Annotated in this window: 48 protein-coding genes, 1 other RNA gene and 2 pseudogenes; 7 read left to right on the top strand and 44 right to left on the bottom strand. The window is 35.6% G+C overall.

Annotation, left to right across the window (positions count from 1 at the left end):
* Position 1: 1 nt before the first annotated feature.
* From ADJ83_RS08765 to spo0A, 12 genes are all read right to left on the bottom strand, one after another.
* Complete coding sequence (locus ADJ83_RS08765) at positions 2-1,363, bottom strand: IS4 family transposase (protein WP_048717268.1); 1,362 nt, start codon at positions 1,361-1,363, stop codon at positions 2-4.
* A 238-nt stretch (positions 1,364-1,601) separates the two neighbouring features.
* Positions 1,602-2,387 (bottom strand): transporter substrate-binding domain-containing protein, encoded by a 786-nt coding sequence (locus ADJ83_RS08760; protein ID WP_031535207.1) that lies wholly within the window; start codon positions 2,385-2,387, stop codon positions 1,602-1,604.
* A gap of 364 nt (positions 2,388-2,751) precedes the next feature.
* The gene (locus ADJ83_RS08755; RefSeq protein WP_031535210.1) at positions 2,752-3,192 is read right to left on the bottom strand and encodes a BrxA/BrxB family bacilliredoxin; all 441 of its coding nucleotides are present in this window, start codon (positions 3,190-3,192) and stop codon (positions 2,752-2,754) included.
* A 123-nt stretch (positions 3,193-3,315) separates the two neighbouring features.
* A complete protein-coding gene (locus ADJ83_RS08750) occupies positions 3,316-4,566 on the bottom strand; it encodes a dihydrolipoamide acetyltransferase family protein (RefSeq protein ID WP_031535212.1) in 1,251 nt (416 codons plus the stop codon).
* 25 nt (positions 4,567-4,591) lie between these two features.
* Positions 4,592-5,575 carry an alpha-ketoacid dehydrogenase subunit beta gene (locus tag ADJ83_RS08745; RefSeq protein WP_031535214.1) on the bottom strand — a complete coding sequence of 328 codons (984 nt, stop codon included), beginning with the start codon at positions 5,573-5,575 and terminating at the stop codon, positions 4,592-4,594.
* A 13-nt stretch (positions 5,576-5,588) separates the two neighbouring features.
* The gene (locus ADJ83_RS08740) at positions 5,589-6,581 is read right to left on the bottom strand and encodes a thiamine pyrophosphate-dependent dehydrogenase E1 component subunit alpha (protein ID WP_031535216.1); all 993 of its coding nucleotides are present in this window, start codon (positions 6,579-6,581) and stop codon (positions 5,589-5,591) included.
* A gap of 78 nt (positions 6,582-6,659) precedes the next feature.
* Complete coding sequence (gene lpdA / locus ADJ83_RS08735) at positions 6,660-8,084, bottom strand: dihydrolipoyl dehydrogenase (protein WP_031535218.1); 1,425 nt, start codon at positions 8,082-8,084, stop codon at positions 6,660-6,662.
* Between the two features lie 4 nt (positions 8,085-8,088).
* Positions 8,089-9,180 (bottom strand): butyrate kinase, encoded by a 1,092-nt coding sequence (gene buk / locus ADJ83_RS08730; protein WP_031535220.1) that lies wholly within the window; start codon positions 9,178-9,180, stop codon positions 8,089-8,091.
* Positions 9,181-9,202: 22 nt separating this feature from the next.
* Positions 9,203-10,813, bottom strand: coding sequence for a sigma-54-dependent Fis family transcriptional regulator (locus ADJ83_RS08725; RefSeq protein WP_031535222.1), 1,611 nt, complete (start codon positions 10,811-10,813; stop codon positions 9,203-9,205).
* Positions 10,814-11,088: 275 nt separating this feature from the next.
* Positions 11,089-11,811, bottom strand: a complete 723-nt coding sequence (locus ADJ83_RS08720) for a glycerophosphodiester phosphodiesterase (protein ID WP_031535224.1) — start codon at positions 11,809-11,811, stop codon at positions 11,089-11,091.
* 100 nt (positions 11,812-11,911) lie between these two features.
* Complete coding sequence (locus ADJ83_RS08715; RefSeq protein ID WP_016203255.1) at positions 11,912-12,112, bottom strand: cold-shock protein; 201 nt, start codon at positions 12,110-12,112, stop codon at positions 11,912-11,914.
* Positions 12,113-12,713: 601 nt separating this feature from the next.
* On the bottom strand, positions 12,714-13,499 hold the full coding sequence (spo0A, locus tag ADJ83_RS08710; protein WP_031535228.1) for a sporulation transcription factor Spo0A: 786 nt from the start codon (positions 13,497-13,499) through the stop codon (positions 12,714-12,716).
* Positions 13,500-13,973: 474 nt separating this feature from the next.
* Between spo0A and ADJ83_RS08705 the strand changes: the two genes are divergently transcribed.
* On the top strand, positions 13,974-14,891 hold the full coding sequence (locus ADJ83_RS08705) for a 1,4-dihydroxy-2-naphthoate polyprenyltransferase (protein WP_031535230.1): 918 nt from the start codon (positions 13,974-13,976) through the stop codon (positions 14,889-14,891).
* Positions 14,892-14,968: 77 nt separating this feature from the next.
* Here ADJ83_RS08705 and spoIVB read toward each other — a convergent pair whose 3' ends face one another.
* From spoIVB to spoIIIAA, 20 genes are all read right to left on the bottom strand, one after another.
* Entirely contained in the window at positions 14,969-16,261 is a 1,293-nt protein-coding gene (gene spoIVB / locus ADJ83_RS08700) for a SpoIVB peptidase (RefSeq protein ID WP_031535232.1), read from the bottom strand.
* A 211-nt stretch (positions 16,262-16,472) separates the two neighbouring features.
* The gene (gene recN, locus ADJ83_RS08695; protein ID WP_031535234.1) at positions 16,473-18,161 is read right to left on the bottom strand and encodes a DNA repair protein RecN; all 1,689 of its coding nucleotides are present in this window, start codon (positions 18,159-18,161) and stop codon (positions 16,473-16,475) included.
* A gap of 16 nt (positions 18,162-18,177) precedes the next feature.
* The gene (gene ahrC / locus ADJ83_RS08690; RefSeq protein ID WP_031535236.1) at positions 18,178-18,627 is read right to left on the bottom strand and encodes a transcriptional regulator AhrC/ArgR; all 450 of its coding nucleotides are present in this window, start codon (positions 18,625-18,627) and stop codon (positions 18,178-18,180) included.
* Positions 18,628-18,911: 284 nt separating this feature from the next.
* Complete coding sequence (locus ADJ83_RS08685) at positions 18,912-19,742, bottom strand: TlyA family RNA methyltransferase (RefSeq protein WP_031535238.1); 831 nt, start codon at positions 19,740-19,742, stop codon at positions 18,912-18,914.
* Positions 19,743-19,749: 7 nt separating this feature from the next.
* Positions 19,750-21,642 (bottom strand): 1-deoxy-D-xylulose-5-phosphate synthase, encoded by a 1,893-nt coding sequence (gene dxs / locus ADJ83_RS08680; RefSeq protein WP_031535240.1) that lies wholly within the window; start codon positions 21,640-21,642, stop codon positions 19,750-19,752.
* A 422-nt stretch (positions 21,643-22,064) separates the two neighbouring features.
* Positions 22,065-22,958, bottom strand: a complete 894-nt coding sequence (locus tag ADJ83_RS08675; RefSeq protein WP_031535242.1) for a polyprenyl synthetase family protein — start codon at positions 22,956-22,958, stop codon at positions 22,065-22,067.
* 3 nt (positions 22,959-22,961) lie between these two features.
* Positions 22,962-23,201 carry an exodeoxyribonuclease VII small subunit gene (gene xseB / locus ADJ83_RS08670; protein WP_031535244.1) on the bottom strand — a complete coding sequence of 80 codons (240 nt, stop codon included), beginning with the start codon at positions 23,199-23,201 and terminating at the stop codon, positions 22,962-22,964.
* A gap of 3 nt (positions 23,202-23,204) precedes the next feature.
* On the bottom strand, positions 23,205-24,551 hold the full coding sequence (xseA, locus tag ADJ83_RS08665; protein ID WP_031535246.1) for an exodeoxyribonuclease VII large subunit: 1,347 nt from the start codon (positions 24,549-24,551) through the stop codon (positions 23,205-23,207).
* 187 nt (positions 24,552-24,738) lie between these two features.
* Entirely contained in the window at positions 24,739-25,134 is a 396-nt protein-coding gene (nusB, locus tag ADJ83_RS08660) for a transcription antitermination factor NusB (RefSeq protein WP_031535248.1), read from the bottom strand.
* A gap of 274 nt (positions 25,135-25,408) precedes the next feature.
* On the bottom strand, positions 25,409-25,816 hold the full coding sequence (locus ADJ83_RS08655) for an Asp23/Gls24 family envelope stress response protein (RefSeq protein WP_031535250.1): 408 nt from the start codon (positions 25,814-25,816) through the stop codon (positions 25,409-25,411).
* 15 nt (positions 25,817-25,831) lie between these two features.
* Positions 25,832-27,190 carry an acetyl-CoA carboxylase biotin carboxylase subunit gene (gene accC / locus ADJ83_RS08650; RefSeq protein WP_031535252.1) on the bottom strand — a complete coding sequence of 453 codons (1,359 nt, stop codon included), beginning with the start codon at positions 27,188-27,190 and terminating at the stop codon, positions 25,832-25,834.
* An 18-nt stretch (positions 27,191-27,208) separates the two neighbouring features.
* Positions 27,209-27,679 (bottom strand): acetyl-CoA carboxylase biotin carboxyl carrier protein, encoded by a 471-nt coding sequence (gene accB, locus ADJ83_RS08645; protein WP_031535254.1) that lies wholly within the window; start codon positions 27,677-27,679, stop codon positions 27,209-27,211.
* 484 nt (positions 27,680-28,163) lie between these two features.
* On the bottom strand, positions 28,164-28,724 hold the full coding sequence (locus ADJ83_RS08640; RefSeq protein ID WP_031535256.1) for a SpoIIIAH-like family protein: 561 nt from the start codon (positions 28,722-28,724) through the stop codon (positions 28,164-28,166).
* 13 nt (positions 28,725-28,737) lie between these two features.
* A complete protein-coding gene (gene spoIIIAG / locus ADJ83_RS08635) occupies positions 28,738-29,391 on the bottom strand; it encodes a stage III sporulation protein AG (protein ID WP_031535258.1) in 654 nt (217 codons plus the stop codon).
* The gene (gene spoIIIAF, locus ADJ83_RS08630) at positions 29,384-30,016 is read right to left on the bottom strand and encodes a stage III sporulation protein AF (RefSeq protein ID WP_031535260.1); all 633 of its coding nucleotides are present in this window, start codon (positions 30,014-30,016) and stop codon (positions 29,384-29,386) included. The genes spoIIIAG and spoIIIAF overlap by 8 nt, the downstream gene beginning before the upstream one ends.
* Positions 30,017-30,031: 15 nt before the next feature.
* Positions 30,032-31,264, bottom strand: coding sequence for a stage III sporulation protein AE (spoIIIAE, locus tag ADJ83_RS08625; protein WP_051640901.1), 1,233 nt, complete (start codon positions 31,262-31,264; stop codon positions 30,032-30,034).
* A gap of 31 nt (positions 31,265-31,295) precedes the next feature.
* Entirely contained in the window at positions 31,296-31,691 is a 396-nt protein-coding gene (spoIIIAD, locus tag ADJ83_RS08620; protein WP_031535265.1) for a stage III sporulation protein AD, read from the bottom strand.
* Between the two features lie 8 nt (positions 31,692-31,699).
* Positions 31,700-31,906, bottom strand: coding sequence for a stage III sporulation protein AC (gene spoIIIAC, locus ADJ83_RS08615; protein WP_016204918.1), 207 nt, complete (start codon positions 31,904-31,906; stop codon positions 31,700-31,702).
* A gap of 19 nt (positions 31,907-31,925) precedes the next feature.
* A complete protein-coding gene (gene spoIIIAB, locus ADJ83_RS08610; RefSeq protein WP_031535267.1) occupies positions 31,926-32,441 on the bottom strand; it encodes a stage III sporulation protein SpoIIIAB in 516 nt (171 codons plus the stop codon).
* The gene (gene spoIIIAA, locus ADJ83_RS08605) at positions 32,442-33,368 is read right to left on the bottom strand and encodes a stage III sporulation protein AA (protein ID WP_031535269.1); all 927 of its coding nucleotides are present in this window, start codon (positions 33,366-33,368) and stop codon (positions 32,442-32,444) included. It abuts the gene before it with no gap.
* Between the two features lie 323 nt (positions 33,369-33,691).
* Here spoIIIAA and ADJ83_RS08600 point away from each other — a divergent pair, with 323 nt between their 5' ends.
* Positions 33,692-35,083, top strand: coding sequence for an alkaline phosphatase (locus ADJ83_RS08600; RefSeq protein WP_031535272.1), 1,392 nt, complete (start codon positions 33,692-33,694; stop codon positions 35,081-35,083).
* Positions 35,084-35,144: 61 nt separating this feature from the next.
* On the top strand, positions 35,145-35,861 hold the full coding sequence (locus tag ADJ83_RS26495) for a LysM peptidoglycan-binding domain-containing protein (protein WP_051640902.1): 717 nt from the start codon (positions 35,145-35,147) through the stop codon (positions 35,859-35,861).
* A 284-nt stretch (positions 35,862-36,145) separates the two neighbouring features.
* Here ADJ83_RS26495 and ssrS read toward each other — a convergent pair.
* The 4 genes from ssrS to ADJ83_RS08580 all read right to left on the bottom strand — a co-directional run bounded on the left by ssrS (position 36,146) and on the right by ADJ83_RS08580 (position 38,811).
* Positions 36,146-36,337, bottom strand: a non-coding RNA gene (gene ssrS / locus ADJ83_RS24540) — 6S RNA.
* Between the two features lie 66 nt (positions 36,338-36,403).
* The gene (gene efp, locus ADJ83_RS08590) at positions 36,404-36,961 is read right to left on the bottom strand and encodes an elongation factor P (protein ID WP_031535275.1); all 558 of its coding nucleotides are present in this window, start codon (positions 36,959-36,961) and stop codon (positions 36,404-36,406) included.
* A gap of 12 nt (positions 36,962-36,973) precedes the next feature.
* A complete protein-coding gene (locus tag ADJ83_RS08585; RefSeq protein ID WP_031535276.1) occupies positions 36,974-38,035 on the bottom strand; it encodes a M24 family metallopeptidase in 1,062 nt (353 codons plus the stop codon).
* 245 nt (positions 38,036-38,280) lie between these two features.
* Positions 38,281-38,811 carry a YqhR family membrane protein gene (locus tag ADJ83_RS08580; protein WP_031535277.1) on the bottom strand — a complete coding sequence of 177 codons (531 nt, stop codon included), beginning with the start codon at positions 38,809-38,811 and terminating at the stop codon, positions 38,281-38,283.
* 224 nt (positions 38,812-39,035) lie between these two features.
* Here ADJ83_RS08580 and ADJ83_RS08575 point away from each other — a divergent pair, with 224 nt between their 5' ends.
* Both ADJ83_RS08575 and ADJ83_RS08570 read left to right on the top strand, forming a co-directional pair.
* Complete coding sequence (locus tag ADJ83_RS08575; protein WP_031535278.1) at positions 39,036-39,980, top strand: DUF1385 domain-containing protein; 945 nt, start codon at positions 39,036-39,038, stop codon at positions 39,978-39,980.
* Between the two features lie 165 nt (positions 39,981-40,145).
* Positions 40,146-40,529 (top strand): SA1362 family protein, encoded by a 384-nt coding sequence (locus ADJ83_RS08570; protein ID WP_031535279.1) that lies wholly within the window; start codon positions 40,146-40,148, stop codon positions 40,527-40,529.
* 59 nt (positions 40,530-40,588) lie between these two features.
* On the opposite strand, the gene ADJ83_RS08565 is transcribed toward ADJ83_RS08570, so the two are convergent.
* Positions 40,589-41,473 carry a patatin-like phospholipase family protein gene (locus tag ADJ83_RS08565; RefSeq protein ID WP_031535280.1) on the bottom strand — a complete coding sequence of 295 codons (885 nt, stop codon included), beginning with the start codon at positions 41,471-41,473 and terminating at the stop codon, positions 40,589-40,591.
* Positions 41,474-41,800: 327 nt separating this feature from the next.
* Between ADJ83_RS08565 and ADJ83_RS08560 the strand changes: the two genes are divergently transcribed.
* On the top strand, positions 41,801-42,055 hold the full coding sequence (locus ADJ83_RS08560; protein WP_031535281.1) for a hypothetical protein: 255 nt from the start codon (positions 41,801-41,803) through the stop codon (positions 42,053-42,055).
* Positions 42,056-42,239: 184 nt separating this feature from the next.
* Here the strand turns inward: ADJ83_RS08560 and ADJ83_RS08555 are convergent.
* From ADJ83_RS08555 to ADJ83_RS08540, 4 genes and pseudogenes are all read right to left on the bottom strand, one after another.
* Positions 42,240-43,415, bottom strand: a pseudogene (locus tag ADJ83_RS08555) (hypothetical protein); the annotation flags it as partial.
* 171 nt (positions 43,416-43,586) lie between these two features.
* On the bottom strand, positions 43,587-45,374 hold the full coding sequence (gene ltrA / locus ADJ83_RS08550) for a group II intron reverse transcriptase/maturase (protein WP_231512498.1): 1,788 nt from the start codon (positions 45,372-45,374) through the stop codon (positions 43,587-43,589).
* 759 nt (positions 45,375-46,133) lie between these two features.
* Positions 46,134-47,507, bottom strand: a pseudogene (locus ADJ83_RS08545) (vitamin B12-dependent ribonucleotide reductase); the annotation flags it as partial.
* 492 nt (positions 47,508-47,999) lie between these two features.
* Complete coding sequence (locus ADJ83_RS08540; protein ID WP_031535292.1) at positions 48,000-48,836, bottom strand: lipoate--protein ligase family protein; 837 nt, start codon at positions 48,834-48,836, stop codon at positions 48,000-48,002.
* 207 nt (positions 48,837-49,043) lie between these two features.
* Between ADJ83_RS08540 and ADJ83_RS08535 the strand changes: the two genes are divergently transcribed.
* Entirely contained in the window at positions 49,044-49,421 is a 378-nt protein-coding gene (locus tag ADJ83_RS08535; RefSeq protein ID WP_031535294.1) for a rhodanese-like domain-containing protein, read from the top strand.
* 74 nt (positions 49,422-49,495) lie between these two features.
* On the opposite strand, the gene gcvPB is transcribed toward ADJ83_RS08535, so the two are convergent.
* Genes gcvPB through gcvT form a run of 3 tightly spaced genes read right to left on the bottom strand, consistent with a single transcriptional unit; the run spans position 49,496 to position 53,464 of the window.
* On the bottom strand, positions 49,496-50,971 hold the full coding sequence (gcvPB, locus tag ADJ83_RS08530; RefSeq protein WP_031535296.1) for an aminomethyl-transferring glycine dehydrogenase subunit GcvPB: 1,476 nt from the start codon (positions 50,969-50,971) through the stop codon (positions 49,496-49,498).
* Positions 50,964-52,310, bottom strand: coding sequence for an aminomethyl-transferring glycine dehydrogenase subunit GcvPA (gene gcvPA, locus ADJ83_RS08525; RefSeq protein WP_031535299.1), 1,347 nt, complete (start codon positions 52,308-52,310; stop codon positions 50,964-50,966). Before gcvPA ends, gcvPB begins: the two co-directional genes overlap by 8 nt.
* 53 nt (positions 52,311-52,363) lie before the next feature.
* Positions 52,364-53,464: a glycine cleavage system aminomethyltransferase GcvT gene (gene gcvT, locus ADJ83_RS08520; RefSeq protein ID WP_031535301.1), complete on the bottom strand. Its 1,101-nt coding sequence runs from the start codon at positions 53,462-53,464 to the stop codon at positions 52,364-52,366.
* Positions 53,465-53,574 lie beyond the last annotated feature (110 nt).

The raw sequence follows: 53,574 nt of genomic DNA, 5'->3' as shown, positions 1-53,574 counted from the left end.
CTCAACTTTCGCAGAGTGATATCGGCAAATAAGCCTTGATATAATTAGGAAGGCCAGCGATCCACTGTTCAAGTTGACTTTGAATTATTTTTTTGATTTTCTTATTCGTTTGTTTAAGTGCATCTTGAAGAAGCTCGATCAATTGCTGTAATGCGACAGCCCAATCAAGTTCATTTACTTCATCGCATAATTCGTAAAACAGACCACCTATTGTGCGTTGATCGGTATTACAGCGATTCTGCCACGACAGAACGATAAAACGAGAAAACACAATCGTTGTATGGCAAATAAGCGCGTCATATGAACGGCTTTGGAATTCTTTTTCAAGTTTCAAAAGAGATTTGGCCGCCTTAAAGAATACCTCGATATCCCAGCGCATTCCATAGATTCGGACGATCTCCTGTTCTGAAAGAGTGCAGTCTGTGCTGAGGATGGCAAGCCAGTCGCTTTTCTTATTTCTGTTTTGAATGAATACCACTTTAATTGGTGTTCCATTAGCCATGATCGTATGGATGGAACGAAGAATTCCTTTCTTGGATTGAATGGGTCCAGCTAGGCGGTATAGTTGCTTTAAAGAAACCATCTCCCCGTTTACGTTATAACGTTGTTTTGTTTCTTTGACCATACCAATTACGTCTAATCCTTGATCCACAATAGACTTTACAAGTGGTGGCAATGTAAACCAAGAATCCATAAGGACATAACTTGCATCTATCCCATTGGCTAATGCACGTTTAATCATGTCAGGAACTTGTTCAGGCTCAGTTTGTAATGCATTTTCTCGACGCTTGTATCCACAAGTACGTTTATCAATTTTTTCAGAGATACCATTGATTTGAGACTTTTTTGAACTGACTAAAGAAAAGTCAATTGGCATAAATGTATAGCCATCTGACCAGCCCAAAGTGAGCATACGAAACCCCTTAAAGAAACGCATTTTCAGGGAAGCATGATCAAAACAACGAGCGAGAAGCTCTACCTTTTTACTACGATTTCGGTCATACGCAGAATCATCGATAATCAGTACTTTTGGACGCTCTTTATTCGTAAGGCGAGTCACCTTTTGAATAGTAAAAATGCTCAACAGTAGTAAGAAACGGCGCCAATTAAAAGTTGATTGGTTTAAAAAGCGATAGACGGCATCTTTGGCTGGAAACTGATCGGCTTTCTTTGAATCAAGAAGTGAAAACCAATTTTTGTGCTGGAAAATCAAACAGAAAACAAGCTGAAATAAGTAGGAACAGCTGAAACCGAAGGATTTTTTAATTCCTGCTTGGCGCAGGTGTTTATTCATTTCAAGCTCAGAAAAAACCGAATTAAGTTCTTTTGGTAGTTGATTGTTTTGGCTATTTTGGTCTATCATATAGGGAGCACCTCTTCTGTATGGTAGTGTTTTCTCTACAATTACACTATACCAAAGAATGAGGTGTTATTTCATTTTATTAAACACTGTCAAGCAACATATTTAATAGACCATAGACGCAATACAACTAACGATTTGCACTTATTTTTTTGGTGCGAAAGTTGAGCTATTTAGCTTAAAAACAAGAAAACGTTTAGGGCAAACTTGCCCTAAACTGTCCCCGACTTTCACTTCTCAATTAGTTATCAAACCATTTAACAATTAACTCATCAATTTCTCCGCTATCTTGCATTTTCTTTAATTCATCATTGAACTTACTTGTTAATTCACTGCCCTTTGGAAATGCAATCGCAGAACCTGCATCCTGATTAGCTTCTTTTGCAGGGAAGGATGTTAATGTATCCTCTTTATTTAAATAGCCAGTAGCAACAACATCTTCGATAATTGCAGCATCAAATCTTCCAGCTTTAATCTCTTGAATTAGTTGCGGGATTCGGTCACGATTTTCGACAGTAATCTTTACTGTTTCAGCAATTTCATTTGCTGCATCCTCTTGAATGGAACCTAATTGTACCCCAACTTTTTTTCCTTCAAGGTCTTGCACTGTTTTAATATTGCTATCTTTTGTCGTTATAACTAAATCTTTTGATGTGTAATATACATCACTAAAATCAACGTTTTCAGCTCTTTCTGGTGTTGGAGACATACCCGATAGTACTAAATCTACTTTTCCAGATTGCAAAGCAGAAATTAATCCGCTAAAGTCCATATCTTTAACTTGGATTTCATACCCAAGTTTTTCGCCTAATGCATTAGCTAAATCAATATCAAAACCGATAATGTCATCACTTTTTGCTGTATCAATATATTCAAATGGCGCATAGTCAGCTGAAGTTCCCATGACAAGTACCTTTTTATCAGAAGATCCACTATCACTATTTGAACTGTTTTCATCAGTAGAGGTTCCACAAGCGCTTAAAACAACTACGATTGATAACAGCATTAATGTTAATAATTTTTTCATTATTTATTATCCCCCTATACTTTCTAATGCTTCTATTCTCTATTAATATTGCTTATTTGTTGCAAATTATAAGATAATCTTTCATTTATATTCATGCAACAATATGAATTTTAACACATACTTATAAATATTCAATACAATTTATACAAATTCAATAAATGAAATACTATTCTGAAAAAATTTAATTTTTAAATAAATATAGTTATATTTTTTGAAAATTCTTTTTTCTCACAAAACGAAACCATGGACATAATCGCTCTTTATGTTGATTAGCTACTTAATATGTAGTTTTTTCTCTTACATGCCCGAATTTTTGCATCAAAAAAAGCTCAGATACCTGAGCTTTTGAGCAAATATACAATTCTTATTTAACTTCTTCACAGTATTCTTCAAATGCAGTTTGTAGTTTTTCTACTACTTGCATAGGATCATGACCTTCGATTTCATGGCGCTCCACCATCTTCACAAGTTCGCCGTCTTTCATTAATGCAAAAGAAGGAGAGGATGGAGGAAAACCAGTAAAATAGGAACGAGCTTGTTCTGTTGCTTCTTTATCCTGTCCTGCAAATACAGTTACTAATTGATCTGGTCTTTTTTTATAATGTAACGAGTAGCTTGCAGCTGGTCTAGCAATTCCACCAGCACATCCACATACAGAGTTCACCATCACAAGAGTCGTACCTTTTTGGGATAATGCTTCATCTACTGCTTCTTTTGTCGTTAATTCTTGATACCCAGCTTCTACTATTTCTTGTCGTGCTTGACGGACAACATCATTCATGAATAAGTTAAAGTCAATATTCATCGTTTCGCTCCCTTATATGAAATATTTTTCTTCCTACATTATTATAAAAAAAGTACTTATTTTCAATATATATGTTTGTATTAGCTGTATTCACCATTTTACGGAACTGATTTTTCCCATTTCTTAATAGATCGGTGTTGTTTCCTCTGATGTTGTTTCTAGTATTTCTTTAATTCTTTGTAAAAACCTTCCACAAACAAGTCCATCTAATACTCGATGGTCTAATGACATGCATAAATTCACCATATCTGAGATAGCGATCATATTCTCTTTAATTACAGGTCTTTTCACAATGGATTCCACTTGAAGGATTGCGGCTTGTGGATGATTGATAATTCCCATTGACTGAATAGATCCAAATGACCCCGTGTTATTGACAGTAAATGTGCCATCTTGCATTTCATCAATAGTAAGCTTACCCGTTCTCGCTTTGTTGGCAAGTTCTGTAATCTCTCTTGCAATTCCTTTAATTGATTTTTCGTCAGCGTTTTTTATAACAGGAACAAATAACGCACCTTCTGTTGCTACAGCTATGGAGATATTAATATCTTTTTTCTGAATGATTTTGTCTCCAGCCCAAGTAGAATTAATTTCTGGGAATTCTTTTAATGCACGGGCAACTGCTTTCACAAAAAAGGCAAAGAATGTTAAGTTATAGCCTTCTTCTTTCTTAAAGGAATCTTTTACTTTATTTCTATATTGGACAAGCTTTGTTACATCGACTTCTATCATTGTCCAAGCATGAGGAATTTCATGCTTACTTTTTACCATATTACTTGCAATTGCTTTCCTAACTCCAGTAATCGGCAACTCCTTGTCTCCCGCTTTTGTTTGAATACTACTATGTACAACCGCTTCTTTAGGGGGAGTTACTGCAACATTTACAGGTGCTTTTTCTTCTTCTTTTACCTGTGGAACGCCGTCGCTTATCGCTTTTTGAACATCTTTTCTTGTAATTCTTCCACCTGCGCCTGTTCCCTTTAATAGCGCTAAATCAATTCCAGCTTCCTGAGATAAACGTAATACAGCTGGTGAATATCTAGTTTTTTGACTCGTGTCAGCTTGAATAGATATATCCGCTTCTTTTTTTACTGTCTTCTCTTCCTGAGACTGTTCTTCCTGTGATTTATCCCCTTCTACTTCAATGGTACATATTACTTCGCCTACATCAAGGGTTTGCCCTTCTTCAGCAATTAATTCTTTAATCTTTCCAGAAAAAGAAGAAGGAATTTCTGCATTTACTTTATCTGTCATAACTTCAGCAAGAGGATCATATTTGTTAACGACATCCCCTACAGCTATAAGCCAATTGCTTATCGTACCTTCTGTAACACTTTCTCCTAGTTTAGGCATGGTAATTTTCTCGATTGGCATCTGTTTTCACTCCTTCTTATGCGACTTAAAATTCTGCTAGCTTTCTCATTTCTGTTTCTACTTTTTCTGGCGTAATTAAAAAGAATTTTTCCATCGTTGGGGCATATGGCATCGCTGGAACATCTTCTCCCGCTAATCGCATAATTGGTGCATCTAAATCAAACAAACAGTTTTCGGCAATAATAGCTGCAACTTCACTAATCACACTGCCCTCTTTGTTGTCTTCTGTTATTAAAAGGACTTTTCCTGTTTTCGAGGCAGCTTCCATAATTGCTTCCTTATCTAGTGGATAAACGGTTCGTAAATCTAAAACATGGGCAGAAATCCCGTCCTCTGCCAATTTTTCAGCAGCCTGTAGGGCAAAATGAACACATAAACCATACGTGATTACAGTTATATCTTCCCCTTCTCGTTTTATATCTGCCTTACCAATCGGCAGCACATAATCTTCAGCGGGAACAAACCCTTTTATTAGTCTGTAAGCACGTTTGTGTTCAAAGAATAACACAGGATCTGGATCTTGAATGGCCGCCTTTAATAAACCTTTAACATCATATGGAGTAGATGGCATGACGATTTTCAAACCAGGAGTATTAGCAAACATCGCTTCTACCGATTGAGAATGATAAAGTGCTCCATGAATGCCACCTCCATAAGGAGCACGAATGACAATAGGACAAGTCCAGTCATTATTGGAACGATATCTAACTTTTGCTGCTTCTGAGACAATTTGGTTGACAGCAGGCATAATAAAATCAGCGAATTGCATCTCTGCGATAGGCTTTAAGCCGTACATTGCTGCTCCAATCCCTACCCCTGCGATAGCTGATTCAGCTAAAGGAGCATCAATTACTCTTTCTGCGCCAAATTGTTCGTAAAGACCTGTTGTAGCTTTAAAAACTCCCCCTTTTACCCCTACATCTTCGCCAAGGATAAATACTTTGTCATCTTTCTCCATTTCTTCTCGAATGGCTTGAGTTACTGCATCTATATAGGATATTACTGGCATCTACATTTCCCCCTTATTCACCATACACAAATTTAAGTGTATCTTCTGGTTGTGCATATGGCGCCTTTTCAGCATAATCCGTTGCTTCATTTATTTCTTCCGTGATCTTTTTATTTAAGCTTTGATCTAATTCTTCTGTTAATATTCCAGTCGACATTAAATAAGCTCTAAATGTAAATAGTGGATCTTTTCCTTTTGCTTCTGTTACTTCTTCTTTTGCACGATAGCTACTATCATCATCATCAGAAGAATGTGGGGTTAAACGGTACGAAACAGTTTCAATAAGAGTTGGCCCTTCTCCTCTTCTTGCGCGATCCACCGCCTCTTTTGTGACACGATATACTTCAATTGGATCATTTCCATCCACTGTGTATCCTGGCATTCCATAGCCAATTGCTCGATCGGAAACATTTGCACACCCTAATTGCTTTTCGATTGGGACAGAAATAGCATATTTATTATTTTCGCATAGAAAAATAACAGGTAGTTTATGCACACCAGCAAAGTTTGCTCCTTCATGGAAGTCTCCTTGATTCGAAGATCCTTCACCAAAGCTGACAAAGGTAACAATATCTTTCTTCTCTATTTTACCGGCTAATGCAATGCCAACTGCATGTGGTACTTGCGTAGTGACCGGGGAAGAACCTGTGACAATACGATTTTTCTTTTGACCGAAGTGTCCTGGCATTTGTCTTCCTCCTGAGTTTGGATCTTCTGCTTTTGCAAAGCCTGATAGCATAATATCCCTCGTTGTCATCCCAAAAGTTAGCACAACCCCTAAATCACGATAATATGGCAGCATATAATCTTTATCACGGTCAAAAGCAAAAGCTGCTCCTACTTGTGCCGCTTCTTGGCCTTGACAAGAAATAACAAATGGAATTTTTCCTGCTCGATTTAATAACCACATTCTTTCATCAATTCTTCTAGCTAAAAGCATCTGCTCATACATAGCCAATACTTGGTCGTCTGTTAAACCAGCTTCTAAATGGCGATTATGGACCATAGTCATTTTATTACCTCCTAATGGAATCAATTTTTGCCTTTATTATTTTCTTTCCCTTTACTTGTTTAGCTTTTTTATTTAGCCATGAATTGCTTTACCTTCTACTGCAAGCGCTGCCTCTCCAATTGCTTCTGACAGTGTCGGATGTGGATGAATCGTATTTCCAATTTCCCAAGCTGTTGCATCGAGCACTTTTGCAAGAGCTCCTTCTGAGATCAAGTCAGTAGCATGTGTACCGATAATGTGAACTCCTAATAAATCTTCTGAATTTTTATCTGAGATTATTTTTACAAATCCATCTTGCTCCCCGTAGATAAGTGCTTTTCCAATTGCTTTAAAGGAGAATTTGCCTTTTTTAATCGAATATCCAAGCGCAATTGCCTCTTCTTCTGTATAACCTACACTAGCTATTTCTGGACTAGTATAGATGCATTTAGAAACTGTTTTATAGTCTAGAGGATGTGGCTTTTGCCCGGCAATATGTTCAACGGCAATTATTCCTTCATGTGAGGCTACATGTGCCAGTTGCAATCCTCCAATACAATCGCCAATTGCGTAAATATGCGATTCCTTTGTTTGATAGTATTTATTTGTTTCAATTACGTTATTAGAAACTGCAATTTCTGTATTTTCCAGACCAATTCCTTCTACATTTCCAATACGTCCAACAGATACAAGCAGTTTTTCTCCTTCAAACGTCTGTATATCGCCATTTTTTTCTGCTTGGATAGTTACATTAGATGGATTCTTCTGGACGGTGTCTGCTAAAACCTTGGCACCTGTAACTATCTTGATCCCTTTTTTCTTTAGGATTCTCTGTAATTCTTTACTTATTTCCTTATCTTCTGTTGGCACCAATCGATCACTATATTCTAAAATAGTTACTTTCACATCAAAATCTGAAAGCATAGAAGCCCATTCAACTCCTATTACTCCTCCGCCCACAATAATAATGGATTTAGGAAGATCTTCCATTTGTAATGCTTCCTCCGAACTAATGACAGTCGAACCATCAATCTCTAATCCCGGTAAGGTTTTCGGTCTAGATCCTGTTGCAATGATTACATTTTTCGGAAGCAACATTTCATTTTCTTCTCCATTATTCATTTCAACTGAGATCGTTCCCGGCATCGGTGAAAAAATAGATGGTCCCATTATTCTGCCGTTTCCTTCATAAACATCAATTTTCCCTTTTTTCATTAAATATTGCACACCACTATGCAACTGGCTTATGATGGTTGATTTTCTTTCTTGCACTCGATTAAAGTCCAATCGGATATCTGATGTAATAATCCCAAATTCATCACTTTTTTTCGTTGTCGCATAAACTTCCGCACTTCTTAATAGTGCTTTACTTGGAATGCAACCATTATGTAAACATGTTCCACCTAATTTACCTTTTTCTACCACTGCTGTTTTTAAACCTAATTGGGAGGCACGAATTGCTGCTACATAGCCGCCTGTTCCACCACCTAGAATGACAAGATCATACTCTTTTGCCATTTTTTCACACCCCTTTACTTTCATACTCTTTTACTAATTCTTCCTTGCGTAATACTCGGAGTACTCCCTGTGCCAATGACTGTCGCTCATTTTCGCCTGGATATACCATTATATCTGCAATCCAATTAACACGTTCCATAATTAATTTTACAAATAAATTACTGTATGCAAGCTCACCTGTTAAGATAATGGCGTCTACTTCCCCTAATAGCACTGTACTTACACTGCCGATTTCCTTAGCGACTTGGTATGCTAGCGCTTCAATAATGTGATAACTTGGATTATCACCCTTTTTTAGTTCTTCTTCTATATCTAGTGATCCTCTACTTGGTTTATCGATATAAGCCATTATCCCTGAATGGTATAGTAATTCTTGCTTCATTTCTTCGTAGCTGAATTTTCCTGAATAACATAAATCAACTAAATCACCATGTGGTAGTGTTCCAGAACGTTCGATACTAAAAGGCCCTTCCCCATTCAATCCATTATTAACATCGATTACTCTTCCGTTCGAATGTGCTCCAATTGTAATCCCATCGCCAAGATGTGCAATGATTAATTGAACATCCTCATACTTTTTGCCAAGCTCCATCGCCGCACGTCTTCCTGTTGCTTTATGATTAAGGGCATGGAATATACTTTTTCTTGTAATTTTCGGGTAACCAGAAATCTTAGCGATATCGGCCATTTCATCCACAACAACTGGATCTACTATATAGGAGGGAATCTCGAAATGCTCGCCAATTTCATAAGCGATAAGTGCTCCCAGATTAGAAGGATGTTCTCCTCTTGTTTGTTCAAGCAATTCTTTACGCATAGCAGCATTTACCAAATAGGTTCCGCCATCGATGGGCTTAAGTAAACCGCCTCTTCCACAAACAGCAGCTAATTTCGAAAGGTTGATTCCTTTATTTACTAGATAAGACAAAATTTCATCTGCTCTAAATTTATATTGAGAAGCAACAGAAGGAAATTCCGCTAACTTATCAGAATCATGAGATAAATCGTCTATTATTAGCGGAACCTCGTTTTCATAGAGGGCAATTTCTGTTACTAATGACCTCGGGTTTATTACCAATATGCGAAATTTACTCATTTTAAAAACCTCTTATTAAAAATTAATTTAAATGATACTTATCCAACTTATAATACAAATTGCGGACAGATAACCCTAATGTTTTTGCCGTCAACGTTTTATTCCCGTCTAATTTCTTCAAGGTTTTTTCTATAATAACCTTCTCGTATTTTTCGACTAGCTCAGATAGTGTTTGATTATCTTCATCGATTTCCTCATGGCTATCTATTTTTGATTCTGCACTCGTTTGCGAAAGAATAAGATGCTCCGCTTTAAGCACAGTATCTTCTTCTTTTGCTCTTATTACAGCTAGTTGTAAGATTGCCTTTAATTCGTGGACATTAGTAGAGTAAGAATAAGCTTCTAATGCTTTTTGGGCATCTAATTCAATCTCTTTTATCCACCTTCCGCTTTCTTTATTTAGTTCTAAAAGAAAATGCTTTGCTAATGGATAAATATCCTCCTTACGCTCGCTTAAAGGAGGTAAGTATATATGCGATTTCATTAGCTCGTCATAGAGTTCTTCTAAAAACATTCCTGCCATTAATGCTTTTTCTAGTTTGATAGGAGATGAAACAATAAGGCGAAGGGACGATTGTTTCTCTTCCTTCCCATCCTTTTTCATCATTTCTAGAAGCGAAGTTTGCTCCTCCATCGACAAACAAGTAACATTTTCTAAGTAAACCGTCCCTTTAGCGTTCCCGTTATTTTTACTTAAAAGTTCTATTAATTGTTCTCTGTTTCTCTTTGGATGTATACATTTAAACAAATGAAACTTATTTTCACTCCAATTGTGAATAGTATTAGCAAGCATAAACTTTCCAGTGCCTTCTTCCCCTCTAATAAATAGCACACGTTTGCTTGCTCCTATTAGCTTGGCCTGCTCAAGTGCAAATTTCATAGAAGATGATTGATAAATAAAGTCCTCAAATTGGTAACTTTGCTCTAGCCTGCGTATAATCGTTTTAGTTTGTTGAAGTTCCCTTTTTAACTGAACTATTTCCGTATAACTGTTGATGCTTTGCAGACAGCCTTTTAAGATTCCATCTACGATAATTGGTGTACTTTTTATGATAAGACTGTAAGAGTCCGTATTTATCGAAATTTCCGCATCCCGTCTTGTTCGGAAGACTTCTTCTCTATTCTTGATAATTAAGTTACGTGCTTTTTTCTGATTAAGTACTGAAAGCAACTCTTCATATGACGGATTTTGCATGATGATATGACCAAGATCATCGACTACTGCAAATGCTTCTGCATTTTTTTGCAAAATCAATGTAAGCAATACTCGGATGCTGTTATCATCAAACCATTCTCTTTTTTGATTGGCTTCTTGTAATACCGCCAATGCACCTATAACTTGATTTCCCTCTTTTTTTAGCGGATAACGAGAAATTAAAAGATTATCCTTATCAGATATAGCAAATATTTTCTGTTCTTCTTTTCTTTTAGTATGTAATACTCTCATCATCCCACTAGTAGGAATAATCGATAAAATATGTTGATCTATTTGAAGATGATAGTGTCCCTTTATCATTCTTTCTGCACTTTTGTTGAAATAACAGATGACTCCGCGATTATCCACTAGAATAATCCCTTCCTTCATTTCATCAAATAGGGCATAAGAGGTTGTCTGTATAGTTCGATCAATCATTAGTACACTTCCTATCTGTTCATCCGTGCAATTTATTTCATATCTATACTATACCTATCTCTCTGTTATTATGCAATTTTTTTCCCATTTTCTTTTATTTCTGAAAAAAAGATTTATTTGAATATACTATTGGTTGCAAATTTGTGGAGAAATGAGTTGGTGAAGGAGATAACCTAATAGTCGTTATTTAGGGATTATTTAGGCTATTATCTAAAAAAAAAGGCTCTCCTCCCTCTCTCTAACAAATTGAAGATAGGTTGGAAAACCATCATTCTTTAAGGCAACGTTAATAATTCACGTGCAAGAATCGGCTCATCTGTTATTATTGCTGAGATTCCTTCATTTATTAGTGCTCTCATCGCTTTAGGACTATTCACTGTATATGCTCTAACTTTGATATTTTTTTCTATTGAGGATTGTATTATCTCTTGGTTAATGCGTTTGTAATTAGGATGAAACCCTTTGGCACCTATAGCATTTGCATATATCCAAGGCTGATATATTCCATCTGACAACAAAGGGGCTGTTTCAATTTCAGGTGCAATTCGATAACTATGTACGAGGCTATAATGATTAAACGAGGAAAAGATAATCCGTTTTTCAAAACCATATTTGCGAATAAGCTCAATTGTTTTTTCTTCCATCCCTTTATATGGAATCTTATTATTTTTCATTTCAATATTACAAGTTATCGTATTGTCTTGCATCCAATCGAATAACTCAATTAATGTGGGAATAGCTTCTTTCCCAATATGCTTGAATCGATGTCCTGCATTTAATGATCGTAAACCTTTATAACTTAATTCTTGCACATATCCTAATCCATTTGTTGTTCGATCAACTTTTTCGTCATGAATAATAACAACTTCCCCATCTTTTGTCATTTGAATATCAATTTCTATTCCATCAGCCTTTGCTTTTTCAGCTTCTTCAAAAGCTTTCATGGTATTCTCTGGATATTGGGAAGAATAGCCTCGGTGTGCAAATATTTTCGTCATGAAATCACTTCCTTATGTAGAACTCTTTCGCTACTGCTTTATAAATGATGAAAAAAACAGGCTCTAACATAAGTCAGAGCCTGTATCGGTTTTTGTTAAATTAGTTTTTTACTACGTTAGCAGCTTGAGGTCCGCGTTGACCTTCTTCTATGTCAAAAGAAACTTCTTGACCTTCATCTAATGTTTTGAAACCTTCTGTTTGAATAGCGCTGAAATGTACGAATACATCTTGTCCTTCAGCTGTTTCGATGAAACCAAATCCTTTTTCTGCGTTAAACCATTTTACTTTACCTGTAGCCATTTCTTGTTTCCTCCTATGTGCTTTATGCACAAATGTATTACTATCCTTGCTCGTAGTAAAAAATAAAGAAATATGTAAATCTCAACTATTTTCTAGAGAACAAAAATAAGTCTTCTTTATAGTAACAGGTTAATCAACAGAAAGCAAATCTTCCGATGATAATTTTTCAATTTTTTAAAACAAATTCCTTTTTATGGTTTTTAATTCCTAACAATTTTATCAATTTCACCTTTATAATTTATTCAGTTAGCAATTAGATGAGCAGACAGTTAATATTAATGAGAGGTTTTGTGTGCAGTCTTTTTGAGATTGTCAATATCTCCTGTTCCACTTTTAAATAGGACTAAGATTAGCTTTTGACTCTGCTTATAAGATGCTACAGTCTTGCTTTGACAGGAAAAAATAAATCATCTGCATGAAATTGTAGTTCTGTTAACTTCACTCTGTACATCTTCATCTCCAACAAAAACAAAACCCAACAAATCAAAATGATTTATTGGGTGAGAAGGTAAAAATTTATTGGCTTAAATCCGCAAAAAAAGTTGTTTTTCAAAGAATTGGTTGGATTAGCAATAACCAAAAACCCTTTATTCTAACCCTCTCAAGAAGCCTTATGTTCCAGCCTTAACTTATCTGCCACAATCGCGATAAATTCTGAGTTCGTTGGTTTTGCTTTAGACATGCTGACAGTGTAGCCGAATAAGGATGAGATGGAATCGATATTGCCTCTGCTCCAAGCGACTTCAATCGCATGACGAATTGCACGCTCCACACGGCTTGCAGTTGTATTAAATTTTTTAGCGATATCTGGATAGAGTACTTTTGTAATCGATCCTAATAGTTCTATGTCATTATAGACCATCGAAATGGCTTCCCTTAAATAAAGATAGCCTTTAATATGGGCTGGGACACCAATCTCGTGAATAATACTTGTAATGCTAGCATCTAAATTCTTTGTTTTTGGTTCCTGTTGCGTTTTAAAGGAAGAAGAAGATTTTCGCACAAACCCAGTTGTTTTACCGCTAACTTGGCGAATATGACCTGCCAAATAATCCATATCAAACGGTTTTAAAATAAAGTAAGATGCTCCTAATTCAACAGCCTTTTTCGTGACATCCTCTTGTCCAAAAGCTGTTAGCATAATGACATTAGGCATTTTTTTATTCATTTGGCGCATTCTTTCTAATACAGCTAAGCCATCGAGATGAGGCATAATGATATCGAGAACCATCACATCTGGTTCTAGTTGTTCGATCAATTCCAGACACTCTTGACCATTATGCGCAACACCGATTACTTCCATGTCATCTTGAGTATCTATATACTCTTCCAATAAACCTACTAGTTCGCGATTATCATCAACAATACAAACTTTTATTTTTTTCAACAGTTGTTTCCTCCCTTAGGTCCAAATGTCTCTAATTTTATCTATATTTTTTATTCTAAAGGACATTTTCGACAAAGCAACCCATAATCCTTTGATTTTATAAAAAAAACTTAAAAAATAGGGAAAAACTCATTATTTCTCTCATTTTCTCATGTTTTCGACCGAATTCGATACATTTCATCATTTTGTCGAAAAATCTTTATATCAATATTATACCCCACTTCTTTGCATAGAAAAAGAATACATCTAAATTAACTTCTTTTTACCTAAACACTTCTTTTTCTGGAAGAAAAAATTATGACTTTTTTATGAATATATTCTTGTTGAGTTGTTACTTTAACGGTATTATTAAAGTTGGACAAAAAGCATTAATTTTTTTGGGCCAACTTATCTGTTATTTTCAGATAAAAGCTTAGCACAATGGTAAAAGTACTTGTGCTTTTTAATTTGCTCAATGATAGAAAGGATTTTTATATGGAGAATGCAACGAATGAAGTAAAACCTACTTTTAAAATACTATGGAAGCTAACAAGACCGCATACGTTAACTGCTTCCTTTGTACCTGTTTCCATTGGTACGGTTTTATCTTTCCCACACGCCTCAACAAAATGGGGTTTATTTTTTGCCATGATGTTCGCTTGTTTGATTATTCAAATAGCAACCAATTTATTCAATGAGTACTATGATTATGTAAGAGGCATTGATACTGCTGAGTCAGTAGGAATTGGTGGAGCCATTGTACATCATGGAATGAAACCAAAATTAGTTTTAAATATGGCAATTAGCCTATATGTTATTGCATTACTTTTGGGTATTTATATTTGTTCCCAAACTAGTTGGTGGATTGCTTTAGTCGGCTTACTTGGCATGGCAATTGGTTATTTGTACACTGGAGGGCCACTCCCAATTGCTTATACCCCATTTGGCGAGGTCTTTTCTGGTATTTGTATGGGATGTATCTTTATCCTTATTTCATTTTATATCCAGGCTGGTGAAATCAATCAAGAAAGTATAATGATTTCTGTACCAATCGCAATTCTCATTGGTGCAATTAATTTATCAAATAATATTAGAGATATCGAAGAGGATACTTTAGGTGGAAGAAAAACAATTGCTATCCTAATCGGTTTTAATAAGGCAGTCAATCTGCTTGCGGCATTATTTATTCTATCCTATTTATGGGTTGTTATCTTTGTTGCTTTCGGCATTTTTAGTCCTTGGCTATTAATAGTATTACTAAGCTTTAAGAAGCCGCTTGAAGCAATTAAAGGCTTTAGAGGTGATAAAAGCCAAACACCGATTGCTATGAAAAACACAGGATTGACGAATACAATGTTTGGATTGTTTATTACTGTTGGTTATTTATTTGATTTCATTATGCAAAATATGTAAATTCAAAAAGTATCATGGAAAGGATGAATAAAACTCCTTTTCATGATACTTTTTGTTTTTGTTGTTGCCCGTTTTTTCTATGACGCTTTTTGACCTTTTTCGTATATATCAATTCCTGCTTCATTTAACATCCATTCAATGTGAACTCCATAGCCACTAGTTGGATCATTTACAAAGACGTGGGTAACTGCTCCAATTACTTTTCCATCTTGGATAATTGGACTACCACTCATACCTTGGACAATCCCACCTGTTTTACTTAATAATTCTTTATCTGTTACTTTAATAACTAATCCTTTTGTAGCAGGATATTTTTGTGGTACAGAGCTTACTACTTCGATATCAAAAAGCTTCACCTGATCATTATCTACGACCGTTAGTATTTGTGCTGGTCCTTCTTTTACTTGGTCTGATAATGTAATCGGCATTGGCTCGTCCATGATTCCATTTTTAATGTTTTTATTTAGTTCCCCAAATATTCCAAAAGGACTATTTGTTTTAATGTCCCCGATAACTTCTTTATCTTCTGAAAATCTTGCTAATTTTTCACCTGGATTGCCATTACTGCCTTTTTCAATACTTGTTACAGTAGAACGCAGTACTTCTCCATCATCCACAACTATTGGTTTTTTTGTATCCATATCTGATATCACATGACCTAAAGCCCCATATTTCATGGAATCAGGGTGATAAAAAGTCATTGTTCCTATCCCTGCTGCTGAATCTCTTATATAAAGCCCTAATTTAAATGTGTTGTCCCCTTTTTCTTTAAGCGGCATTAACTTGGTTTTAAATTCTTTCTTCTCTCTTTTAACTGTTAAATCTAATGGTTTATTTTCTTCGCCTGCTTTTTGAACAAATGGTGCAACATCTGCCATTTTTTCGATTTTCTGTCCATTTATTTCAACAATCATATCGCCAACTTTGATCCCAGCTTTTTCGCCAGGCGATTGTTTTGCTTCTTCTGTATTAACTTGGTGATGCCCAACCACCAGTACGCCAACTGTATTTAATTTCACCCCGATGGATTGACCACCAGGAATGACTTTAAAGTCTTTTAGAACATTCACATCCACTTTTTTTATCGGAAAACCCGCTAGCTCAAGCATCATCTCTTCTTTCCCACTTACTTTTCCTTGCAAAGAAAGTTTGCCTTTTTCCTGGCTTAATGCAACAACCGAATCTTCGTCTGCTACATTTGCTGTCACAGGAATCGCCTCACTATTGTTGATTTCCATCGATTGCCCCTCAAACAATGTAATGCTTTTGGGAATATGAAGATATTCTTGAAATGATTGATTACATACTAAAGATATTAATGAAACAAGGAGAATCCCACCAATTATTTTTCTAAGGATATCACTTTTCAATTCTCTTCACTCTCCTCGCTTCTTTTCACCACGACTTCTCCCGGCTACATTTATAACTTTGCCTGTATGAGCCTCATTTATAACTGTTAAAAATTTTAAATACCTACCCATATTGGATAGCTTTGTCAATTTTTTCAACATTAACTGTATTTCACAATTTCTTAAAAAGAATAAAATAAAACCTCTGCACATATACAGAGGTTTTACGTGTCTATACTTTATTCTTAGCTTTTTGCGCTAATTTTAACAGTTCTTTTGCATGTTTTTTTGTTAATTCGGTAATTTCTGCTCCAGAAATCATTCGTCCTATCTCTTTTATCTTATCTTGCTGAACCAATGGGGTAACAGATGTAGAGGTTCTACCGTCTTCTATTTTTTTCGCAATAAATAAATGAGTATCTGCCATTGCAGCTACTTGAGGCAAGTGGGAAATGCATAATACTTGCGAATCGACTGAAACATGATGAATTTTTTCGGCAATCGCTTGAGCTACTCTTCCACTTACACCAGTATCTACTTCATCAAATATTATAGAAGTGACGCCTTGATGCTTAGAGAAAATGCTCTTTAGTGCAAGCATCATTCTCGATAGCTCTCCACCAGAAACGATTTTCGATAATGGCTTAAGAGGTTCACCAGGATTTGTGGAAATATAAAATTCTACCTCATCTATTCCTTTTTTCGTGACATTATTTTCATTAGCATTTATTCTTACTTCAAAAACTGTTTTTTCCATGTATAGCTCTTTTAGTTCTTGATGAATACTATTTGTTAGACGCTCTGCCGCTTTTCTTCTTAAAACATGCAGTTCCTTTGCTTCTACTAATAAATCTTTTTTTAGGGAAGCTAATTCGCGCTCTAATAAATCAATATGTGTCTCTTTATTTTGTATGGTTTCTAGTTCTTCTTCAATTTTAGCAGCATATTCTAAAATCTCCGATACCGTTTTGCCATATTTCCGCTTTAATGTATTAATTTCATTTAACCTTGCTTCAATTTCATTTAATCTTTCTGGGTCATATTCTAAATAATCTAAAGCACCCCGCATCTGTCTTGCAATATCTTCTAAAATATAATAACTATTGGAAACAGATTCAGCCATATCTTTATATTCAGTATCTAAGCTTGCAGCTTCCTCCATATTTCCCATTACTTCCCCAAGCCAATCCAAGCCCTTTTGTTCCCCTCTAAGAGCTGTATAGCCTGTTTGAATGCTATCATATATTTTTTCAAAATTACTTAACTTCTTTTTTTCTTCCAACAATTCTTCATCTTCATTTAATTTCAAATGAGCACTTTCAATTTCATTAAACTGAAATTGCAGTAAATCAAGCCTTTGTGCCATTTGCTGCTCATTTTCTGTTAAGTTCATTAATTTTTTTTGCGTTTGTGTATAAGAACGATAAATTTCTTCATATTCTTCCAAAACAGGAGCCAATTCTCCCATTGCAAAAGTATCCAATAATTGTAAATGTTTCGTTTCGTCCATTAATTCCTGATGTTCATGCTGTCCATGTATATCAATCAGTGTGGACCCTATTTCTCGTAAAACAGAAATCGTAATTAGTTTTCCATTTATTCGACAAACACTTTTACCAGATAGCGCAATATCTCTTCTTAATACAATTGTACCTTCATCTATATCTATTCCAAATTCATTCATTTTTCGAAAACATGGATGACCATCTTCTATATAAAATAATCCTTCAATTTCTGCCTTCTCTTCTCCATGTCGAACAAATTCGGCAGAACCACGGCCACCAACTAACAAATTAATTGCATCAATGATAATGGATTTCCCTGCACCTGTCTCACCAGTTAGTACAGTAAGTCCTTTATTATAGGAAATGGATAGACTATCTATGATTGCAAAATTTTTAATCGATAATTCACTTAGCAATTAATGTCCCCCCAAATTAAAGCATATCAAGAAAACGATCGCTAATTCTCTTGCCTTCTTCAGCAGAGCGGCAAATGATTAGACATGTATCATCTCCACATATTGTACCTAGTATTTCATCCCAATCTAAATTATCAATTAATGCACCAATGGCCTGTGCATTCCCAGGCAAAGATTTTAGAACGAGCAAATTTTCTGCTGAATCGATTTTAACAAAGGAGTCCATCAGCATTCTTTTTAATTTCTGCAATGGATTAAATCGTTGGTCAGCAGGAAGGCTATATTTATATCTACCATCTTGAAGGGGCACTTTAACTAAATGTAATTCTTTAATATCCCTTGAAACAGTAGCTTGTGTTACATTATAGCCGGCACTTTTCAATTCATCTACTAATTCATCTTGCGTTTCTATATCATTATTTGTAATAATTTCTCTTATTTTTATATGCCTTTGACCCTTATTCATATTTTCCATCCTTTATAGTGGTTATCATTTCATTATGTATAATGTTTATTGCTCTTTATATAAAAGTATTTGTTTCCTTTTATTCGTTCATTCGATTTTTTTAGACATTTTCCTTCTATCTTATTTTACCGTGTTTGTTCGCCTTTTTACAAGAACAAAGAATAAAACAACATTACTTTTGTATCTTCTATTGTACAGCAAAAAGGGTTAGCCAACATAAGAGATCTTCTACTAGCATTATTGTACTAGTTCTCTTCATGTAGTCAAACCCTTCTACCATTTGCTTATTTATCGGTTTCTTTATTTGCCTTCAATTCAGCGTGTGCCGCTTCCACAGTCTCTTTTATTTGATAAAAATGCTCATGTTTCTCCTCGCGTTCATCCCAATGAAGATGAAGCAAAAATTCAATGTTGCCATCACCGCCAGTTATAGGAGAAAAGGACAGATTTTTTATGATATATCCTTCTTTTTTCGAAAAATCGATTATTTTTTCTAAAACAGACTCATGGACTTTTCGATCTCTGACAATTCCTTTTTTCCCAACTTGTTCTCTTCCCGCTTCAAATTGCGGCTTCACTAAAGCAATGACATCACTGCCTGAAACTAATAATGTTTTTAACACAGGCAATATTAGCTTTAAAGAAATAAATGAAACATCAATAGAAGCAATATTCGGCATTTCTCCTACTAAATCAGCAGGAGTTACGTAACGGAAATTCGTTCTTTCCATAACAATTACACGCTCATCCTGTCTTAGCTTCCACGCTAATTGGTTATAGCCTACATCTAAGGCATACGATTGCTTTGCTCCGTTTTGCAAAGCACAATCAGTAAATCCTCCGGTAGAAGAGCCGATATCAAGCAATACTTTATCTTTCATGTTGACATCAAATACTTTGAGTGCCTTTTCCAACTTTAAGCCGCCTCTTGAAACATACTGCAGCGTCTTTCCTTTTACTGTCAGCTTAGCATCGGCATTTATTTTTTCACCTGGTTTATCCAGTCTATTTTCCTCACAATAAACAATCCCTGCCATCACAGCACGTTTTGCCTTTTCCCTTGTTTCAAATAAACCTTGTTCCACTAATAATACATCTATTCTTTCTTTCTTCATGAATGCTCTAAGCCCTCTTTTGTTTATTTCTTGCAATCGCTAAAAGTCTATTTACTACTTCTTCTTTTGTTAAATTAATTTCTTCTAATAAAGAATGGACATCACCATGTTCAATAAATTGGTCAGGAATTCCCATACGATCGATTACATTTGCGCCATAGCCATGATCGTGTGCATATTCTAAACAATAACTTCCAAATCCACCTTGCAGAATTGCTTCTTCTAATGTCAATATTGGAATTTGTTTTTTTAATAAATCCGTTAACATTGCTTCATCTAATGGTTTGATAAATCGCGCATTGACGACTTTCACGTGTATGCCTTGGGCTTCCAGCTGATTTGCTGCCTCCATTGCCATTTCAATGGTTGTTCCAAAAGTAAGGATTGCGGCGTCAGATCCCTCTCTTAACACTTCCCATGTACCGATTGGAATCGTTTTTAATGCAGAATCTAGCTCTACCCCAATTCCATTTCCGCGAGGGAAACGCATTGCAATTGGTCCATCATTATACTTGATTGCCGTATTTACCATATGCTGCCCTTCATTTTCGTCTTTCGGCATCATTAAAACTAAGTTTGGCATATGACGTAAAAATGCAATATCATAAATCCCTTGATGCGTTTCTCCGTCTGCACCGACTAAGCCTGCACGGTCAATTCCGATAAACACATTTAAATTTTGACGGCACACATCATGAAGCATTTGATCGTATGCACGTTGTAAAAATGTAGAATAAATCGCTAAAAATGGCTTCATTTTTTGTGTTGCCAGTCCAGCTGCTAATGTAACAGCATGCTGTTCTGCTATTCCAACATCAAGCATTCGATTTGGGAATTCTTTTGCAAATGATTCTAATTTTGAACCAACTGGCATCGCAGGTGTAACAGCAACGATTCGTTCATCTGTTCGCGCCAATTTCAAAACAGTATCACTTACTAGTTTACTCCAGGCAGGTGCCGTAATAGTCGGCTTTACAAAATCTCCTGTCTCAATCTTATATGGACCTGTTCCGTGCCATGTGCCAATTTTATCTTTTTCAGCAGGAGAGAATCCTTTCCCTTTTTTCGTAATTACATGTAATAATACTGGTCCAGAAGTTTTCTTTGCATAATTTAATTGTTCAAATAAGTCTTCGAAATCATGTCCATCAACTGGCCCTAAATAAGTAAAGCCTAACTCTTCAAAAAACACACCAGACACTAATAAATACTTTAAACTATCTTTAATTCTTTCAGCAGTGGCTGCCATCTTACCACCGACTGCAGGAATTTTCTTTAAAAGCATTTCTAATTCATCTTTAACCCATTGATACTTGCCAGCAGTTCTTAATCTTCCCAATACTTGATGAAGGGCACCGACATTTGGGGCAATCGACATTTCGTTATCATTAAGAATCACAATCATATTTTTCTTTTCATCACCGATATGATTAAGTGCTTCAAGGGCCATTCCACCTGTTAAGGCTCCATCCCCAATAATCGGAATAATATAAGAGTCTTCCTTTTTCAAATCGCGAGCTACTGCCATTCCCATTGCTGCCGATAAAGATGTGGAGCTATGGCCTGTTTCCCATACATCATGCTCACTTTCATTCATTTTTGGAAAACCGCTCATCCCCTTGTATTGTCTAAGGGTATCAAAATCTTTTGCTCGACCAGTTAAAATTTTGTGTACATAGGATTGATGCCCTACATCCCATAGCATTTTATCCTTTGGACTATCAAAGCATTTATGAAGTGCAAGTGTTAATTCGACTACTCCTAAATTTGGACCAATATGGCCACCAGTTAGAGAAAGTTGATTAATTAAAAAGTGACGGATATCTTCGCTAAGGCTCTTGAGCTCCTCATTGGATAATCCTTTTAAAAATGCTGGATTTTCAATTGACATTAAATCCATTAGGTAACAACTCACTTTCGTTCAGTTATAACCAATAGTCAATATTTCTTAAATGACTATATTGGTATATCTTCCTTCCATTTAACCATTTTCATTTCTTTTTCGCCAAAGATTGTATTTTATATTAGAATACCTTATTTTATAAAAAAAACCTAATTTATTCTTATTATTAAGTATGTATTATACCATTCATTCCCCCATAATAGTAGTAATTCTACATAGTTAAATGAATGAAATGAAGCGCTAAAAAGAAGGATGCCTCCAAATGGAACACTCCTCTTGCACAAATATAGAGGTTTATACTTCTATAAAATGCATAAGTGTTGTCAAATATGCTGGAGACACCCTGGTCATCTGATTCTCTATTCTTATTTTCCTATATAGTTCCGAGAAAGCCTTTAAATGTTTTAAGGAAGATATAATTAATTATTTCTATAGGCAATTAAATCTGTAATCTTTTCTAAGATTGCACTATCTATAGGCAAGCTTTCAAGAAGACCTTTTGCTTGTCTGATATGCAAATCTAATTCACTTTTCGCTCCATCCATTGTGAGTATTTTTGGATAGGTACTCTTGTGATTACCCATATCACTTCCAATTGGCTTTCCAATAAGCTCTTCATCACCCTCTAAATCTAATATATCGTCTCGAATTTGGAAGGCTAAACCTAAATGATAAGCAAATTGCTTTAGCTGCTTTATTTCAGTGTTATTAGCACCTGCTAATTTTGCACCAATTATAATGCTAACCTCTAGTAGCTTTCCTGTTTTATGTAGGTGGATTTGCTCAAGCTCTTGTTGATTTAAGGTTTTATTTTCCCCTTCAATATCCGCAACTTGTCCACCCACCATGCCTTCTGCACCAGCTGCTTCTGCTAAAAGACCGATTGTCGCGAGTATCGTTTCTGCAGGAATATTTTGTTGCTTCATATTCGCCATTATTTGAAAGCTGTAGGTAAGTAGGGCATCTCCTGCCAAAATTGCAATTGCCTCCCCGTATACTTTATGATTTGTTGGTAGACCTCTTCGTAAATCGTCATCATCCATACTTGGCAAATCATCGTGAATCAAGGAGTAGGTATGTATCATCTCAATTGCTATTGCTGGTAATAACCCGATAAGTGGATCTTTTCCATACGCCTGTATAGTTGCAAACAAAAGTAATGGTCGAATTCTTTTTCCACCCGCGTTTAAGGAATAGAGCATCGAATCTTTTAAGTTAGCTGGTGCTGCTAGCTTTTCTACATTTTTCTTTAATTCCTTTTCCAATATATCCTTATAGTTGCTTGTAAATGCTGACAAAGAGATATTATTCAAGCGTTATTCCTCCTCAGCAATTGAAAAAGGTTGTTTTTTTCCATTTTCTAATACTACTTCAGCCAATTGTTCTTCAACATTTTTTAATTTCTCATGACAATATTTAGAAAGCTCCATTCCTTTTTTATACGTGTTAATTGCCTCTTCTAACGGAACGTCTCCCTCTTCTAGTTTTTCAACGATTCTCTCTAATTCTTCCATCGCTTCTTCAAAAGATGGATTTTTTTCTGAATTGGTTGCCAAAATCTATCTCTCCTTTACCGCAATAATTTCTGCTTCTACCATTCCATCAGCCAGGTTTAACTCAATCTGATCCTTAGGCTTGACTTGTTTAATACTTGCTATTAACTTCCCGTGATGATCGTATGCTACATTATAGCCTCTTTCCATTATTTTCAGCGGACTTAATGCATCCATCTTCCCTATTTTCGAAAGAAAAGCTTGTCTTTTTGCTTGCAGAATAAGCTCCGTATTACGAACTAGATTTTTTTGTAAGCTAGCTAAATCTTGATTGGCCTTCTTGATATAATGATTAGGGTGATTTCTAACAAGCTGCTTTTGTATTAATTCCTGTTGCATATGTTTCTGTTCAAGAACTCTTTGCACATTACGCGTTAATAATTCTGTCTGTTTATCTAGCTGCTCCATTTTTTGGTCATACAATACCTTTGGATAACGAAATGCATAGGAACGCTGAATTCTATTTAGACGAAGCTTCTGTAACTCAACTTTCTCTTTTATCCCTCTAATCAACCGACTTTGCCTTGTCAAAATACGCTCTACAAGTTCATCTATATGGGGTACAGCAAGCTCAGCTGCTCCAGTTGGAGTCGGCGCACGCATATCAGCAACAAAATCACAAATAGTAAAGTCTGTTTCATGACCGACAGCGGAAATTACTGGAATATTCGAAGTGTAAATGGCTCTGGCAACGATTTCTTCATTAAAAGCCCATAATTCCTCTATGGAACCGCCACCTCTACCTACTATGAGGACATCAATCAATGGAGAATCCTGTTCATTAGCTTGTTGAACAGCCTTTACAATAGAAGGAGCCGCTGTTTCTCCTTGCACTAGTGCTGGATAGATCATTATTTTTGCAATGGGATATCGTCTTTTAATTGTCGTAATAATATCTCTTATTGCAGCACCAGTTGGAGAGGTAATTACACCAATTGTTCTGGGATATTTAGGAATGGCTTTCTTATGATCTTGGCGAAACATGCCTTCTTGTTCCAATTTTGCTCTTAACTGTTCATAAGCCAAATAAAGTTGACCTATTCCGTCTGGCTGCATTTCTGAAACATACATTTGATATTGCCCGCTTGATTCATAAACTGTGATACTTGCTTTAATAAGTACTTTCATCCCATTTTCCGGCTTAAATTTCATTTGCTGATTATTTCGAGCAAACATAACTGCCAAAATCCTCGCCTTTTCATCTTTTAAGGTAAAATACATATGACCACTTGAATGCTGCTTAAAATTTGAGATTTCTCCTTTTACCATAATCTCATGCAAATGAGGATCTGCATCAAATTTCCTTTTTATGTATTTAGTCAATGCATGTACCGTTAAATAACGTGATTCCATTTATAAAAAACTCCTTTTACAGGATGGAAAAAGGGGTGTAGTATCCATACACCACATCCCTTTTCGTTCATGTTTATAGGTTATAGAAGGAAACAATTCAGGATGATATCAAATTTTTTGTTCTAGAAGGAAACAAAATTTGAATTGTCACATATTCATACTATTAATCAAACCATCGTTTCTCTTACTACTCTTGATTAGCTTTAATCTTAGATAATACACCGTTGACAAATCTACCAGATTGATCATCACCATAAAGTTTAGCAATCTCTACAGCCTCATCAATTGCTACATTTACAGGTACATCATCTGCTTGACTATACATAATTTCATACGTAGCAAGACGAAGAACATTACGGTCTACATTTGCTATTCTTTCTAGAGACCAATTTTCTAGGTATTGCTTTATCGTTTCATCAATAGATACTTGATGGCTTAATACACCATCCACTAATTTGGTAAGGTATAAATCTGATTTTTCTCCTTCTAAAACATGTTCTATTGCTGTTTCCTTATCTATATCACTAATATCAATTTGAAATAGTGCCTGTAAGGCCTTTTCTCTGGCAGTTCTTCTTTTCATTATTTATGGCTCCTTTAAAATCCTTCCATAGGTTTTTCAACCTTTTTATCTATGCTACATGAATAATAGCATAAATAAAAACAAAACTCTATCTTACATGAAAAAAACCTAGAATTCTGTTCTTATTAACAGGTAATTTTCACAAAAACAAAGGCTGTCCAGGTTATCAGTAATAACTATTAATGAGGAAGTCCCTCAATTAATAGTTATTTTGCTCTTACCTGTTCAGCCTTTGCTATTTAAACGCTATGCTATCGTTCCTTTGCCTGTGTCTTTACATCTCTTGTTGTAATTCAGCTTCTTGTTTTGCTGTTTCAAACTGAACTCCAACAATGTGAATATTAACCTCTTCTGTAACAAGTCCAGTCATATTAATTAATGTCTGACGAATATTATCTTGAATTTGCTGAGCTACTTGTGGAATAGATATACCAAAATTCATCACGCAATATACTTCCACTTTTATTCCTTCTTCACTGAGGTCAACCTTTATACCTTTGTTGTGTAATTTTTTACCAAACTTTTCCACTACTCCAGTTGCAAAATTGCTTCTCATTTGTGCTACACCTTCCACTTCAGAAGCAGCAATACTTGCAATAACCTCAATTACTTCAGGAGCAATTTCTACTTTACCTAACCCATTATACTCTTGGTTCATTTCTAAACTTGTTGTTTCGCTCATTACCTTTTCCTCCTTTTAATCTTCTGATTTCATTAAATCATACATTTCTAAAAACTTTGTGTTGAAGTTGCCTTCCACAAACTTTTCATGATTAAGGAGATTCAAGTGAAAGGGAATCGTGGTATCTACACCTTCGATCACAAACTCACTCAGCGCCCGTTTCATGCGGGAAATAGCTTCCTTTCTAGTTGACCCATATGCAATTACCTTAGCAATCATACTATCATAGTATGGTGGGATCGTATAACCAGGATAAGCAGCTGAATCAACACGTACTCCTAATCCGCCTGGTGGTAAATACATGTTAATCTTCCCTGGTGAAGGCATGAAATTCTTCGCAGGATTTTCTGCATTAATCCGACATTCTATTGCCCAACCAGTAAATGTAACATCCTTTTGTTTGTATTCTAGTGGTTTGCCTGATGCAACTAGTATTTGTTCTTTGATTAAATCAATACCTGTTACCATCTCTGTTACTGGATGCTCTACTTGGATACGCGTATTCATTTCCATGAAATAGAATGCTTGATTTTGATAGTCAAAGATAAATTCTACTGTTCCTGCACCTGTGTAGTTAACTGCTGCTGCAGCTTTAACTGCAGCATCTCCCATTTTCTCTCTCATTTCTTCTGTTAAAACTGGAGACGGTGTTTCTTCAAGAAGTTTTTGCAATCGACGCTGAATAGAACAATCTCTTTCTCCTAAATGAATAACATTTCCGTAATTATCTGCAAGTACTTGCAATTCTACATGGCGGAAATCCTCAATGTATTTTTCTAAATACACGCCTGCATTACCAAAGGCTGTTAAAGCTTCTTGTTGGGTAATATTTATTCCTTTAACTAGTTCTTCTTCTGTTTTAGCAACACGGATACCCTTACCACCGCCACCTGCCGTAGCTTTAATAATTACTGGATAACCTATTTCTTTCGCTAAAGTAATTCCTTCTTCTAAATCTTTAATAATACCTTGGGATCCAGGTACGATTGGAACACCAGCCTGACGCATTGTTTCTCTAGCAATATCTTTTGTCCCCATTTTATTAATAGCCTCTGGACTAGGGCCAACAAACGTGATTTTGCAATCTCTGCAAAGTTCAGCGAAATCAGCATTTTCTGCTAAAAATCCGTATCCTGGATGAATAGCATCACATCCAGTCAATGTTGCTACGCTGATTATATTTGTAAAATTCAAATAGCTATCCTTGGAAGCTTTTGGACCAACACAGTATGCTTCATCTGCGATTTGTACATGCAAAGCCTCACTATCTGCTTCTGAATAAATGGCTACAGTTTGAATATCTAATTCTCGACATGCTCTTATTATGCGGACAGCTATTTCGCCTCTATTTGCGATTAACAGTTTTTTTATCATTGACTAAACCCCTCTTTGTTACGCCTTTACTAGGAATAATGGTTCTCCGTACTCTACAAGTTCTCCATCTTTAACGAGGATTTCTACAATCTCCCCATCTACTTCTGCTGTAATCTCATTAAATAGCTTCATCGCTTCTACGATACATACAACAGAGTCTTTCGTCACTTTGTCTCCTACTTTTACAAACGCATCTGCGTCTGGAGAAGCTGATTGATAAAAAGTTCCTACCATTGGAGAAGTAATTTTATGTAAGTTTTCATCGATTGATTTTGCAGGTGTTTCTGCAACTACACTTTCAACTGCAACTTCTTTCGTTGTTGCTTCTTGTTGTTGAATTGATTTTGTAATAACTGGCGCTGAAACTACTGTTTCGCCAACACTCTTCTTGATTTCGACTTTCACACCATCTTGTTCATATAAAAAATTACTAATAGTAGAATCATCTATTAATTTAATTAATTCTTTTACTTCTGAAATATTTAACATATAATTGCACCCCTTAAATCATTCTTTTAGGACTAGATACTAATATCATACGATAAGACCTTATGATAATTCAACAACCATCTTTAAAATATGACTTTTTTGCTACTATTACTTTCATTTTTTTCCTTTTATTATGTGAGTCGAAAGGGGATCTCCTCTCTTTCTACATACTTATCATACCACTATCTTTTTAAAATAACTAATCCAAGGTGTACAATTAAAAGAAAACGCTTACTATTATTATAGAGGTAAAAAGAGCAAAAATTAATTACTGTTAGAAGCTCTATTTTCTTCCTAATTTATTCTATTTCATTCTCTTTTTGAACACCTCTACTTAATTTGCTGACCAGTTACACACCTTATATTCCATTGTCTATTTTCCTGATTGTTTGGACAATCGCCTTACAAAAAAACTGTAGACACTTCCCAAAAAGTATCTACAGTTTCGCTAACTATTCATTATCTCTCATTTTCACAAATATTATTATTGTGGATCAATTTTTACTGCAACATTAGCGTTTGGTGCATCCATATTTTTGCGAACAAGCTGAACAATTTCATTCGCTGCTTCTGCGGATAATTCTTCTGCTTTTACGGTTACCTTCACTGTACCATCATCTGAGGTCTGTACAAGCACATCTTCATAATTTTCTGCTTTAATTAGGCTTTCCATAATCTTTTCATTATCTGTAATTTCCTGAAGCTCTTTAATCTTTTCTGTAGCTTCATTTTTTTCTTCTGCTGTTTTATCCTTTGAACCTTGAATGGTTACTAATTCTTCCTTCATCTTGTCGCGCTGTTCCATTAAATCAAGTCTCATCTGTTCAAATACTGCTTCAGAATCAGTTGTTGTAACAGTGCTTTCCCCGTTACTATCAGTAGCTGCTTCCTCTGCATCATTCGTTGTTGCATTTTCTGTATTCTCATCTTCGCTAGTTGCAAGTTCATTTAATCGAGATTCTGGGGATGTGATATAGTAGACTGACAATACCACAACCAAACTTAACATCGTTAATAACCATACTGTTTGCTTTTTTAATAACATCTATTATTCCCCCTTAGTTTTGTTTAGGCTGTACAGAAACTCTATGGCTTGAAACATCTAACGCCCGAGTAACTGCCTCCACAATCATTGTTTTAACTTTTATATTTTCAGCTCCTTTTGCAACAACGAGTACACCAGCAATTTTAGGCTTCATCGTTTCCACTACAATTGGAACTTGTTTATCCCCATTGGGCACCAATACCACTGTTTCCTCATTCGATGTTTCTTCTACGCTTCTATTTCCTCCTTGTGTATCTTCTTCTTCTGTTTTTTGAATCGTTTGTGAATTATTTTTTTCATATATTTTTTTTTCAGATCCTTCTAAATTCACATAAACAATCGCATCTTTGACACCTGCTATTGCATTTATCGCTTCCTTAATTTGTTCCTTGTATTGTTCTTCATAATCAGCAATAGTTAAATTGCTGCTATCGGCTTTTTGTCCAAATGTTTCTTGAGCATTTTCAGAGGAAGCATCATTACTTAATGCGGAAACTTCTTGGGCGTTATTATTGTCCTTAAAAAACATGTTGCTTAAAAGCATAATGGCTACGCCAAACAATACAACGATGACAAGATAGGTGGCTTTTCCTTTTTTCTTTTCATCCCCGTCATTTGACAGTACATTTTTTAACCAGCTTAATGGCCCTTTGTCCTTGTTATCCATTTTTCTCCTCCTCCCCTCCTTCGTACATAATTACAATTGCATCATCTCGTACTTCCCATTTTTCGGAAAGAAAAGAAACAATACTTTCTGTATCCATTTGTTTCGATTCATTTTTGTCAAGAAGAGGTTGCTGTGTGTCAATTCGAACAGGGCTTACAGCTTCCACAACGTTTTGTGGATCCTTGCTTTCTTTCATATGAATAACCATTTCTGCTAAGTTTTCAGGAAACCCAACATCCTTCTCTTTGTCGATTGATAATTGAATCGAATTGATCTCCATTCCGTAATTTGCTATCAACTCCTCATTTGCATCCTCTTTTAATTGGACAGCCATTTTATTTAATGTATATTCATCAAGTGAGGCTTGTATTTCTCTTTTTTTCAATTCGATCGAATTATTCATATTTTTTTGTTCTGGCTCGCCGATCGCACTGGCAGTGAACACAGCTTCAAAGTCACTAGAAATCAGCTTAAATACAGGTGTCAATATAACAGTTATTAGTAATAATCCAGCGACCATCTTGGCATATTTCTGAAAGGTAGAGTTTGGCAATAGCATGTCCACAACAGTTGCTAGCAAAATAAACAGAATTATATTTGTAACCCACTCTGTAATAAAATTCATCCTTGCCCCTCCTTTCTACCTCACCATCATTGTTATATTACTTGCAACAATGATTACTGTTATACTTAGGAAAAACATAAGGGAAACGATTGCTAATGCTGCAAAGACATAGATAACACTCTTACTTATAACATCTAAGCATTTAATAACAGGTCCTCCGCCAATTGGCTGTAAAAGTGCTGCGGCAAATTTATAAATAAAAGAAATCATTAAAATCTTAATCGCAGGAAAGGCAACAAGTAGAAGGAGAATTACCACTCCTGCTATTCCAACCGTGTTTTTTAACAATAAGGAAGCATTTATAACTGTATCTGTTGCATCTGTAAACATTCGGCCTATAACCGGAATGAAATTTCCCGTTACAAATTTAGCTGTCTTAATCGTAATTCCATCCGTTATTGCTGACGATGCACCTTGGACGGAAATAACACCTAAAAATATAGTCAAGAAAGTTCCTAAGATCCCTATACTGATATTACGTAATAAATTAGCTAATTGTGTAACTTTGTATTGTTCTGATAGACTGCTTACGACGTGAAGTAAAGTTGATAAAAACAATAGAGGAAGCACAATATATTCAATTAACATCCCACTTGTATTCATTAAAAAAAGAATAACGGGATGAAAGAAAGCTGCAGATATGGCTCCGCCTGAAGCTGCCATAAGCCCTAGCAATAAAGGAACTAGTGCTAATATAAAATTTGTCATATTCGATATTGCGTCACTAGCATAAGTAATTGCTACATGAAAGCTATTCAATGCGAGAATAATGATAACCATAAACACGATCGCATAGGCGACAGTACTAATAGAGCTTTTCTCAAACGAGTTTTGGAGCATTTGCAGTAAAACACTAAATATAGTAAGCAAGATTAACGATCCTAATAATTTTCCATTTACTATAATTTCATGAAATGCAAATTGTAGCATGCCGTGAAAAAAGCCTTGTAAGTCAAAAGTTTTATTTCCTATCATAAAATCATATAGGCTTCCCTTTTGGCTTTCTGGCAAAAATCCACCATATTCTGTTTTAACCGAATCCCAAAATTCCGTTAATTCATTTAGATCTAATGACTCCAATTGTGATTCAACAAGTTTTGTTGGATCAACTCCTTCTTCATTTGTTTCTTCTAATGCTTCTGACTGTGGTACTTCTTGTGACTCATGAGGTGAGGCTTGTACAATCGGTTGATAGAGAAAAAAGATAGCTGCCATTATTAGTAGTACGACTTTCAACTTTGTTTTCAATTTTTCCACCTCGAAATAAACGGTTTCCTACTTAACTTGGAATCATATTTAAAATTGTTTCTACTAATACAGTCAATATTGGTACCGCCATTGCTAAAATCAAGATTTTTCCTGCTAGTTCAATCTTTGATGCGATAGAACCTTGTCCTGCATCTTTAGTAATTTGCACTGCAAATTCTGCTATATAGGCGATGCCAATAATTTTCAGAATTGTTTCTACGTAAACAGTGTTTACCCTTGCATTTAAAGCAATTCTTTCTACCATTTGGATAATTGCCGCTATTTGGTCAACAAGAAAAAGGAAAATTGCACAGCCAACAAACACAACTAATAAAAAGGCAATATTGGGCTTTTGTTCTTTTACCACCAATGCTAAAAAAGTAGAAATTAATGCAATTCCAACTATTTGAAGAATTTCAATGATGATATCCTCCTTTACCCTTGGAATAAAAATACGGCTTTTATCTTTTGAAACAAATCATTTACAATATTCGCTACCATAAATAGAATGTAAATAAATCCAAATAAGGTAACCCATTGTGCATACTCCTTCTTGCCAACTTGGTCGAGGATTGTGTGTAAAAAAGCTACGACGATTCCTACTCCTGCGATTTTGAATATAATATCGACCTCTAAGCCCATAAAAGTCTCCTCCTAAAAACTACATCAATAAAATGACAATCAGCAGACCGGACAGAAATCCTAAGCTTCTTACCATTTTTTCATATTTCCCTTGTATTTCTCTTGCCTCTTCTTCTTCTCTTTCTAAATGAGTCAGCGTAAGCATTATTTGCTTTTGTTGTGAAAAACGGTCGTGCCTGCCTAATGTTTCACCGAATTGCTTCATGATTTCTAATTCAGTATCTTTCATCGCCGTTTTTTTCCAAATATCATGTAAAGATAAACTCCACGCTTCTTTGACAGTTGTATCTTCTTTGATTAAGCGCTCCGCAAAACTTCCAAAAAAAGAACTTAGTGGATCACTTAATTGTTCTGCTAATCTTCTGGAAGCTTCATGTAAGGGGGTATGTCCATACATAATCTCCGCCTCTAATGATTGAAGTGCTGATTTTAGTGCCCTTATTTGCTTTGGTCTTTGGCTTAATAGTTTTGAAAATTCCATTCCACCCCAACTTGTTGAAGCAAGAATCAAGATAGCGCCAATTATTTTCACCATTTATTTCACCTTCATTTCATCCATTAATAAATGGCCTTGTCCATTTCTTATTGCTGTTACTGTGCCAGGACCCTTCTTTCTATTTAATTCAATATAGCGTTCAAATATGCCCATTTTTATCATCCTAGAAAGCATCGGTCGTTTTTTTACTTCTTCCAAGCTTGATCCATGTGTTGTCATTACTAATTGAATACCAGCATTAACAGCTTCTAGGATTGCTTCTTCATCTTCTTTTCGACCTACCTCATCTACAATCAGAACATCTGGGCTCATGGAACGAATCATCATCATCATTCCTTCCGCTTTTGGACAAGCATCCAGAACATCTATGCGTTGGCCAAACGTCATTTGAGGTATTCCATCCATACACCCTGCAATTTCGGATCGTTCATCCACAATCCCTACTTTCGCTGGCTTACGTAATGAATGCTCCTCTTCAGATGAAATTAATCTAGCTATATCTCTTAATAAGGTCGTTTTCCCGGTCTGCGGGGGTCCAATAATCATCGTATGCCGCCATTTTCCTTTATCATATAAATAGGGAATGTATGGATTAGCTATTCCGATCTTCTCCTTTGCAATACGAATATTGAAAGAAGCTACATCCCGTATTGCCTTTACTTTGCTATCTTGCAAAATAACTCTGCCCGCAAGTCCAACACGATGCCCACCTTGAACAGTGATATAACCTCTTTTCAATTCTTCTTCCATTGTATAAACCGAGTATCGACTTATTTTATTTAGTAATTGGTTCCCATCCTCTTTCGAAACAATAAATGGAAAAAAGATAGAATGTCCATTTATAAATACTTCTAAAGGTCTGCCTATCCGAACTCGAATCTCTTCCATACCTAATCTTTCAGATGGAGGGATTGTGAGTATTTGATTTTCAATAGATTTAGGCAAAAAAGAATAGATAGTATTCACAAAAAATTCCTCCTTTGCTATAAGATTTCTGCTTTTTTTCAGCTTTTCATTGATTTTATTGGTTGTAAATTTGCAAAGTTAATTCTGGCTGCTATTCATTATTCATATACAGAAGAAAACTTCCCTCCACATAACATACATAGGATGACTTATTAAAATGTATGCTCGTCTACCTTTTTTATGTCATTTCCTGTTTGATTCCTTTATTTTTATACATGTAATTTATTTAAGAACCTCGCAAAGATAGGTAAATAGGGATTAAAAAATGCTTTTTTTCAAAAGCTATACAAGATTAAACGTCAAACGCCTAGGAGGATAAAGATTTGAAAAAGCTACTTTTCGTTTTCCTTTCCATTAGTTTAGGGTTCTTCCTTTCTGTTCAACCAGTTGTAGATAAGCCCGCTTTAAGCAAAGAACAAAAGGATAAACCTAAAAATGTTATATTGCTCATAGGAGATGGTATGGGTATCGGGCAAATGGAGATTGCTCGCTTATTGGAGCATGGAGTAAAAGGAAAACTTTTTATGGAAACACTCCCCTACACAGCGATTGTCCATACATCCTCCAGCAATAATCGGGTTACTGACTCTGCAGCCGGGGGAACTGCTCTTGCGATTGGACAGAAAACGAATAATGGGATGATTGGCATTACACCAAATGGAAAAAACGAAGACAGCATTTTAGATATATTTAAAAAGGAGGGAAAAAGAACAGCAATAATTACTACTAATTCGGTAACAGATGCAACACCAGCAAGCTTTACTGCAAGTGTCAATAATAGATGGGCAGACCAAGAGGAAATTGCCAAGCAACAATTAAGCAATAAAGTAGATATCATTATGGGAGGAGGCAAAAAATTCTTTACTCGAAAAGATAAAAGAGGGATTGACCTGATTGATGCATACAAAAACTCAGGGTATCGTTATATTTCAACTGCAGATCAATTAGAAAAAACAAATTCGAATAAAATTCTCGGGCTTTTTGGAGATGCTCACTTAAATTTTCAATTAGATCGTGAACTACTCAAAACAACAGAACCAACCTTACAGGAAATGACTAAAAAAACACTCGATATTCTATCAAAAGACGAGAAAGGTTTTTTTGCCATGATTGAAGGAGGTCGTATTGACCACGCCTCCCATGCATCCGATATTACAGGAATATGGAAAGAAACAATTGCCTTCGATGAAGTGGTTAAATACTGTGTGGAGTGGGCTAATAAACAACAAGATACATTAGTTGTTGTTGCCGCTGACCACGAAACGATGGGGGTTTCTGCCACTGAAGCAATGGATATAAATGCACTTAAAAACATTACTGCATCCCCTCATTACATGGCTCAGCAACTAACGAAGAAAAAAACAAGTAATCACTATACGGAAAAAAGTATACGAAAGGTCTTTAAAGACTATGCAGCAATGGATATAACTAATGAAGAGCTTGCCAAATTTCAAACAAACAAATTACCGAAGAAAGAACAAGTCTATCGCGAGCAACAAATCGACTGGCAAATTGGAAGTATTATTGCGAACCATTACCACGGCGGTATCCTCCAACCAGAAGTACAACAGCTTAGCACTACAGGGGGGCATACAAGTAATATGATTGTTGTCTTCGCATTTGGAATGGGGGCAGAAGAATTTCATGGGGTGTTAGATAATACCGATATTCCCAAGAAAATTGCCTCCATTATGGGCTATCCTTTTGCTAATTAATATGGTAAACATCCAAACGTAAATAATCACTTCAACATATTCTATCATGAGGTGATTATTTATGTTTTTAAAACCAACTTCTGTCACATATATATCAAATGGATTCCGTTCTACAGGTAAGGACAAGCATTTTGGAATTGACTTTGCACAAAATGGAATTAATGCGATTAGAGCATGTGCTGACGGCAAGGTGACCAAATCCTATTTTTCAACAAGTTACGGAGAATGTATCATGATTCTTCATAACATTTCTGGCAAAGAATATGAAACGGTTTATGCCCACTTAAAAAGTGGTTCTCGGAAAGTAAAGGTCGGAGAATATGTAAAAAAAGGACAAGTTATTGGCATTATGGGTAATACAGGAGATTCAACCGGTCAGCATTTACATTTTGAATTACACATTGGCCGTTGGAATAATAATAAAACGAATGCAGTTAACCCACTTCCTTATTTTGAATCAGATACTGAAGCCATTCCTTCTAGTAACAATGAATATATTGTTAAAAAAGGAGATACATTATATGAAATTAGTAGAAAATATAAAACAACGATTAAAGTTCTTGCAGCTTACAATCAAATAGCAAACCCGAACCTAATTAAAGTAGGACAGAAAATCAAAATACCTTCCACACAAGCTGTTTATTATGTAGTAAAAAAAGGAGATACCGTCAGCCAAATTGCGAAGACTTTTCATACAAGTGTTAGTAAAATAGAGAAATGGAATCAATTGAAGGATGTTAATAAAATATACCCAGGACAGAAACTAAGAGTAGGATAAGCTTTTAGCTATCTTACTCTACTTTCTCCTGTAATAAAAAGAGTAGTGTGTACACAAAGGCAAGGTAAATCTTTATACATATCTTTTCTTTCGAATGGAAATAAAGTTATCTATATGATCAGCTTTCCTCGTCGGCACATAGACATATATTCGAAAACTCAATTAATAAAAAAAAGAGTCGTAACACTTAAAAGCTAAATTAGAGAATGTTTGTCTTTATTGATTAGCTATTTCATTTTGTCAAAATCCCAGAGAAAAAGGAGGTAATCAATTGATTACCTCCTTTTTCAGCCGCATTTGCCGCTTAGATGTATGGAGTTTCAAAACCTGCTCCACCAGGTGGGTGTTCGCAAAAGCTCTCATCATATGTCCTAATGACAAATGGCATTAGGCCTGCTGATCCTTCTTTAATATAGAACTCCCTAATTATCGATAAAGGTTGAAACTTCATACGATAACGTACAACGCAGCTTCTATGGTTTTATCATACATGAATTTCCTTTGGAAAGCAAATGGTAAAATTAGGATGTCACTTTTAAGTATTAAGCACGAGAAACGTAGCTTGCTTCAGCTGTGTTAATAATCAAACGATCCCCTTGATTAACAAAGAAAGGAACTTGAACAGTTAATCCTGTTTCCATCACTGCAGGTTTTGTACCACCAGATGCCGTATCTCCCTTAATTCCAGGTTCTGTTTCAGTAACTTCTAATACAACCGTATTTGGAAGCTCTACACCTAGAGTTTCGGATTGATACATCATAATATGGACTTCCATATTTTCTTTTAAGAATTTTAGTTCGTATTCGATTACAGAAGCAGAAAGCTCAATTTGGTCATAAGATTCTACATCCATAAATACGTGCTGGTCACCATTAGCATATAGATATTGCATTTTGCGATTGTCAATTTGCGCTTTTGCAACTTTTTCGCCAGCTCTAAATGTTTTTTCTTGAACAGCTCCAGTACGTAAATTCTTTAATTTAGAGCGAACAAACGCTGCTCCCTTACCAGGCTTAACGTGTTGGAAATCAAGTACGCGCCAAATTCCACCGTCTACCTCAATTGTTAAACCTGTTTTAAAATCGTTTACTGAAATCATGCAGTAATCCTCCTATAAAATAATCAGTTCCTTAGTTGAATGGGTTAAAGCTTCATTATGATTATTTGTTATTATTGTATCATCTTCAATACGCACTCCACCAAGTCCTGCGATATAAATACCTGGTTCCACTGTTACGACCATACCTGGTTCTAGAGGAGCATTATTTCGGAAGGATAAATTAGGTCCTTCATGAACTTCTAGCCCAATTCCGTGACCTGTAGTATGTCCAAAATATTCCCCATAGCCTTTTTCAGTTATGTAATCACGAGTCAGTGCATCTGCTTGGATACCTGTTATTCCTGGTTTAATGCCTTCCATTCCCTTTAGTTGAGCTTTTAATACGATATCATAAATCTCTTTTAATTTCTCATCTGGGTTACCGATAGCAATGGTTCTCGTAATATCTGATACATAGCCATTATAATAAGCACCGTAATCTAATGTAATAAAATCACCAGCTTCAATTACTTTGTCGGTTGCAACACCATGTGGCAATGCAGATCTTGTCCCTGATGCAACAATTGTATCAAAGGAGGATGAAGTGGCGCCTAATTTTCTCATAAAAAACTCTAATTCATTCGAAACTTCCAATTCTGTTTTCCCTACCTTAATAAAATCAAGGATATGGGTGAAAGCAGCATCAGCAATCTTAGCAGCTTCCTTTAATATCTTAATCTCTTCATTAGTCTTAATCAAGCGTAACTTTTCAATTATACCTGAAACTGGCACTAATTCTCCTTTTACAACAGATTCTAGCTCCTTATATTGAGTAAAGGTTGTATAATCTTGTTCAAAAGCTAGTTTCTTTATTCCCAATTTCTCTGCTTGACTTGCAACCTCTTGAAGAATTGCCCCTTTATGCTGAACAACTTCGAATCCACTGCATTGATTTCCTGCCTGTTCCACATAACGGAAGTCTGTGATAAATAAAGCTTTCTCTCCGCCTATTAATACAGCTCCTGAAGATCCTGTAAAATTACTAACATAACGTCTGTTATATGTACTTGTTATTAAAATACCATCTGCCCCAACTTCTGCTAGTGCTTCTCTTACTCTTTTAAGTTTCTCCATTATAACCCTCTCCCTTATTTGATACACTTGCCTAGAGGTACATGCTTTCTATAGCCTTAACAACTTCTAGATAAGGTAAAAATCTGAATGATGAAAAAAGTACACTCATGAAATTATTTTAACATAAATACTTTTATAATACAGGCAAAATAGCTAGCAAATAAAGATTTTAGACACCCTAACTAGCCAAATAAAAGCCTTGAGTAAGAGGGCATAACCACTTTTCAAGAAATTAAAAAATGATTTTATTGCCCTTCATTACCTGTTAAATTAGTTGACGGCTTTTTTTCCTTCCATTTTTTTAGTTGAATTTCACTTTCTTCATAAGAGATTGTATAACCCACAAATACACCATAAAGGGCATATAAACATGCGGAAAAAATGATTGTATCCCTTTTCAGCTCTAGAAATGGGGCCATGCTTGGAAATATAGGGTTTAAAATGACAAAAACACAAATAAACAATGCAATCCCATATCCAATTCCTATATAGATGGTTTTAAATTTCCTTAGCATCAAATAGTAAGCAAATGCTGCTCCAGTTGAAAAAAAACCTATGAAGACGATACTGATTACCGTTCCAAGCCAGCCATATTTCCAACTGCCAATCGCCCAAGGCTCTAAGAGGATATTAGGGCGTATTTCTGTAAAATGAAAAACATATCCTATGTACCCAATAAGCGACCAGAATATCCCTCCAAACATGCCTGTCCAAATTACTAAGGCGATAAAAGACATCGGTCTTCCTTTTTCATGTGATTGTTGTTGATTATCCATAATGTCCACCTCCAACCCTAGTATGTCCCAATCCTTTTCTTTCCTTGCATGTTTATCTTAGCGTTTGATTAAAAGGTTTATTCACAAAGGATGGGATGTCTTGCTAGTGGTTTTTTGAATTTTTTAGTAATATAGTATTAGGGGATATACAACCATAAAAATCTTACAGATGAAAAAATTACGTTGTTTTCACCTAAATTATCCTGAGGTTGGTGCTGTTATACATGTCAAGTGAACAAAAACCATTATACGGAGGTCAGGCAGTTGTAGAAGGTGTGATGTTTGGTGGAAAACATCATTATGTCACAGCCATAAGACGCAAAGATCAGACTGTTGATTATTTTCATCTTCCTAGAACGTATAATACCAAGCTAGCAAAATTAAAAAAAATACCATTTTTACGAGGTATTATTGCCATTATTGAATCAAGCGGAAATGGAACAAAGCATTTAAATTTTTCAACGGATCGCTATGATGTTGATCCTTCTGAAGATTATAAATTGGAAGAACAAGAGCCTTCTAAAGTATCCATGATTTTAGGAGTAGCAGTTCTTGGTGTACTTTCCTTTTTATTTGGAAAATTCATTTTTACGCTTATTCCGACTTTCCTAGCAGCTATGTTTATGCCGATTATTTCTGGACATGTTGCGCAAATACTATTAGAAAGCTTTTTTAAGCTAATTCTTTTACTTGGATATATTTATTTTGTCTCACTGACTCCTATTATTAAAAGAGTCTTTCAGTATCATGGTGCTGAACATAAAGTTATTAATGCATATGAAAGTGGGAAAGAATTAACAATAGAAAATGTACAGTCGGCTTCAAGGTTACATTATCGCTGTGGATCAAGTTTTATTCTGTTCACGGTAATTGTTGGGTTATTTCTCTATTTATTTTTCTATCCAGACAACCTTTTAGACAGAGTACTTATTCGTATTGCTTTGATTCCAGTCGTGCTTGGAATTTCCTTTGAGGTATTACAGTTTACCAATAAATTAAGAAATGTCCCAGTTTTAAAATATCTTGGATTGCCTGGTCTATGGCTACAATTATTAACAACAAAAGAACCAAGTGATGATCAAGTGGAAGTGGCTATACTTTCCTTCTCCGAATTAAAGAAACGCGAGGAAGAAACGGAAGCACAGGTTTCAAAGACAGTTGTTAAATAATTTATAAAAGAATCTTCCCTATTTATATAGTTTTATTACCGTTTAAAAATCTTTTTTCTGAAAACTTTTTCTTGTGAACAATTTGGCTTTTTTTGAATAAACTTTTCTTAATAATAGTTTAAAAGTTAGAAAAAATGCTCATCATGCTTTTAGGGAGGTGGCTTTTTGAAGAACCGATTTTCAATTATCTTATTTGGGAGTATTTTTCTCCTTGCTTTCATTGGCTTAACTACTAGTTTAATAAAAAATCCTGCTGGATTTTTTCTAAACATTGCTGTCATTGTTGCTGTAGGTGCTATTATTTGGTTCATTTTCCGCCATTTCAATACAACTAGTCCGCAAAAAAGAGAGCAAAGAGCTTTTCTAAAAGCTGCAAAGAAATCAAAAAAACGGCTACAAACAAGAGAAAAGGTACCAGCAGGACAGCAGCAACATTCAACTAAATCCTCTTCCTTAAAAGCCAACAAGCATAAACGTAGTAAAAGCACTGCACATTTAACTGTTATTGAAGGGAAGAAGAGCAAAAAAAAGAATCGGGCTTCTTTATAAAGGGCTCGATTCTTTTTTGCTATATAGATAGAGCCTTTAGGATATAGCCCCATCATGTTTTAATAAGCCCATTTTTCAAAAAATTTCGTAGCACAATCTCTTCCTAACTGTATTAGTTTTACTTGATCTTCTTTTGTAAGTGCAAATTCTGTTGCGAGTACCCCCTCTGTTGGAACAAAGATAATATTTTTCTCATGCTTCCTGGAAATATAGCGGGAATCATGTGCATCTTTCATCGTTTCAAACATTGCTGCAAATAAATCAATAGCATTTTTGATTTTATGCTTTGGATGCTCCCTTATACTATGACTTAATTTAACTCCTAAAACAGGTCTTGTTTTCAGTACATTCTCTTGATCAAATAACCACATTGGGAAATTACTGAGCACTCCCCCATCAACAATCACATTTTTATTTGACTTATTTCCAAGAGTTACTGGCTCAAAAAAATAAGGCAGACTACAACTCATCCTAATCGCTTTTGCAATCGAAAAAGTTTGGGGATTGATTCTGTATTTCGGCAAGTCGTCTGGTAGAATCATTAATACACCATTTGTAATATCTGAAGCAATAAAGCGTAAAGTTTGTGGGGGTATATCTGCAAATGTTTTTAAACCTTTTACGGCCAATTTACTTTCTATCCATTTTTCCAGTTCTTCTCCTTTATATAACCCTAACTTCCAATATAGAAAAAACCATTTTGCAAGTGGAAAAGGAATGAGCAATTGTCGTTCATCTAAAAAGGTACTTAAATCCAAATCCTCCAATAATTCCGCTATTTCTCGACTCGTATACCCTGCAGCAATTAAGGCAGCAACGATTGAACCTGCACTAGTTCCTGCCAACCGAGCAAATTGAAATCCTCGTTGTTCTACAACTTCATATGCTCCCACTAAAGCTAGCCCTTTAATTCCTCCTCCAGAAAAGACCCCGTCTATATACATAAAATTCACTCCTTTTAACAAGCAAATGGGACTTCGAAAGGTTTTTCATTTTTATGGACTCTAGACCTTTATACTCCAATTTAGTATTCGTAATTAGAAAATAGTACAGAAGACAAGTTAAATGTCATTCTTTTATTTATGGTCATCGTATTCACTTTAAAAAGGATGCAGTAAATGCATATTGGGTTTAGGCATTTGTATCAATCAATATAGTGTATAGACACATAAACTAATTCGAAGTAGATAAGTGCAGTATCTTGTTTTGAAGATAAAAAGTAGCGAAGGATGTGCACATTAGCTAAATAATGAAAAAAGAGGAGGATATTTATGCAAAATCAATTCATTTATCCACAAAATATTAGAAGAATACGACCTGGGTTTGGTGGATTTGGCAGACCAGGTTTTGGTAGACCTGGATTCGGTAGACCTGGGTTCGGCTTTGGAGGAGCTGGCTTAGGACTTGGCTTAGGCTTGTTAGGAGGATTTGCAACAGGGGCATTACTTGGTCCAGCATTATATGGAGGATATGGTTATCCACCATATGGTTACGGATATGGCGTCCCACCGTTTGGGTTTTATTAAAATAATGTAATAGTTAATGGGAGCGATAAGCGAACCACCTATATCACTCTCCTTAATATAGATTAATCCTGCTTTTATATATATTTAAAGAGGCTGACAATTGCTCAGCCTCTTTCTGTAGCTTTATTCATAAAAGTAATAATTTCAAACTGAAGCTCTATTCATTATGACCAATATCTGCGTATTAAAGGCCACATTTTAATTGTGTGTTGCAATTCGTACAAGTATTACATCCACCGATTTCTTCTACTACACCTTTTCGGCATACAGGACAAGTATCGCCGATTTCTGAACCAATTGTTACATTTGTTGATTTTAACTCATTTATCGTATCGACAAGAACTACATGTGGTTCTTGATGCTTTTGTGGTTGTGTTTCTTCAAATGTGTTTTCTTCCGCTTTTAATGTTAGTACTTGACTATCGCGAGAGCCATCCACATAAACGGTTCCGCCTTTTGCACCACCACGATATAATCTTTCATACACTTTTTGAACTTGCTCTACACTATATCCTTTTGGTGCATTTACCGTTTTACTAATAGAGCTATCAATCCATCTTTGAATGATACATTGAACATCAGCATGTGCCTCTGGAGCCAAATCCATTGCAGCAACGAACCAATTTGGAAGATTATTTGGATCTGCTTCTGGATGCGCATCTAAATATTCTTGAACAATATCTGCTTTCACTTCAATAAATTTTCCAAGTCTTCCGCTTCGGAAATAAGAGAAGGAGAAGTAAGGCTCAAGACCAGTTGATACCCCAACCATTGTACCTGTACTGCCTGTAGGTGCTACTGTTAATAAATGAGAGTTACGAATACCATATTGAAGAATGTCTTCTCTAATATCCTCAGGCATTTTTTTCATGAAGCCAGTATGAATAAAGGCATCGCGTAGTTTCGCAACCTCTTCCTCTGATTCCGCTTGTAAGAATGGGAAGCTGCCTTTTTCTTTCGCTAACTCAATAGATGCTCTGTACGCAGTTGTTGCGATGGTTTCAAATACTTTATCTACTAAGACATTTCCCTCTGCACTGCCATATTCTGTTTCACAGTAAATCAGTAGATCATGAAGACCCATAACACCAAGACCGACACGACGTTCTCCAAGCGCTTGCTTTTTATTTTCTTCCAAGAAGTAAGGAGTTGCATCGATTACGTTATCCTGCATTCTAACGCCTATTTCCACTGTTTTCTTAAGCTTTTCAAAATTAACTGTTTTGTTTTCCTTATCTGCCATTTCTGCAAGGTTAACAGCAGCTAGATTACATACACTAAATGGAGCTAATGGCTGCTCTCCACAAGGGTTTGTCGCCACAACTTTTTGACCATAGCTAGTAGCGTTTGTCATTTCATTTGATAGTGATAGGTAAGGCTTTGAAGCAATTCTCCACCTTTTCCCCCACTCCACACCGTACGTGAGATTTTCACCTCATACGGCGTTCTATCTAATCCTACTAAACCAAATTTCAACAAGTTACAAGCTTAATAATTATTTATCGAGTATTGTGCAAGTTTTTGAATGCCTCTAAATCAAGATTGATTCATTCTTACATTTCTTACGTAATGCATTTATCTTCTCAATCAGTTTCGAATTCTGATTGAGTTTCCATTTAACAAGGTATTTATCAATCGTTTCTTTTTCAGTAGCATGAAGTAGTCTATGCATGTCTTCATGGATAATTTTGAGGTTATCATACTTATCCGTTCCACCTAAACTTCTAGGCTTTACATGATGACAGTGAACTTCATGTGCTTCAAGAAAGATACCAAGTATTTCACAACATCCATTCCTCATTGAGTAACGGGAAAGTCTATTGTCTTGATATTCGATTGATTGGTCTTGTATCTTGGATTGCATTAGTATTCTTATGTTATATTCGACAACTGGTTGAAGTTTATTGTGAATTAATTTTCTACCTTCATCAGTGTAGACCGAAAGCTTAGGATTAAATTGTCTAGATTCAGTAAAACTTGTAATCCCATGTATAGGAAAGAGATGAACTCCTAGTACCTTCCATGTTTTGAGGTTACTTGAGTAGTACTGATTATAGACTTTACTTGCATCCGTTGGGTGTGCATATTTCCCTCCAACTTGATGTAGTTTACTCCTAGCATAAGGATGAACCTTGTGTGCTATGTCTTTGAAATCTGATGGAACCATACTCCCGTATTTAAAGTAATTTTGTATCCCCATTACATAAGCATTAAAGAGCCTTATGTTATTAACGGTCGTTTCCTTCCTAATTCTAAGAATTAGTTCCTTCATTTTCCTAATGACATCAGCTTTCTTCTTATCAATCATATTTACCCTAACAAGATGTTTTTGTTTCTTCCTAACAGCCTTAATTTTAAATCCCAAGAAATCCGAGGACTTCTTTTTGAGATTTGTAATTTTAGATTTCTCAGGTGAGATATCTAATTTCAATCTACCCTTCAAGTATCCTGCCACTGCATGAAACCATTTGACTGCATTCTCATGATTATTGGTCATAATTTTGAAGTCATCTGCGTATCGAACTATAAAGCCAATCTTCATATTCGAATTTCGTTTCAACATTAAGTACTTCTTTACATTCTGAGAATACTCATGCTTCGTTTCAAAAGTTTCCCATTGATTACTTACCCACATATCTAAATCATGAAGAACAATGTTAGAGAGTAAAGGTGAGAGTATTCCTCCTTGTGGAGTACCTTTGTTTGGAATTCCAATACCTTTTATCGGTGCTTTGAGCATTTTGCTTATGATTGCTAAAACCCTTCTATCATGAATGCCCAAATTCCACATTTGCTTCATGAGAACCCTATGATTTACATTGTCGAAGAATCCCTTTATGTCGATATCTACTACATAATGTAATTGTGAGATATTAACTAAGAAATTCACCCTAGATAAAGCATGTTTTGTGCTTCGTAATGGTCTGAAACCATAACTGTGATTATAAAACTTAGCTTCACAGATAGGTTCAAGAATTTGTTTAAACATCTGTTGAATTAGCCTATCCAACATTGTTGGTATTCCTAAAGGTCTAAACTTGGTATTATCCATTCCCTTTGGAATCATTACTCTGCGTACTGCTTTAGGTTTGTAATCTTTGAGCGAAGTTCGAATGAGATTTATGAATTCTTGCTTATTCATCACTTTATAGTTGTCAATCACATACTTATCTGTTCCAGCAGTTTTAGAACCTTTATTGGCTTTTATGTTTCTGTAAGCTAGTAGGATGTTTCTTTCATCTATGATTAGGTTAAATAGATTTTTGAAAAGATGTCCTTCCTTACTCTTGGCAAATAATTCATCAAAAAACTCTTGCATACCATAATACTCGTTGTGTCTTAGGCTCATATTCGTTGCAGATCACCTGACTTTCTCAGTGATTCCCTGCATTCTTACCCGATCAACGAATTTCACTTGCTTTGTTTGGTTTAATATATTGAATTAGACTTGGGTCTATCCCTCCACTTATTTTCATAAGCTTCTTCGGTACTGTGACCCTACTTTCACAAGGATAAATGAATTTCAGATTAGAAATCCTTATATCAACCACTCGGATGATAGTCCTTGAATGAGTGTTCCTTGCTTACCACGTTCCAATAATTCCTAGCCATATGATTGAACTTAGGTGCTTGCTCTGAGCCTGAGATTATATAGTGTCCTTGTTCACTATATCGTGTTTCATGACAACGGACTTACTCCACGACAATCTCGGTTAAACTGGTTAACCTTCCACCTTTTCAAGCGGATTTCATTCTAGACCCTTTCATTCGCAAGTTCGTCAGTCAGGTTGCTAATCTGACATTCTCACCATATTCACCTTTTTCGGCTGACCGCCTTATCTTCGACCATGACTCTAAGTGAGTTTTAGGTCAAATTCAGACGACTTTACCTAGCTTCATACACTTCATCACTATCATGATTCCATGCATGTAGGAGTCTCATCATAGTGGTTTCAGCTCAACGTGACGGCTTTCATTCCCACTATCGGAATTATCAGTTGTATTTAACATAACTTTTGTTTGTTAAACCCTCTATTTCATACGTTTAAGCCGCACTTATAAGAGAACGTGTCGCACCATTATCAATGAAGAAGATACCTGGCTCTGCAGAATAAGTTGCACAGATATTAATTAAGTTCCATAATTCCTTCGCTTTTATTTTACGATAAACACGAACTTTATTTCCTTCTGCTTCCCATTCTCTTACATCGCCAACTTTATGCCATTCTTCATTATAATGTTGCATTTGCTCCTTATCGTAGCTTTCAACATCAGGGAAACGAAGTGCATATTCTTCATCCTTCTCCACTGCATCCATAAATTCATTTGTTAAGCAGACAGAAATGTTTGCACCTGTTAAAAATTCTGATTGATGAACAGCATAAGTACCGCCGCTTGATAGCTTTTCTTCTGCATCACGGAAAATACTCTCGTTAAAACCACCTTGCCCAGGGATATTTTTATAATTTAGAATTCCTTGATACATAGAACGTTCTTGTTCTGTTAAAGGAGTAAATTTCAATTTATCTTGTGCATATTTTTTAATTGTTTCATCTTGCGTATTTTCAATCAAGAAACGTAAAATACGTGGATTTTGCATTTTCGAAATAATGAATTCAATAATATCTGGATGCCAATCAGCTAGCATAATCATTTGAGCACCACGACGAGAACCGCCCTGTTCAACTAAATGTGTTAATTTCGCAATATCATCTAACCAAGAAACAGAACCAGATGATTTACCATTAACTCCTTTTGCTAGTGTATTACGAGGTCTTAGCGTAGATCCATTTGTTCCAACACCGCCTCCACGACTCATGATTTCCATAACCTGCTTACGATGCTCGGAAATACCTTCTCTTGAATCCTGAACAAAAGGCATTACATAACAGTTGAAATACGTAACATCTGTTCCTGCTCCAGCTCCATATAATACACGACCTGCAGGGATAAAGTTCAAATGAACAAGCTCACTGTAAAACTTTTCGAACCATTCTTTTCTTTTCTCTTCTGTCTTTTCTACAGATGCAAGACCAGTAGCGTTTCGTTTTGCAATTTGCTCATAATAAATTTCCAACGGTTTTTCAATTACATCTAAGGAACGAACAATGACACCCGTTTCTCCTTCTTCTCCTTCAAGAACGCCACGGTAATCTTCTTCCACTAATACCTTCGCTGTATTAAGAATATGGTCAATTTCTTGAATGAACCCTAATCCTCTTGCTGGAAACTTTGGATCTTCTTTAATCGTTAATACAACAAAATCGCCAGCTGATAACGTAATTTTCTCTGTATCTTTATACGTATAACGGTCAAGCATGACAAGTCGAGAAACGCCTTTATGAGTTAGTTTCATATCTGGGGTAATTGGATGAACCTCCGGAAATAAAGCAATATCCTTATTCAGCTTTTCTATATCTACCTTCACACCTTGACTTAACATTACTGACATACACACAACCCCTTCATTCATATAAAAAGTAGAGCAGATACTAATAGTTGTTGAAAAATAATCTTTGTATATAAATCTATAATTAGATATCTAGCATTTTTTTATTAATACCCTTAAACTATCACATCAAACACATAAAATCAACATATAGTATTCACCATAAAAATCAATACCCATATATTGTGTATATTTAAAAAATTACCGATTTGTCAAACACCGAAAAAAAGTAGATTTTAAAGAAAAAGAAAGAGATACATAGATAATTAGACATAAAAAAAGAAATTTCGTCCTTTTTCGCACTTGCTTATTGGAATATAGGATAATCCATTGATATTAGCCTGTTTATCTTAATCTTTTCTCTCCAAAAAAATTTTTCGACATGTAAAAATGATACGAAAGCATTGTATTTTTTCGTTTAAGCAACCATTTTTAAAAGCAATTAAAACACGAAATTCTAATAAAAGAATTTCGTGCTCAAAAATTTAGATCTATTTATCGTCTAAAATTCCATTCATCGCTTTCATATTTTTCTTTCGCGATTTTTTCTACATATTCTAATTCTTCATCAGTTAACTGATAATTATCTAACTGAATATCCAACCCTTCTTCAAAGCCTTTTCTAAAAGCTTCTTTCGCCATCTCAATGGAAATGTTTCTCGATGTTAAATCGTTAATAGCTACCGCTTTACTCTTAAAAGCCTTTTGCATTCTTTCCTTGACGCGGTCATTTGGATACTTAAATAGACGGAATAATTTATCCTCGTCTAAGTCTAATAAAATAGAACCATGCTGCAAAATAACACCCTGTTGTCTCGTTTGTGCACTCCCAGCGACCTTTCTTCCCTCAACTACTAATTCATACCAACTAGGCGCATCAAAGCATACTGCGGATCTTGGACTTTTCAAATTATTTTTTTGTTCTTCTGTTTTCGGCACAGAAAAATAGGCATCTAATTCTAAAAAGTGAAACCCTTTTAATATACCTTCCGAAATGACCCGATAAGCTTCTGTTACTGTTTTCGGCATATTAGGATGTTCTTCTGTAACAATCACACTGTATGTCAATTCATGCTCATGCAGAACGCCTCTTCCACCAGTTGGTCTTCTTACAAATCCAAGACCTAATTCTTTAACCGCTTGTAAGTCAATTTCTTTCTCTACCTTCTGAAAATATCCAATAGATAAAGTAGCAGGATTCCAGCCATAAAAACGAATCACCGGCGGAAAAACTCCTTTAGAATGCCATTCTAATAACGCTTCGTCTAATGCCATATTAAAAGAAGGAGAATGATTGCCTGAATCAATAAATCTCCATGTTTCTTTTACCATAACGAACCCTCTTTTTCTATGTATAATTACATTAAATCCCTACTAAGGATATCAAAAAGAAAGCCTATTTAAAAGTAACTTGCATGGAAATAAATTTAATTAAAGAAATGTTATGGATATATTATAAGTATTTACTTTACTACTAGAAGGGTTGATAGATATAATAGAGATAGTGTAAGTAATTGAAAGGAGAAATGAGAATTGACAATGATTTATACTCTTCTCATCGTTTTAGTCGCATTCCTTGTATATTCAGTGGTTATGTGGCTTTATCAACGTCGCATTGTAAAAACTGTAAGCCAGGATGAATTCCGCCAAGGATACAGAAAGGCACAGTTGATTGATGTACGTGAACCAAATGAATATGAGGCTGGTCATGTACTCGGTGCAAGAAATATTCCACTATCACAGCTAAAGATGAGAAAAAGTGAAATTCGTCCTGATAAGCCAGTATATTTATACTGCCAAAATGGGATGAGAAGCGGAAGAGCTGCTCAGTTTCTTTATCGTAAAGGATATAAGGACTTAACCCAATTAGAAGGCGGATTCAAAAAGTGGACAGGAAGAATTAAAGCAAAAAAATAATAATATTCTAACTAGGAATTATTATATAAAAAAAGCTGATGCATACTTAGACATCAGCTTTTTTCATTTACTTCTTATTTCAAATTTGCTATCTTCTTCGTATAACGAAGGACTGGTTTTCTTGCAGCTAAAGTCTCATCTAAACGACCGATTACTGTCGTATGAGGTGCTTCCTGAACAACTTCTGGTGTTTCTTCTGCTTCTTTTGCAATTTGAATCATTGCATCAATAAAACTATCCAATGTCTCCTTTGATTCCGTTTCAGTTGGCTCAATCATTATGCATTCTTCGACATTTAAAGGGAAATAGATTGTTGGTGGATGATAGCCAAAATCAAGCAATCTTTTGGCTATATCTAATGTTCGCACCCCTAATTTCTTTTGTCTTCTACCACTTAAGACAAACTCATGTTTACAATGACGATCAAATGGCAAATCATAAAATTCAGCAAGACGTCTCATCATATAATTTGCATTTAAGACGGCATTTTCTGTTACAGCCTTTAATCCATCTGGTCCCATTGAACGAATATACGTATAGGCACGTACGTTAATACCAAAGTTTCCATAGTATGGTTTCACTCTACCAATTGCTTGTGGTCGATTATAATCTAAGACAAATTCATCTCCTACCTTTGTCAAAACTGGCTTTGGTAGAAAAGGAATTAAATCAGCTTTCACTCCCACAGGTCCAGAACCTGGCCCACCACCACCATGCGGTCCTGTAAATGTTTTATGCAGATTCAAATGGACAACATCAAAGCCCATGTCTCCAGGTCTTGCCTTTGAAAGTACCGCATTTAGATTGGCACCATCATAATATAATTTCCCGCCAGCACTATGAACAATTTCAGCCATTTCTAAAATATTTTCTTCAAAAAGGCCTAGTGTATTGGGGTTTGTCAACATTAATGCCGCTGTATCTGTACCAACTACTCTTTTTAAATCTTCTAAATCTACTAATCCATTTTCATTTGATTTTACTGTCACCGTTTCTAACCCTGCAACTGTTGCAGATGCAGGATTTGTTCCGTGTGCAGAATCAGGAACAATGACTTTTGTTCGCTCTGTATCCCCATTTGCTTCATGAAAAGCTCTAATCAGCATTAACCCAGTCCACTCACCATGTGCCCCTGCAGCCGGCTGTAAAGTAACTTCATCCATGCCGGTGATTTCAACAAGATGCTGTTGCAAGTCATACATAAGCTCTAATGCACCCTGGATAGATGATTCCTCTTGTAATGGATGGATATGAGCAAAGCCATTGAATCTGGCAACATTTTCATTTATTTTCGGATTATATTTCATCGTACATGACCCTAATGGATAAAAGCCGGAATCTAAGCCATGATTTCGTTTTGATAAAGCAGTATAATGACGCATTATATCTAATTCGGATACTTCCGGAAGTTCTGGAGTTTCTTCTCTTATATAATCATTCGGCAAAAGCTCCGACAGATTAACTGTTGGGATATCCATTTCTGGTAAACTATACCCTATTCTTCCTGGTGTACTGCTTTCAAAGATAAGAGGTTGATTTTGATTAGACATGATACTCCTCCATTTCTGCAACAAATTCATCAATTTCAGCTTTGGTACGCAATTCCGTTACGGCAATTAGCATATGGTTTTCTAGTTGTTCAAACTCTCTTCCTAAATCATAGCCACCAATCATTCCTTTTTCTAATAACGCACGGTTAATAGAAGATATGGAAGTATTACATTTAATAAGAAATTCATTAAAGGATGGCCCTTCATAAACAATATCAAAGCCTGCTTCCTTTAGTTTTATTTTAGCGTAATGTGCTTTTTGCATATTGGCAATGGCCATTTCTTTCACACCATGCTTTCCAAGTGCTGTCATCGCAACAGATGCAGCTAATGCATTTAGGGCTTGGTTTGAGCAAATATTAGAAGTGGCTTTATCACGGCGAATATGCTGCTCCCTTGCCTGCAGGGTTAATACAAATCCTCTTTGGCCATTATCATCTATAGTCTGGCCGACTAAGCGCCCAGGAACCTTTCTCATTAACTTAGAAGTTACAGCAAAATAGCCACAGTGCGGTCCTCCAAAGCCCATCGGAATACCAAATGGTTGTGCATCTCCTACTACTATATCAGCTTGGAATTTCCCTGGTGGTGTTAATGCTCCTAAAGCGAGTGGGTTGCTTGATACGACGAATAATGATTTATGCTCATGAATAATTGCTTCTAAATCTTTTAATGGCTCCACTCTTCCAAAAAAGTTTGGGTATTGAATCATCACTGCTGCAACTGTATTATCGATCATCGTCTCTAAAGCATCTAAATCTGTTATGCCTTCCTTATGTGGAACCTCTACAACTTCGATATACTGACCCTTTGCATAGGTTTTAACAACTTCTTTTGCTTCTGGATGAATGGCGCTTGATAAAAGAATCTTTTTTCGTTTCGTCGTCCCTGCACTTAACATCCCTGCCTCTGCTAATGCAGTTGCTCCGTCGTACATAGAAGAGTTAGCTACGTCCATTCCTGTTAGTTCACAAATCATGGTCTGAAACTCAAAAATAGCTTGTAATTCCCCTTGTGAAATTTCCGGTTGATACGGGGTGTAGGCTGTATAAAATTCGGAGCGTGATAGAACATGGTCTACTATAACAGGCGAATAGTGATCATAAACTCCAGCTCCAAGAAAAGATACATTCGCTTTCGCGTCAGCATTTTTTTGGGATAGCTTTGTTAATTCTTTCAATAATGCAGATTCACTTTTTGCAGGCTTGATTTGATAGCTTCCTTTAAAACGTACTTTTTCTGGTATATCTGAAAATAATTCATCTACTGAATTTACACCAATTTTTTCAAGCATTTCCTTTTGATCTTGTTCTGTCATCGGTAAATAGCGATGCTTCATTCGTTTTTCCCCCAGTCATTAGCCCATCTTGATTTTAAACATAGCCATAAAAGTTATTTTCTTTTATAAAAAGGCGTCTTGATAACTTTTGCCTTCAAATGCTTTCCTCTTATTTCTACTTCCACCTCTGTACCCAATAAAGCATAATCAACTTGAATTAACGCAAGCCCAATGTTTTTCTTTAAGGTCGGCGACTGAGTACCAGTAGTAACTTCCCCAATACACTTGTCATTTGCAAATACTTTATAGCCATGTCTTGGAATACCTCTGTCTAACATTTCAATTCCAATTAACTTTCTTGATAATCCTTCTTCCTTTTGTTTCTTTAAAGCTTCCTTTCCGAAAAAGTAAGCTTCTTTATTTAATTTAACGGCAAATCCAATTCCAGCTTCTAATGGTGAAATATTTGCCGTTAATTCTTGCCCATATAATGCAAGTGTTGCTTCAAATCGCAAAGTATCCCTTGCACCTAAGCCGCAAGGAAGTACCCCTAATTCCTCACCTAACGATAATATTTCACGCCATAAGTCTTTAGCATCTTCCCTTTGACAATAAATTTCAAAACCATCCTCGCCAGTATATCCAGTGCGGGATAACAGAACCTCTTTGCCTGCTAAATTCACCTTGTTCTGAAAGTGAAAATACTTAATTCCAGCATAATCAACAGAGGGATTTATTTTTTTTAATATCTCTTCTGCTAACGGACCTTGAAGTGCTAATTGAGCAAAATCTTCTGATAAATTAGTTAAGATAACATCTCCAGTAGTATGTTTTTGGAGCCATTCGAAATCTTTCTCGATATTGGATGCATTCACCACTAACAAATAGTGATTGTCTGCAAGTTTATATGTTAATAAATCATCTACCGTTCCACCATTTTCGTAGCACATTGCCGAATATTGTGCAGCACCTATTGTGATTTTTCCGATGTCATTTGTTAGCATTTTTTGAAGAAAAGCTAAGCTACCGCTTCCCTTCACTTCGATTTCGCCCATATGGGAAACATCAAATAACCCTGCTTTTGTACGAACAGCCTCATGCTCCAGCTTTATACCGGAAAATTGTACAGGTAAAGCCCATCCTCCAAAATCGATTGTCTTTCCTCCATACTCTTTGTACACCTCATATAATGGTGTTTGCTTTAATAAAGCCAACGAACAGCACTCCTATCCCCTATGTATTAGACTTTCTCATTTATCCCATTAAAAAACGGCAACAAAAAAAGACAGATAACCCCCTTTTATAAAAAAGTAAGGTCTCTGTC

The organism is Bacillus sp. 522_BSPC (assembly GCF_001076885.1).
Classification (GTDB): Bacteria; Bacillota; Bacilli; order Bacillales; family Cytobacillaceae; genus Niallia; species Niallia hominis.
Note: the sequence above shows the minus strand (reverse complement) of the source record. Positions and strands in the feature narration are given on the sequence as shown.

Excerpts from the sequence above, each read along its gene's own strand:
- ADJ83_RS08765 (WP_048717268.1), bottom strand. The coding sequence starts at position 1,363 with ATGATAGACCAAAATAGCCAAAACAATCAACTACCAAAAGAACTTAAT.
- ADJ83_RS08760 (WP_031535207.1), bottom strand. The coding sequence starts at position 2,387 with ATGAAAAAATTATTAACATTAATGCTGTTATCAATCGTAGTTGTTTTA.
- ADJ83_RS08755 (WP_031535210.1), bottom strand. The coding sequence starts at position 3,192 with ATGAATATTGACTTTAACTTATTCATGAATGATGTTGTCCGTCAAGCA.
- ADJ83_RS08750 (WP_031535212.1), bottom strand. The coding sequence starts at position 4,566 with ATGCCAATCGAGAAAATTACCATGCCTAAACTAGGAGAAAGTGTTACA.
- ADJ83_RS08745 (WP_031535214.1), bottom strand. The coding sequence starts at position 5,575 with ATGCCAGTAATATCCTATATAGATGCAGTAACTCAAGCCATTCGAGAA.
- ADJ83_RS08740 (WP_031535216.1), bottom strand. The coding sequence starts at position 6,581 with ATGGTCCATAATCGCCATTTAGAAGCTGGTTTAACAGACGACCAAGTA.
- lpdA (WP_031535218.1), bottom strand. The coding sequence starts at position 8,084 with ATGGCAAAAGAGTATGATCTTGTCATTCTAGGTGGTGGAACAGGCGGC.
- buk (WP_031535220.1), bottom strand. The coding sequence starts at position 9,180 with ATGAGTAAATTTCGCATATTGGTAATAAACCCGAGGTCATTAGTAACA.
- ADJ83_RS08725 (WP_031535222.1), bottom strand. The coding sequence starts at position 10,813 with ATGATTGATCGAACTATACAGACAACCTCTTATGCCCTATTTGATGAA.
- ADJ83_RS08720 (WP_031535224.1), bottom strand. The coding sequence starts at position 11,811 with ATGACGAAAATATTTGCACACCGAGGCTATTCTTCCCAATATCCAGAG.
- ADJ83_RS08715 (WP_016203255.1), bottom strand. The coding sequence starts at position 12,112 with ATGGCTACAGGTAAAGTAAAATGGTTTAACGCAGAAAAAGGATTTGGT.
- ADJ83_RS08705 (WP_031535230.1), top strand. The coding sequence starts at position 13,974 with ATGGAGAATGCAACGAATGAAGTAAAACCTACTTTTAAAATACTATGG.
- ahrC (WP_031535236.1), bottom strand. The coding sequence starts at position 18,627 with ATGAATAAGGGTCAAAGGCATATAAAAATAAGAGAAATTATTACAAAT.
- ADJ83_RS08685 (WP_031535238.1), bottom strand. The coding sequence starts at position 19,742 with ATGAAGAAAGAAAGAATAGATGTATTATTAGTGGAACAAGGTTTATTT.
- dxs (WP_031535240.1), bottom strand. The coding sequence starts at position 21,642 with ATGGATTTAATGTCAATTGAAAATCCAGCATTTTTAAAAGGATTATCC.
- xseA (WP_031535246.1), bottom strand. The coding sequence starts at position 24,551 with ATGGAATCACGTTATTTAACGGTACATGCATTGACTAAATACATAAAA.
- nusB (WP_031535248.1), bottom strand. The coding sequence starts at position 25,134 with ATGAAAAGAAGAACTGCCAGAGAAAAGGCCTTACAGGCACTATTTCAA.
- ADJ83_RS08655 (WP_031535250.1), bottom strand. The coding sequence starts at position 25,816 with ATGAGCGAAACAACAAGTTTAGAAATGAACCAAGAGTATAATGGGTTA.
- accC (WP_031535252.1), bottom strand. The coding sequence starts at position 27,190 with ATGATAAAAAAACTGTTAATCGCAAATAGAGGCGAAATAGCTGTCCGC.
- accB (WP_031535254.1), bottom strand. The coding sequence starts at position 27,679 with ATGTTAAATATTTCAGAAGTAAAAGAATTAATTAAATTAATAGATGAT.
- ADJ83_RS08640 (WP_031535256.1), bottom strand. The coding sequence starts at position 28,724 with ATGTTATTAAAAAAGCAAACAGTATGGTTATTAACGATGTTAAGTTTG.
- spoIIIAG (WP_031535258.1), bottom strand. The coding sequence starts at position 29,391 with ATGGATAACAAGGACAAAGGGCCATTAAGCTGGTTAAAAAATGTACTG.
- spoIIIAF (WP_031535260.1), bottom strand. The coding sequence starts at position 30,016 with ATGAATTTTATTACAGAGTGGGTTACAAATATAATTCTGTTTATTTTG.
- spoIIIAC (WP_016204918.1), bottom strand. The coding sequence starts at position 31,906 with ATGGGCTTAGAGGTCGATATTATATTCAAAATCGCAGGAGTAGGAATC.
- spoIIIAB (WP_031535267.1), bottom strand. The coding sequence starts at position 32,441 with ATGGTGAAAATAATTGGCGCTATCTTGATTCTTGCTTCAACAAGTTGG.
- ADJ83_RS26495 (WP_051640902.1), top strand. The coding sequence starts at position 35,145 with ATGTTTTTAAAACCAACTTCTGTCACATATATATCAAATGGATTCCGT.
- efp (WP_031535275.1), bottom strand. The coding sequence starts at position 36,961 with ATGATTTCAGTAAACGATTTTAAAACAGGTTTAACAATTGAGGTAGAC.
- ADJ83_RS08585 (WP_031535276.1), bottom strand. The coding sequence starts at position 38,035 with ATGGAGAAACTTAAAAGAGTAAGAGAAGCACTAGCAGAAGTTGGGGCA.
- ADJ83_RS08580 (WP_031535277.1), bottom strand. The coding sequence starts at position 38,811 with ATGGATAATCAACAACAATCACATGAAAAAGGAAGACCGATGTCTTTT.
- ADJ83_RS08575 (WP_031535278.1), top strand. The coding sequence starts at position 39,036 with ATGTCAAGTGAACAAAAACCATTATACGGAGGTCAGGCAGTTGTAGAA.
- ADJ83_RS08565 (WP_031535280.1), bottom strand. The coding sequence starts at position 41,473 with ATGTATATAGACGGGGTCTTTTCTGGAGGAGGAATTAAAGGGCTAGCT.
- ADJ83_RS08560 (WP_031535281.1), top strand. The coding sequence starts at position 41,801 with ATGCAAAATCAATTCATTTATCCACAAAATATTAGAAGAATACGACCT.
- ltrA (WP_231512498.1), bottom strand. The coding sequence starts at position 45,374 with ATGCAAGAGTTTTTTGATGAATTATTTGCCAAGAGTAAGGAAGGACAT.
- ADJ83_RS08540 (WP_031535292.1), bottom strand. The coding sequence starts at position 48,836 with ATGGTAAAAGAAACATGGAGATTTATTGATTCAGGCAATCATTCTCCT.
- ADJ83_RS08535 (WP_031535294.1), top strand. The coding sequence starts at position 49,044 with ATGATTTATACTCTTCTCATCGTTTTAGTCGCATTCCTTGTATATTCA.
- gcvPB (WP_031535296.1), bottom strand. The coding sequence starts at position 50,971 with ATGTCTAATCAAAATCAACCTCTTATCTTTGAAAGCAGTACACCAGGA.
- gcvPA (WP_031535299.1), bottom strand. The coding sequence starts at position 52,310 with ATGAAGCATCGCTATTTACCGATGACAGAACAAGATCAAAAGGAAATG.